This is a genomic window from Brevibacillus sp. NPDC058079 (genome assembly GCF_042885155.1).
GTDB lineage: Bacteria > Bacillota > Bacilli > Brevibacillales > Brevibacillaceae > Brevibacillus.
This window is the reverse complement of the sequence record NZ_JBHVSO010000020.1, coordinates 1-56,828: the sequence shown is the minus strand read 5'-3', so window position 1 is coordinate 56,828 and position 56,828 is coordinate 1. Positions and strand designations below refer to the sequence as shown.

Below are 56,828 nucleotides of genomic sequence, written 5' to 3'. Positions count from 1 at the left end.
GACCGGGCAGTAACAGTGAATTTCACTTAGTTGATGAACGAATTGTGGGAAATATGCCGAGAAGTTTGGATTTCGCTGCCGCGGCTGCATTACCGCTTACCTCGATAACTGCATGGGAGGGCCTTTTTGATCGTTTAGGAATTAGCGTAAATACAGGCGAAAACAAAAACATACTGATTATCGGTGCAGCTGGAGGAGTAGGATCGATTGCTATTCAACTTGCAAAATTAGCAGGTTTGACCGTCATCGGTACTGCTTCACGTCCAGAGTCAATTCAATGGGTCAACAGTCTCGGTGCGGATTTTATCATAAACCACAACGAACCTTTTCACCCTCAACTCAAGGAAGTTGGTATTGACGCCGTAGATTATATCCTTTGCTTGAATGATACTGTTCAACATCTTGAAAATATGGCGGAAGTCATTGTCCCCCAAGGTAAAATTTGCTCTATCGTACCTGCAAATAAAACTACCTGGGCAGGGAGCTTGAAAATGGACGTGCTGTTTTCTAAAAGTGTAACGTTTGTATGGGAGTTCATGTTTACACGGTCCTTGTTTCATACCAATGACATGATCAAACAACACGAATTGTTGAATGAACTGGCGGACTTAATCGATGATGGAAAAATAAAAACTACGCTGACTGAACGATTAGAGCCCATCAATGCAGCAAACCTACGTTTTGCGCATGAGAAGTTGGAATCTGGACGGACCATTGGAAAAATTGTTTTAGAAAACTTCTGATACTACGAAGACGAGGCAGGCACGTTTGGTTCCAAAACGCGGTGATGTGAATAGACAACTCAAAGGCCCCTTGCTAAAATGGGGCCTTTTTGAGTACAACGGTATGTGCTGGAGAGACAAATTCTCCCCAGACTCTGTAAAAGATTTCCTTTACTTGTGATACGGCTCAGCTTGACGGTGCCAGCTCATCTGCGATCATTTTTGCCTTTTCCGCAAGCTCTCTCATATCATCGGCGGGAACAAACTCGGCTAATTCGTAAGCCAGTGGATTACGGGAAAACTTGTACAATTCATCCCGAAGCAGGTTCCTTTTTTCTTAGGAGGCATCTATATAAAGTTTGCACGGCTGCCTATCCTCATCCAAATCATGCAAGTCGACATAGCCTGATTTTTGAGACTCCAACACAATGGCTGAAAGATCGATTAGAGCTGAGCAGGCAATATCAAGTTCTACTCGAAACGTGCCGTTAGCATTTTTCATATCAAATCCAACTCTTCCGCCGTTTTTCAAGTCTCCCTCTTTCAGCTTCCTTATATAAGAGGTCATAGACTTTAACTACGCTTACCTCTCAAAAGCATACTTATCAATTCCACTTTCACCGAGCCACCGTCAGGCTATACCCGCCGCCTTTTGCAGACGAATTATAAGCTCCTTGTGCGGTCCCCGCGCCTTGCGAGCCAATGCATCCAGCTTCTCCGCCTTGCCCCAGATCGGGTACAGTACCCGCTCGGCCTCGTCATACGACAGAGTCTCTATTTGCTGTACGAATAGCGACAGCTTGTCCTCGCTTTCCAGCTCCGGCTGAATCTTCAGCTTTAGCGAATCGTGGGAGCGCAGCAGGCAGGCGATCAAGGTGGGAGTCGAGCGTTCCGTTATGCCATAGGTTTCGGCAAAAACGGCTGTGAACTTGTCATGCACCAGCTGATGCTCATCATCCACAAGGTCCATGTAAGCTTCAACAAGCGGAAAATACCGCTCGGACGAAAGCCCCAGCCCGAACACAGCATAACTGCCAGGCATTACGCTTCTTTCGCTTTCCGTATCCTCGTACCATTCATACTCTTCCATCGCCTCACGAGCGTATTCCTCCAATAAAGGATGCAGCTCGGAATAAGCCAGAGCATTCGCAAAAAAACGGTGCGTGTCCGATTTGGCTAGCCCCTTGATGGGCAAATACTCTCTCACGCTGGATTTTAACTTGATTTTGTAGCTTTTCGGGAAGTCCTTTCGGAGCAGGGAGAGAATAAACGAAATCGCCCGCTCGTACGCCCCGGCTTCTTCCTTGCGAATAACGATTGTGAAGAGGGAGAAAACATCGTTAGCCTTGCATTCGACCAATTCATGGCGCATATGGACGTCTTCTTGCGAGAAGCTGTCGCTGCCATCCTTCAACATACGCGCGGCTTTACCGCTGCCAAGCTGTTTCGCCAGCTCCAGAAAAGTCTGGCCCATGAATTTGTTGAAGTCCGGCTCGTAACGAATAATCATCACTGCTCCGTACAACAGAAGGTCGATAGGCTGATTCGGCTCATCCTTATTCTCAAAAACAGCATCCGGCTTGATCACATACTCATTGGTCCTGTATTCGGAACGGGTGACGTCATAGTAATGCGGCAAAAATACATTCTCGACCCAGCCGGTCAAAGCCCTAATGATATCTCTTCGATGCTCCGCGAGAGCCTCAACCCGTTCTTTATTCAACTCCTGAATCCGGTCAAATAAAGCTATCGTCTTTGCAGCTTCCGGTTCGGGGAACAAATACGGATCCAGCAGATGACGCGCCAAAAAGAAGGTTCCCCGCCTGTTTGTCGGGTAAGAGCCCTTTTCCAGTTTTTCCTCAATATAGGACTGAATTCGCTCCAGAAGCTGCCGCTTTTTCTCTTCATATACAGTTTCCAGCACCGTTAATTCCACAAGCCCGTCCATCGTTGCGAAGGTTCCTTGGAAGGTAAAACGGTAGTTAATCAACGGCGATGTTTCCAGCTTGTCCAGCCTCTCCCTTACGATTTCCGCCAGCAGGGGCTGAACCTCATGCAATATCTGCTCCCGCGTAAAGGGTGAAGCTTTCATCGACTTTTTGCCTGCGGCACTCCCCACAGATTTTGAACTGTCAACCCTAGTCCTGCCCGGCCGATAATCCAGCATGACAAAGTTAAAGATGCCTACTTGCAGCGTGGTGCGTAAGACCACTTCCTCTGCGTCCTTTCTATTCTCCTGTTCGTCAAACCATTTATGAATCGCCGTTTTCATCTCTCCCAGCGCTTCTTTCTGCAATTCGTTCATTGTCTCCCGCCTTTTCGCGTGTTCCATCTTTTCTCAACATAATCATACTATGGAAATGGGAAACCTTGTTGAAACTGTATACCTCTCCCTGGGATCGGCTAAAGCTCAATCCTTAGGATGCAAGAAGTAGAGAGGGAGTATCATAAGTCAATTGGCTTGGGTGAGGCTTATGCACAAATGGAAAATAAGAGGGGCTATATATGAGTAGAATCGGGCTCGAAAAAAACATATTATCATCCCGCAAAGCAAAAGGGAGAACGCCATAGAGGTCATTCTCCCTTTTGTTTATCTGAGATATGCAACATATGGATCAGTATATATTAGCCATAGTTGATTCCCTTTTACGATTTTTCGCTGTTACTTATGGTAAGGTTCCTCCGCGTTGTCTATAACAGTCACGGCGATCCTTTGTGGGACGGCACTTTCATTGAAATTTGCAAAAAAGCAGCTTTCGGAAAGGATGAATTCAATATCTTCCAGTCGCAAACTTGTTCAATTTCGTCTCTGCAGCAAGTATGACAGCGGCAAGAACATTTCCGCGGCTGCCCTGTCCTCTTCTGAAATATAGACTACGCAAAAGATTTTTACTGTTCACACGGGCGATCGTCTGAACGTAGCTTCTCGGCCAGTCGACGCATTTTGTCAAACCGCTTATCCAGTCAGCGATCTCCTGCTGTGGAAGCAGACCCTTTTCAATCATGGTATCCACGATACTGGCGATCCGCTCATCATCCTCATCGCTAAAAATTTGTTTCCCATTATGGAGCATCCCCTCAATAGCAGCAAGTACTTCAAGCTGTACCGCTGTATCGCTCTCCGGGCACTTGACCAGCTCCAGCAAAGCATCCGCACCGTGTGACGCACTATGAGCCCAGCCTCCTTCAGGCAGATAGCCGCGCAGATCCTTTTCCTCCTTATAATAGCGGAGCAGTGAATGCTTAAGATTCTGGTATTCAGCATAATCCAGAAAAGGCTTCTTGCTGTGAAGCCGTACTATTAAAGCTACTGGCAGAACAGAGAACGTCCTTGTAAATACAGACTGATCACCTTCGCTACCAATATGATAGAACAAGTGATGCTCATCGGTCAGAATTGCCAGAAGAGTGCTCAATTCCGTTTCCGTAAACCGATTCTCTTCATAAATCCATTTATACAGTGTCGGATAGATCAGTTCATCACGTAATTCCGGTTGAGGATCCCCGATAAATTGCAGCATTAGAGTTAAAAAATCCTGTGTCCGCTCACCTTCACGAAGCTGGTAATGTTCCTTTTCAATTCTTTGCAGGTCTATCATGAGTTTCATCCTTGTATTGCTCAACTATCTCATCCCCTTGAATATACGCTATTTCCGGACTACTTACACCCCTACTATAAAACAAAATAACTGACACCTGTATGTCAGTCATTGTATGGTAGCAATATTGTTTTTATATATTCTTGTAATTCATTTCTCAAATAACAGGGCTCTAATATCTCGCATTCCTTACCAAAGCTTAAAATAAATTTCAGTAATCCCTCCTCATATGGAAATTGATCCACAACGATATATTGATTGTTATGTGTTTTAGTTATTTTCTCTTTTTGAAAATACTCAGTTAATTGCTCTCCCATTTTATGAGCAAACTTTAAGGTAACCGTTATGCCTCGCGTAAGATAGCTATTCCTAATTATTTCCTGGATTTCTTCATTTGAGATATCCTTTTTTTCGAAGTTCTCACCCATTTTCAAATTCTTGATCCGTACTAGCTTGAACCTTCTATAGTCATTTCTTTCTTTGCAAAAGCCCACCAAATACCATTGACCGGCGGAAAATGTAATTTGAAACGGTTCTACTGTTCTTTCGAAATATTCCATACTTCTGTTGATATATTCGAATACCACTAGCTTATTTTTCTCAATAGCATTGTTTAATAGAAGCAGGTATTCCTTTAATTCATTTTCCATACTGAAATGAGACAGATTAATGTCTAACTTGCTTGTATTCTTTTCTTGTTTAAGCGTATTCTCGATCTTTAAAACAATATCATGAAACGTTGTGTTTTTCCCAAATAGAAAACTTAGATTATTCATTATCGCCATGAAAGTAGAAGCTTCATCTTTGTTTAAAAAAAGATTGTCCACATTATAGTCTTCCATAATGTAATAGCCCCCACCTTTACCACCAATGGATGCGATTGGGATACCTGCTTCACCTAACTTTTCTATATCTCTGTAAATTGTTCGTATGGACACCTCAAAATGTTCCGCAAGCTCTTTACCTGTAACCGTACCTTTTTTTGAGATAATGAGTAACATGGATAGTAATCGATCTACGCGCATTTATATATTACGTTGATTTGCAACGTATCCTCTCTTATTTTACAAGACCGAATGGAGTCTTCCCTGCCCCCTCCGGTCATTTTGTTCTTTTCTCAAGTAAATACTACTTTCTTATCAACTATACTTCTAGCTCGATCGGCTGCTTTACCACTATTTGTGATAAGGTTCCCCCCGACTAATCCGAAACGCCCGATAAACCTGCTCAAGTAGTATTAACCGCACCAACTGATGCGGAAACGTCATCTTCGAAAACGACAGCAACGCATCCGCCCGCTTCAACACCTGATCCGACAACCCCAACGACCCGCCAATCACAAAAGCCACCTGACTACGCCCATGCAAAGCCAGCTTGTCCATCTCCGCAGACAGCTTCTCCGACGACCACATTTGCCCATCAATCGCCAATGCAATCACATACTGATCCTGCTTGATCTGCGCCAGGATACGCTCTCCTTCCTTGCGCTTCACTTGCTCCATCTCCGCCGCACTCATCTCTTCCGGCGCCTTTTCATCATTGACCTCGATCACTTGCAGCTTGCAGTAAGCAGACAGACGCTTGCTGTATTCATCAATGCCCTCACGCAAATATTTCTCCTTCAGCTTCCCTACTGTAATAATCGAAATTTGCATGATCCTACATTCCCTTCTCTTTCAAAAGCGCAATCTGCCCAGGCTCCCCACATTCCCGACAACGCTTGTCTACTCCCTCGCCCTCAATCGCCTGTGCCGCATACGTATCCGGCGCCGCTTCAAAATCATTTACGTAATCATCCAACTCCTGCTCCAAATGCTCCATGCAAGCAAATCGCACCGGATATTCCACCAACAGTTCAACTTCTTTGCCTTCTATTTGTAAGCTTTTCATCTTCATGTCCATATCAAATGCCTCTTTTCCGTTCAATAATGTCGCTTCCTATTCTACCCCAGAACAGCAACAAAACAAATGAATCCGCCAAAAAGACATCGATGAGTTTGCACAGATAAGCCTCAGTAGAGAGAAAAAAGAAGAAAACGGCGAAAGTCTTTGGGATACCATCCGAAGCGCAATGGAAAAAAAGAAACCTGCCTTTAGCGTCCACCTCTGAGACACTGCGTAGCTGCGCGACTTTGGACGCGGGTTTCTTTTTTTACATGGAGCTGGGCAGAACTGCCTCCCAGCAGGTAGCCCAAGAACTTGAGCGTTTTCTTCTTTTTTCTCTCTTCCACCGAAAACCCGTCTAACGAAAAAAAGAGAGCGCCGTATCAGCTCGGCGCTCTTAAGAAGGGATCTATTTAAAAATAGATAGAGGGGGGGAACTTCAGATGCTGCATATATGCAAACGGGATAAAATGCATCCCGGAATTGCCCGTCAAGGTTTGTTTCCTTCACATGCCTGCCCGCAAAGGTCAGTACCTCTTACTGCTGTGGCGGAGCGGTCAGCTTCACTTTGGCAGTCTTCTGGATACCGTCACGATAGTACGTAACGTCCATCGTATCGCCCGGCTTTTTGCTCATCGTCAAGTACTTACGCAGCTGAGCACTGTTGGAAATGTTCTTGTCATCCAGCTTGACGATGACATCGAATTGTCTCAAGCCTGCTTCACCCGCAGGAGAGAATTTGCCTACCTCCGTTTGCACGACGACACCGGCTTTCACATTGTCAGGCAGATTCAAGGTTTCTTGCCATTCGTAGCGTGGAACATTGGCTAGGTCGAGTGGCTGAACACCAAGGTAAGAACGTGCCAGCGTGCCTTTTTCCATCAGCTGGTCGACGATCACTTTGACATCATTGATCGGGAGGGCAAAACCTAACCCTTCGACACCTGCCTTCGAAATTTTCAAGGTGTTAATCCCGATGACCTGACCCTCGATGTTCACGAGGGCGCCACCACTGTTACCAGGGTTGATCGCTGCATCTGTTTGAATAACGTCCAGCTCCCAGTCGTCCTGGCCATCTTCGTTAAAGTCCATTGGCATGGAGCGTTCCTTGGAACTGATGATGCCTTGTGTGACGGTCCGGGAGAACTGCATACCCAATGGGTTCCCGATGGCAATGGCCGGTTCGCCCACCTGTAAGGTAGAAGAATCACCAAACTCAGCAACGTCCGTAACTTTGGACCCGTCGATTTCCAATACAGCCAGATCGGTGTAACCATCGGCGCCGACCACTTTTGCCGATACTTTTTCACCCGTTGGCAGGGCGATTTCCAGCTTTTGTGCCTTATCGATTACGTGGTAGTTGGTAACAATGTAGGCTTTTCCGCCTTTTTTCTCAAAGATGACACCAGAGCCTTGGCCCTGCTCTACATCCATCGAGTTCTGCATCCAACTGTTTCTGCGCTGACCGATGTTGATTACCCCAACGATCGCATTTTCCACTTTTTTCACCGCATCTACTGTACCCGATCCCACACTTACAGATACTGGCTTAGCAAACAGGCTAGAAGCGGAGGAATTATTGCTTATCGCATTTTCTGTTCCAGGCTTAACCATATTAATATATCCCGCATTGGAGAGAGTCGGCAGCGTGAGCAGGACGACCATCCCTCCAATCACCGCGGACGTTACCGACGTCACGACCATACGTCCAATGCCAGAACCGCGTTGTTTCTTTCGCTCCACGTGAGTTAAATCATCATAAAAACCCATGATTCATACTCTCCTTTCTATCTTCTACCATTACTAGTTTTGCAGGTTTTTCATGCTCGTATACACAATGACATGCGCCTTAATTGGTTTGCATGATTGATTTCGTTGATGTCTGTTTCCTTTTGACACCCTTAGTATACGACCCGCTTTCGGCAAAATGGCGTGAGAATTATGGAAAGGTTGTGGAATAGAAAAAAGCTCCCGGAATATTTCTCCGAGAGCACGGATATGATAGATTAAAAGCTTTTTCCTACCAGACCAAATAGAAAGGATTGATAGACTTGAAAGAAGTCCACCTCATCGCCAAGCTGGCTGACCTTCAGGAAGTAGACTACCACAATACGCTTGTCCTACATGCCCTTATCGAGCTGCTAGTAGCCAAAGGACTGCTGACACATGACGAGCTGACTGCCAAAGTGAATGAGCTCGATACACAATTAACTTTCCATATCGATACGTACGCGAAGCTCACAGAGCGTATGACCAGTCGTCAAGCGGGGATCAAACCAATCTTATAGTTCTTCCAGCTTGGTAGGTCGATCCGGGTACGTATCGCGTAGATGCACATCGTCACCAACAGACAGCCCCCGCTCCTCCAAGATGTTTTTGACCGTCAGTCGGGCCAAATCAATCATATTGTTTTCCTTACTCAAGTGGGCGAGGTATACACGTTCTGACCCACCTGTTAGACAATCAAGCAAAGCATCGCCCGCCGCCTCATTGGACAAGTGCCCGACATCACTCAAGATACGTCGCTTGATGCTCCAAGGATACTGGGACATGCGCAACAGCTCAACGTCATGATTGGACTCGAACACATACGCATCTGCTCCACGAATCGTCTCCTTGATCCGATCGCTGACATACCCCAGGTCAGTCGCGACACTGAGCTTTTTCTTGCCATGATAAAAACAGAAGCCCATCGGCTCGGCGGCATCGTGCGAGATTCCGAATGACTCGATGCCCAAATCCTCTATCTCTTTCTTTTCCCCCACAGAAAAGAAGCGTCGCTGATCTTCCTTGATCGTCCCGATTTGCCCATCCAGCTCCGACCATGTCTTATCATTGGCGTAAATCGGCAAGCCATATCGCCGCGCCATGACGCCGACTCCTTTAATATGGTCGACGTGCTCATGGGTGACGAGAATGGCGCTGAGCTCTGCTGGATTGACGCCAATGGTCTCCAGTGCCGCTTCTGCCTGCTTTCCTGTAATGCCTACATCGATCAATACGGAAATACGGTCTGTTGCCACGTAAATGGCATTGCCCGTACTCCCGCTTGCCAACACACTAAATCTCACCGAACATCCCTCTTCCCGTATCTTTCCCAGGTTGTCTATCTATTCAGCGCTGCGTTACCATCGGACGCTCCAAAGCTCCTGTAATCGCGTTGACAAAATGCCATTTGCCATCGTGAACCACGCGCCATACAGGCACCAGCGTCTGAATATCCGCATCGTAAGAACCGTAATAACCCAGACTCACATTCTCAATCCGTTCCCCTGGTGAAATGATTTGCTTGTCCACCAGAGAGCGTAGTGCCGCATAACCAGAGATCACCTGTCGTTCCCCTTGCTGCTTGCGAAGGTGGAAAAAGGTCTGCCTGTATCCGAGTATCGTTCCGTTGTCCAAATACATTTCCAACGGCGCGACGAATACTGGCATTTTATCATAGACCTGCCAATATAAGAGCCGCGCTTGATTCGATTGATACGGATCGGCTACGTATTGATCGGAATAAATCAGCCTTGGACCAATTTGACGCAAGAGCTCCTGAGGATTCAGTTGACCACGAATCTGTATCGGTGGGTCTAGCTTGGCAGCCAGCGCCATCTTTTCTACCGTCGCCTGAAGACCTGATATCTCATGCAAGGAAATCGGATTAATTCCGATATACTCCGCATCCAAATTGGACATTTCCGGTGTATCCTGCGGCACTTCTGTATCCAATGTGATATTTTGCTGATTCAAGTATAGCTCTGTATTCCATTTCTCGCTCTGTGCGACTTCCTTGTCATTCCACAGATTAATGCGCGTCACATACACTTGATACAGGAGAAACAAATCGAGGAGAAGAAAGGCCCAGATCAGAATCGTCTTCGTCCTACTCCAATCCATGCGCCTTTCCTCCTCCCTGCTTGGTGTGCGCAGAAATATACAAGTTCGCCTGATTCGCCAATTCCACCACCCAGATTGGCATCAGGTCTACGTATCCTTCACCTACTTTGGTATGGTAAGCCAAATAAGCGTTGGTGATTTTTTCTGTGTCCGCCAGCTTTTTGTCGCGGATATATTGATACAGCTCTGGACCAGACATAACCGTCCACTCTTTGTTATCGATATACTTGTCCAAATCCAGCAGCGATCGGCTCATCGTCACAACCTGGCCTGCTTCTGAAGTAATTTGGATCGTATCGATCTGCTTGGCCTCCCCCTCACTGATCAAGGGATACGCCCCCAGGTACTGGCGGAACGTGATCAAGTCTTTTTCATTGTAGCTCTTCTTAATTCGTTCAAAATGATAATCATCAAGCCAGCCCAAGTGCTTATTCATGAAGGTAACTGCACTCTGCACTTTTTCTTCATCAGACAGCTCCTGATCCCGCTGTTGGTACGCCGGATCAGTAAACGTGAACGCCTGCTGCTCCGATCTCAATTGAATCGATCTGCTGCCATCTGTAAAAATAACCGTTTTGTCCCGCTCCATGATCTGTCTGACGAGCGACTGATCGATAAAGTAGGACTCGATTAGTCTATCATTCGTAACAGGTACGTAGCTGTAGCGGAATTGCTGCATGCGCATCTGATTCTTAGGCAAATAGTAAGTGCTCCACATCAGCGCAGTGCCTTCCAAATCTACGAAGCTTCGCTCTGGTTTGACGATTTTCATGATTTGCTCAGGCATTAAATCACCAGAAGCCAGATACGATTCTCGCAAATCCTTAGGACTGATCGACGTTCGAGAACGCATCATTCGACCTTCCTCAGTCGACAAAAATAACGCGTAGACGACATCCTCGTCCTTCTCGTAGTACAACCACAATCGGTCAATCCCTTTCATTCGGTTGTCAAACTCATCCCGAAAGGTTACCAGCCGACCTACAATTGACAAGGGAACCGTGCTCCGAAAGCGCACTTCCAAACCCATCTTTTCCCGGGCAATATCTTCCCATTTCTCATTGGAGATGGTGAGCGGAGAAAAATCGAGGAAGATCCATTTCGACATTTCTCGCACGATCAAACTGTAAGGAGCATCGGTTGCGGATGCTTTCGTATGGCGATCTTCCCCATAGTGAAAAACAACAGATTCCGGCGTAACGAGCTGTTCGAGTTGTTTTTCCTGAACTGGCTTTGACTGCGTGTACTCTGCCGGCTCAATAAATTGAAGGTTAGGTTGATTCGACCACAACATCGCTGTCAAAACAAAGCTGGCTAGCACTAGCAGATTGAGTAAGACGGTCTTGGCAGGCTCTAGCATCCGCTTCATCCCGTTTTTCCCCCTTGGGCAAATGGCACCCAGAACGTGACTGTCGTTCCCACGTTCCATTCGCTCGTAATCTCGATATCTGCACCGTGTGCCTGTACTAATTCGCGAGCAATCGCCAATCCCAGACCCGTTCCACCCTGACCGCGCGAACGCGCCTTGTCCACGCGGTAGAAGCGCTCAAAGATTCGCTTCAAATCCCGGCTGGGAATACCGATTCCTGTGTCGGTGATGGAGACTTGTACCCGCTTTTGCTTGTGATTCTCTTTTGCCATGAGAACCACGGTGCCTCCTTGAGGCGTATACTTGATCGCATTGGACAAAAGATTATCCAATACTTGATTGATTGCATCCAAATCAATATAAACCGGTGGAAGCTTGCTCGGCATATCCAGACTGAGCTGAACCTCCTGTTGCTCACTGAACATGGAAAAACGATCAGCAGCATAGCGAAGCAATCGATTGATGTCCGCTTCCTTGCAATGCAAACGAACCCCCTGCGAATCAAAACGCGATAGCTGCAACAAATCGTTTACCAAGCGAATCATGCGTTCTGTCTCCGACGACGTAACCTTCAAGAACCGTTGGGACAGCTCTGGCTCTTCCACTGCGCCATCCAGCAGCGCTTCCACATAGCTTTTAATGGTCGTCAGTGGTGTCCGCAGCTCATGTGACACATTCGCCACGAATTCGCGGCGCTGCTGCTCCAGTCGTTGCTGCTCCGTCACATCAGCTACGACAGCGATGATCCCGCCCATTTTTTTGCTATCGTGCTGCAAGGGCGTAAACGTCACACGCAGGATCACTTCTTCCTTATTCGGTAGCGTCATCTCAATGAAAAGTGGTTCTTCCTGCGCATAGAGCGACATCTCATCTTCTGGCGGCAGACCCAGCAGATCGTACAAGGTGCGTCTCTTGAGAAGGACGTCAGCCATCGTCACCTGCAACATATCTTCTGCTGCTCGATTAAACAGGATGATCTGTCCATTCCGGTTAGCGGCAATGACACCGTCCGTCATGTTGCTCAAAATTCCTGCGAGCTTCTCACGCTCTTCCTCTTGCTGCAAGATCGCTTCCTGCAATCGCAAGGTCATATGATTAAAGGCCATACCGAGCTGGCCAATTTCATCATCGCTATAGACACGTACACTACTGTTAAAATCCCCGTCTGCCACCAATCGTGCCTGACGGGTCATCTCCTTCACAGGCTTGGTGATGGTGCGGGCCAACACGACCCCGAGCACCGCCGTAATGACCATGGCGATCATCGTACCTGTCCCCAAGATCCCGTTCATTTTACCAATCGTCGCATAAGTGCCTTCCATCGAAGCGATCATGTAGACCGCTCCGTATACGATTTGATCGCCCTTAACAGGTAGTGCCAATACTTTCACCCGCGCCCCTGTCTTCGGATCGATCCGCATCGATTCACTGCGCGTCCCGAGCAAGGCAACCGTCACTTCAGGCTGCGAGGTCCGCTGTCCAATTGTACTTTTGTCCTCTGTCGTCGCAACCACCGTTCTTGTCTGATCGATGACCTGTACATTCGCTCCATTAATTTTTACCAGGTTGTTGATCAGGTTGTCGATGTACTGTCGGTTTTGTTCGGTGTTGGATTCCTTCCCGTCATGCGGGCGCAAATCGCTTTCCAGCAAACTCGCTAACAAACTAGCTTGTCCATTCAAGGCCTCGGAAAAGTTGTTGATGTAGTAGCTCTCGACTTCCCGGGCAAAATACGCGCTAATGAATTGCATTGCAAGCAAAATCAACAGCATGTAAATGATGACCATTTTCCACTGAACGGTTTTGAACAGCCGCCTCATCCAGGCTGGCCTCCCATGCCGGGATTGCGTAATGTATAGCCCAAACCACGCCGCGTGATAATGTACTTCGGCTGGCTCGGATCATCCTCGATTTTTTCCCGCAAACGACGGATGGTCACATCTACCGTCCGCACATCGCCAAAATAGTCGAATCCCCAGACCGACTGCAGGAGATGCTCTCGCGTCAATACTTGTCCCTGATGGCGAGCGAGGTACACCAGCAGCTCAAACTCACGGTGCGTCAGCTCTAACGCTTCTCCCACCTTTTCGACAGTATACGAGTTCAAATCGATTTCCAGCTCATGCACGCGCAGTACATGCTGGCTATCCTTCTCTTCCACCTTCGAGCGGTTACGGCGCAAATGGGCCTTTACACGTGCTACCAGCTCACGCGTACTAAATGGCTTCGTCACGTAATCATCCGCGCCCAATTCCAGCCCGAGTACTTTATCCAATTCAGAGTCTTTGGCAGTCAGCATGATGATCGGAACATCATACGTTTGACGGACGGTTCGGCATACGTCCATTCCGTCTCTGCCTGGAAGCATAACATCCAGTAAAATCAGATCCGGTCGCTCATTCTTGACCACGACAAGTGCCTCATCACCATCGTAGGCGCACACAACCTGATATCCTTCTTTTTCAAACGTGAATTTCAAAATATCTGCAATCGGTTTTTCATCGTCAACTACGAGGAGTTTTGCCATCCTGCGCCCTCCTTTTTCTATAAGTACGTGTTCCAACAGTCGCCTGTTTCCTTGCAAACTGCCTCTCCAAGGATTCCACTTTGACTGTCACTATTCCTCTACAATACACCATGTACGCCGTGTAAAGAAGGGCTTGGCATTCAATCCCTGCCAACAAAAAAAGGGCCCCTCCTAAGAGTTGCCCTTTCTTATCCAGAAATTACTTGTCTATTTTAAGTAACGAATCGGGTTTTGATTTCGTCCATTTTGTAGAACCTCAAAATGCAGGTGGACGCCGGTCGATTGTCCAGTAGAACCCTTTACGCCGATTTTCTTTCCTTGGCTAACAACATCGCCGACTTTCGCATTAATGCTGCTCATGTGACCGTACAATGTCTTCATTCCATTGCCGTGGTCGATGATAACCGATTTTCCATAGTCACCATTCCAACCAGCGAATGTGACACGTCCATTGTCTGCCGCCATGACAGAACCAGCACCGGCAATATCAATTCCTTTGTGCATGCTGCCCCAGCGTTTGCCGAAGCCACTGCTGATATACCCGCTAGCAGGCCAGCTCAAACGACCTGTACCGCGCGATGGAATTACTTTTGTACCGCGCTCCATAATTTTGGTTACAGGCTGCACAGTTACATCTTGTTTGATGACTTTGCGATTAACTACTTGTCCATTTTCTTTCACAACTTCGTACTTAACTGTTTTACTGCCGTTTTTACCTTCTTGTACGACCTTAGTCTCGCCTTTAGGAACCTTGTCATTATTTTTAATTTGGGTATTAAAAGCAATGACCTCTTGCTGATCTACTTCTTCTTTGACTTGTACAGTAACCAGTGGACGCACTGCGGTTACATTGATTTCTTGTCCCAATTTAAGGACGGTATTTTCCGTAACACCTGGGTTGTTGGCGTAAATATCTTTTGATGTAATGCCGTATTTCTTCGCGATGCAACCGATGCAATCGCCTTCTACGACCGTGTGCTTCATATCCTTGAAGGTGCCTTTTACCAGCAACTCCTCGAGTTTATCGGCAGACAAAATTTGAGATGCATCGATTGTTTCGGTTTGCATCTCTACATTTTCTTTAAATGCGACTTCTTTTACCGGATTTGGTTTGACTGGGACTGTGGACGCTGCTGCTACAACAGCCTTTTTCCCTGTCGTTGCAGGAACTCCGGAATATTTTTGTTTCACTTCAGCCAGTACTTCATCAGCCGATTGCTGGTCTGGCAGGTAACCTACCACTTTGCCGTCAATCGTCAGCTTAACGCCCTGAACCTTGATATCCGCTACGGATGCCAGAGTTTGTACAGCGGCATCATTATTGAACGGTGCCTTGAATTCACGCTCTTCTTCGAATGTGATATAGTCAGCCAATTGCAAGTTGAGGCCTGTTTTTGCCTTTTCCTCTTCCAGCTTGGATGCAGTCCAGTTATGTATCACATTTGGATCATTTACCACGCCAATCTCTTTGCCATTTACACTGACATGGTAGACAGAATTGACATTGCTTGTGTAATAGTATTGTGCCGATGCTCCAACAGCAATCGTCAATACTAGACCTGCCGCAATTGAAAGTGATTGTTTTTTATGCGACTGGATGTAAGAGCTTGTACGTTTCATAGTACGTTTCGCCAGATCACTGCAATCCCGAACGATTCGTGATGACCGTTCCTGCAGCTTGGCCTTCCATTCCGACCAATGCATAACTTGTCCCTCCTGAAAACAGATACAACTTGCTCGTTCCATTTCCTGAAAATTTTTAATTTATCGACTAGTTCGTAAATCCCATAATTTAGTTTCCATTTATCTGCCAAATTGCCTAAAGAAACCAACTATGTCGACTTTACCATAAGATTAACGACAACATCAAGTGTAAATTGCTGTCGAATAAAAAAATAGACGTAGAGTCACTATATGTACAAACAATTGGTAGTATTTATCATATCTGGAGGCTGATATACGTGAAGGAACGTAACATTCTTGCAGGATTTCACACCGAAGATGGTGCCCAAAAGGCAGAAAAAGCACTTCGACAAGCTGGTTTTTCCATCATTCAGATCGACAGAATCGGACAATTCCCTGGTGACGGGAATGAACATATTTTGAATCCCATATCCGGTGATTTTTCCAGCTTGGGGAACCTTACACTGGCAGCTGACTTCCCAAGCGGCAGGGATGCAAGCATCATGGCCGCAGTAAATCCAGACGCCAGTGGCATGGCCGATCGGGGCGATGACAATTTGAATCGCAGTGTCTTGTTAACGGCAGTGGTACCAGAGGAACAAGGTGATCTTGCGACTGAGATCATCCGATCGTATGGAGGCATGATCTAAAATAAATATAGCCATCTTCCCTTAACTGACTAGGAAAGATGGCTTATTTCGTTATGGACATCTGTGAACTCACACCTCTTGCATCGAGGTAACGTCTTTTAACGCAAGTCTGCGTATTTTCGTTTTCTCGGCGTCATTTGGTTGTTTGTATGTGGTGATAAAGCATAGGTAGCCATTGTTGAAATGAGTCATGGTTCCCTTGATGACGACGCCATTGATCATCTTTACCTGTACATTTTTGCCCAGCAGCTTCATGGCCTTTTGGTCAAATCCAAAACCCATCATCACTTTTCACCTCTCCATTTCTCCCTATGTCTATCCATATGCCCAGAGGGTGTCGTTTCGTGTCTGTCCCTTGCAAAAAAAAGAAAGCTGCCGAATGCTCGACAGCTTTCTTCTATTATATAGTCAATAGCTTATCCGTAAATGCCACGAACAATGACCGTTTGTTCACGATCTGGTCCTACGGAGAAGATCGACATTGGAATACCAGTCAGTTGCGTGATGCGCTCAATGTAGTGACGAGCGTTTTCTGGCAAGTCGTTCAGATTGCGAACGTCTGTGATATCCTCTGTCCAACCTGGCAACTCCTCATAAACTGGCTCACATTTCGCCAGCAGGTTGAGGTTCGCTGGGAACGCTTCGATAACTTCTCCATTGTATTTGTACGCTGTGCAAATACGAAGTGTCTCAATGCCAGACAATGTATCCAGCTTGGTGATCGCCAAACCGGTGATCCCGCTGACACGACGAGCATGACGAACGACTACACTGTCGAACCAGCCTACGCGGCGTGGACGACCTGTTGTTGTACCATATTCGAAACCAACCTCACGAATATGGTCGCCAGTTGCATCAGTCAGTTCAGTCAGGAACGGACCATCACCTACACGCGTCGTGTAAGCTTTTGCAACCCCGATTACTTGGTGAATCTTAGTTGGTCCTACACCAGAACCGATAGTCACACCACCCGCAATTGGGTTGGAGGACGTTACGTAAGGATACGTACCTTGGTCAATATCGAGCAATACGCCTTGTGCGCCTTCAAACAATACGCGGTTGCCGCTATCAATGGAATCATTGAGGACAACAGATGTATCGGTTACGTAAGGACGAATGATTTCTGCCAGAGCCAAGTATTCATCCAGAATTTCTTGAAGCTCAAAGCCAGTTGTGTTGTACATTTTCTCCAGCAGCATGTTTTTCTCTGCCAGGTTGCGCTCAAGCTTGCGAGCAAACTCTTCGCGATCCAACAAGTCAGCGATACGAATACCGATACGCGCAGCTTTATCCATGTAAGCAGGTCCGATACCTTTACGGGTCGTACCAATTTTGTTAGCACCACGGCTATCTTCCTCTACCCCATCCAGCTTGATGTGGTACGGCAGAATCACATGCGCGCGATCACTGATTTTCAAATTGCTTGTAGAAAAACCGAAGCTATGAATGTACTCCAGCTCTTTTACCAATGCTTTCGGATCGATTACCATACCGTTTCCGATTACGCAGGTCTTATCACTATAAAAAATTCCGGATGGAATCAAATGCAGCTTATACTTGTTACCATCAAAAATAATGGTATGGCCTGCGTTGTTACCGCCTTGATAACGAGCCACTACCTCTGCACTTTCAGCTAGATAGTCTGTAATTTTACCTTTACCTTCATCGCCCCACTGGGTTCCGACGACAACGACTGTTGACATCGAAAAACACCTCCTGATATTATCATGTCTTTTCGGGCCTGAAACAATCTAAGTTTACTAAACGAGGCTCCCCATGTCAACGCTAAATACGAACATTCATATAGTTAGTTCTTAATATGTTCGGCAATTCAATATAGAAAAAAAAGCCGGAATTTCTCCGGCTTTTCGTTCATTCCATCTATTAACCTGCTTGATTTCGAAAGCGATGATCCAAGTTAACGAATTTGTTGAATTCTTTCAAGAACGCCAACTCCACCGTTCCGGTCGGGCCGTTACGCTGTTTGGCGATAATGACTTCGATGACATTCTTGTTTTCTGATTCCTTGTCATAATAGTCATCACGGTACAAGAAGGCAACGATATCGGCGTCCTGCTCAATCGACCCCGACTCACGGATATCGGACATCATCGGTCGCTTGTCCTGCCGTTGCTCTACACCACGGCTCAACTGCGACAGAGCGATAACCGGCACATTCAGCTCACGCGCGATCCCTTTTAGCGTACGAGAGATCTCAGATACTTCCTGCTGACGGTTATCTCCTTTGCCTCGTCCATGAATCAGCTGAAGGTAATCGATCAGGATCAAACCCAAGCCCTTCTCTGTTTGAAGGCGACGGCATTTCGCCCGGATGTCCTGTACAGTAACCCCAGGTGAATCGTCGATGTAAATCGGCGCTTTCGCCAGCGTACCAATTGCCATTGTCAGCTTTTGCCAATCATCTTCCTCCAGTGACCCTGAACGCATCCGGGACGCATCCAGATTGCCCTCCGCACAAATCATACGCTGTACCAGCTGAGGAGCACCCATCTCCAAGGAGAAGATGGCTACAGTCTCACCTGCACGGGCTGCTACGTTTTGCGCGAGATTCAAGGCAAAAGCCGTCTTCCCTACGGAAGGACGAGCTGCCAAGATAATCAGGTCACTGCGCTGCAATCCTGCTGTCATCTTATCCAAATCCGTATACCCCGTAGAAATCCCCGTAATATCACCGCGTCGCTGACTCAAAAACTCAATCCGCTCATACGTTTCCAGAAGGGCATCACGAATCGGTGTAAAACCGCCACTGTTGCGATTTTGGCCAATCTCCATGATGTACTTCTCCGCATCCGCAATGATCTGCGTGACATCATCCTCACGGGAGTATCCGTCATTGGCAATCTTGGTAGCTGTATGAATCAATCGTCGAAGTAGCGATTTTTCTTCTACAATTTTTGCGTAGTATTCGATGTTGGCAGCCGTTGGAACTGAGCTGGCGATTTCCGTGAGATACGTAACCCCGCCGACTTCATCCAACAGCTTGTGGTCCTGTAGATCCGCTGTAACAGTAACCAGATCGACAGGTTCGCCTTTTTCATATAGGTCCACCATCGTTTGAAAGATGCGCTGATGCGCTGTCTTGTAAAAATCCTCCGGACGGAGAATCTCAATGGCCGTGATTAAAGCTTCCTTAGACAAGAACACGGCACCCAGTACCGATTGTTCCGCTTCCTTGTTCTGTGGCGGCACACGATCCAAAAACAGGTCGCTCACGTCACACCCCCCACAATTGAGACATTATTCTTCCACAACGTGTACTTTCAGAGTCACGGTTACTTCGTTGTGCAGTTTTACTTTGATTTGCGTCACGCCCAAAGCACGGATTGCATCCATTTCGAGCTTACGCTTGTCTACTTTGATTTTATACTGATCTTCCAGCGCTTGCGCTACTTGTTTGCTGGAAATTGCCCCAAACAAGCGACCACCTTCGCCTGCTTTTCCTGCTACTTTCACTGTCAGCTCTTCTAGCTTTTTGCCCAGCTCCTGAGCATCCAGTTTTTCTTGCTCCTTGCGCTTATCTTCGCTGCGCTTTTGAGCGTCGAGCGTTTTCACGTTGCTATCTGTCGCTTCTTTTACCAGCTTCTTTGGCAACAAGAAGTTGCGTACATAGCCCTCTGACAAATCCTTAACTTCGCCTTTTTTCCCTTGGCCTTTTACATCTTGAAGAAAAATGACTTTCATCATCGTTTCCCCCTTTATATTTTGGCCTATACGACCGAGTCAATCGCTTCTTTCAAACGACGTGTAGCTTCTTTAATTGATATGCCTTGAATTTGTGTCGCAGCACCAGTGAGGTGACCGCCTCCACCCAGCAGTTCCATGATGGACTGAACATTGATGTCGCCCAGAGAACGTCCACTGATCAAGATCGTATCGTCGGATCGCTCTGCAACAACAAACGACGCCTGGATACCTGACAAAGTGAGTAGCTGCTCAGCAGCTTGCGCCACCTGTACCTGCGTGTAATCCTCAGACGGATCGCCTATGGCAATCGCCATGTTGTCACGGTACGTTTCCGTATTCATGATGATTTTTGCCCGCTTCACATACTGCCCCAGATCTTCCTTCAACAGGCGCTGGACAGCCGCGGTATCGGCCCCGTTACGACGAAGGAAAGACGCCGCTTCAAAGGTCCGCGAACCTGTGCGGAAAGCAAAGCTTTTGGTATCCACCACAATCCCTGCTAACAGTGCCGTTGCAATCAGATTGTCGATATTCAATCGCTCGCTCTGATATTGCAAGAGCTCCGTGACAAGCTCGGCCGTCGAAGAAGCATATGGTTCCAGATACAAGAGTACTGGCTCAATGAACTCCTCCGAACGGCGATGGTGGTCGATTACCACAATTCGGCTTGTTTCCGTCAACAGCTTCGGCTCAATCACCAGCGATGGTCGATGTGTATCGACGACTACCAGCAACGTGCGACCGGAGATGAGTCGGATCGCCTGTTCTGGCGTGATAAAGGTCTCTGCCAGCTCTTCATTGGCATAAATCTCTTTCATCAGACGCTCGACAGAATGATTGCCCTCGTCCATGACGATATAAGCCGTTTTGTTGTGCAGCTGCACAGCCTTCAATACACCAAGTGATGCCCCGATGGAATCCATGTCAGGCTGTTTATGCCCCATGACGATGACGTGCTCCGCCTCATGAATGAGATCACGCAAAGCATGTGCAATAACACGAGCCCGGACACGTGTCCGCTTCTCAACCGCATTCGATTTCCCACCGTAGAAAGTGAGCTTGTTGCCAATCTTGACAGCGCACTGGTCGCCACCGCGCCCCAATGCGATATCCAAGCTTGATTGCGCCATTTGTCCCAGCTCAATGTAAGTGGTAGCGGCTGCTCCAACCCCGATACTAAGCGTAATCGGAATTTTGTTGTCAGCCGTCATCTCCCGTACTACATCGAGAATGTCAAATCGCGATTCTTCCAATTTATCAAGTGCTTCCCGTTCCATCAGAGCCAAAAACTTGTCGGCCGTGATTCGGCGAAGATATATGCCATGTTTGTTGGCCCACTCTGTAATCACACCAGCCACGCTTGTAGAGAGCAGCGTACGGCTCTGATCATCCATGACTTGTCCGACCTCGTCCAAATTGTCGAGGTGAATGATGGCAAGTGCAGCCTTTTCTCGATGGTAACGAGTCGTCAATTCTTTGAAGTCCGTTATGTCCTTGAAATACAAAAGGCGCTCATCGGACCGCACAATGACCTCGTATACCCGCTCGTTATAAGTGAACTCCAGCCGTTTTTGCTCCGGCTTCCAAACCAGTTGGGGGAATACCTCTTGGAGGCTTTTCCCGATCATGGATTCATCCCCGGACATATGCGTCATATACGGGTTTACCCACTCAATTGCCTTTTCCTCGTTGTATAAAAGAATTCCGATCGGCAGTTCCTGGATAACGCCTTCTCCCGCCTTCTTCACGCGATGGGTGACCGTCGCCAAATACAGGCGCAAGTCTCGTTGGAACCCCTTTTCTGCTTGAAGAGCGTAAAGAACCAAGCCAATCAGGCAAATCATGCCGATCGCCCCGTACATCCAATGGAACAAGGTCAAAATCCCCAACAACAGCAAGCTAAAGCTGAGTGCCAGGACCATGTGCATCCCGTACCAACGCTTTAACAGGAACTTGGGCATTTCCTCAGCCCCTCTTCACTCTTGTTTCCAGTTTTTCACGCAAACGAATTCCTAGGTCAAATATCCCTACTAGACTAAGTATAGTACTTAGGGGTGGAAAAATAAATAGACAGACAATGAGCACAGGAGTCAATCTCTTCCAGCCATACAAATAGGCAGCAAATAGACAAAAACTCAAGCCCTGCAAAACAAAAATAACATCCAGCATGACTTTCAGGTTCATCAAGGCGATTTCCCAAAACGTGCCCTGCATGCTTTCAGCAAACAACAAAAGACTGATCATCGCAATGAAGTAGTAATAAATCAATGATCGCGGGAAGTTCCATTCCCGAATTGGCTTCAATGCTGGAATCGGTCTGCGCAGACGTCGCCCAATCAGACTCGCCAATCCATGAATAATGGCGGTCGATAAAAAGCTGAACATGATAAGACTCGTAGGCAAAACGATTTTACCCAGTTCAAGCAACTGATCAAACTGCTCTTTTGGCATCATTGCTGGACGCATCTTAGCAACTTCTTGCACGATGGCATTAAAATCAACGTTCATTCCGAATGCCGCGAATGCCAGCATGGAAACGACACTCAAAAAGGCAACGCCTGCCCCCGCCACAATCGCCGGAAGAGCCGCTCCTTTTTTCGCATAAAAAATCCCCATGGCTGAACCCCAAACCGCACTCGAAAAAGCAAGTGTTGCCGCAAACGGACCAGTAACGATCCAGCCCAGAAACGTAAAGGCAAGGGAGATCCAAACCATGTTAGGTACTGTTCGATTTACTGCCAAAAGGATAAAAGGCAGAGGTATCAAGAAACTGACGAGTCCTCCCAGTATGGTATATGTACTGAGAAACAGCAGCACCAGTGCGATACCCAGCATAAGGGCATTTTCAGCCAAGTGTTTCGTTTTGGACGGCATGTCAGCACCTCATTATTCATGTCTCATGTACACTTCCCATAGAAAACTATGGAAAAAAGAGGGCCACGCAATTGTGCCCCTCTTTGTATAGCTTTTGAAAATTATTCAGCAGTGTAAGGCAACAGTGCTACTTGACGGGATCGCTTGATTGCGATTGTCAGTGCACGTTGATACTTCGCAGAAGTACCAGTTACACGACGTGGCAAGATTTTGCCGCGTTCGCTGATGAACTTTTTCAGCAAATCAATATCTTTATAATCGATGTGCTTGATTTTGTTCACTTTAAAGAAGCATACTTTACGACGCTTATTAGGACGTCCTTTGCGTGCCATGATAGTCCCTCCCTCTTAGGAATGTGAAAGTTATACGATACTAGAACGGCAAGTCATCATCTGAAATGTTGATCGGCTTGCCTGCACTCGCGAAAGGATCACCAAACGGATCATAGTCATTATTTCGTTGACCGGATGGTTTGTTACCGCCACCCATGCCTGGTCCTGGATCGTATCCTGAATTGTCTCCGCCGGATTCATTGCCTCGACCGCCCAAAAATTGAACGTTCTCCGCAACGACTTCCGTCACGTATACCTTTTTACCTTCTTTATTATCATAGGAGCGTGTTTGCATACGTCCTTCGATGGCTGCTTGTCTACCTTTACGCAAATAGCTTGCGCACAGGTCGGCAAGTTTTTGCCAAGCGACAATGTTAATGAAGTCCGTTTCTTTTTCTCCCGCTTGATTGGTGCGGGGACGATTAACGGCCACAGTAAAAGTAGCAACGGCAACGCCATTTGGCGTGTAGCGAAGTTCAGGATCTTTCGTCAGGTTGCCGATGAGAATGACTTTATTCATCTTGGTTCCCCCTCTGATCGCGACAATGATTACTTCTCATCACGAACAAACATAAAGCGGATTACGTCGTCATTGATTTTCATCAGACGCTCAGCTTCCGCAACAGCATCGGAGTTCGCTTTGAAGTTCATCAAAACGTAGTAACCTTCACGGAACTTGTTGATCTCGTACGCAAGACGACGTTTACCCATTTCTTGAAGCTTAGAGATTTCGCCACCATAGTTAGTTACAACATCGCTGTAACGAGCTACATTGGATTTTACTTTCTCTTCTTCAAGGTCTGGACGCAATACATACATTACTTCGTATTGGCGCATACCTTTTCACCTCCTTATGGACTTTAGCGGCCCTGTTCGGGCAAGGAGCGAGTGCTAAAACGAAACGCACACAACATGCACTCCATAAATACTCGCATTATCGTATTATAGCAAAACGCCTATAATGAATCAAGAATTTCGTACTAAACGTTGAAGCGGAAATGCATAACATCTCCATCTGCCACTACGTACTCTTTCCCTTCAAGACGGTACTTCCCACGTTCTCTGGCTACTGCTACGGAACCAGCATCTACCAGATGATCATAAGCAATCACTTCGGCACGAATGAATCCGCGTTCGAAATCGGTATGAATCACGCCTGCCGCACCTGGAGCCTTTGTACCCTGACGGATAGTCCATGCGCGAACTTCTTGTACGCCTGCAGTGAAATAAGTTACTAATCCCAACAGTTTGTAAGCAGCACGAATCAAGCGATCGAGACCAGACTCAGTAAGTCCCAGCTCTTCCAAGAACATTTCTTTGTCCTCGCCCTCGAGCTCAGCGATTTCTGCTTCTACTTTCGCGCTGATCACAACCACTTCTGCGCCTTCATCCGCTGCATGCTGACGAACTGTCTGCACATGCGGGTTGTTGTCTGCATCGTTAATGCCGTCTTCCGCTACGTTGCACACGTACAGCATTGGCTTGATTGTCAGCAGATGCAAATCGCGAATCCATTTGCGCTCTTCGTCATCGAGTTCAACACTGCGAGCAGATTGACCCTCTTCAAATGCTGCTTTCAATTTCTCCAGCACGTCCAGCTCTTGCTTGGATTCCTTGTCGCCGGATTTCACTTTGCGTGCAATTCGGTCAATACGACGATCAACAGAGTCCAGGTCAGCAAAAATCAGCTCCAGGTTGATTGTCTCGATATCGCTCAAAGGATCGACACGACCTGCTACGTGCGTGATGTTCTCATCTTCAAAGCAACGTACAACATGTGCAATCGCGTCCACTTCACGGATGTGCCCAAGGAACTGGTTGCCAAGTCCTTCGCCTCTGCTCGCACCTTTTACCAAGCCTGCAATGTCTACGAATTCAAACGCGGTTGGAACTACCTTGTTTGGTACAACGATCTGTGTGAGCTTTTCCAGACGCTCGTCTGGTACCTCTACGATCCCTACGTTCGGGTCAATCGTACAGAACGGGTAGTTAGCCGATTCAGCGCCCGCTTGTGTAATAGCATTAAATAACGTCGATTTTCCTACGTTAGGAAGACCTACAATCCCGCATGATGCACCCATCTATATACACTCCCTTATCATCATCCTGACATCCTTTTAAGTATATAGATTTGGTTTTCAGATTACAATTGTCTCCTTGTGGAAGCTTTTTTTTACTTGTCTCCACCTATGCTCATCATAGCTTCAGGTGGTGGGACAAAAAAAGAAATGCTAGACTAGAAAAAAGAATCTGTTTGCTACGGTAAAAGGAAAGGTAACGAGGTGACTACAAAAATGAAGCTCTTACTTCTCGGTGCCACTGGTCGTGTAGGAAGCCATATCCTCGACTATGCATTAAAGGATGGTCATGATATAACCGTTCTTGTTCGCTCAGCAGACAAGCTCCTTCAACTGGCTGCTGAAAATGTCCGTGTCCTGACCGGAAATGTTCTCGATCAAAAGGATGTTGCATCCGCCATCAGTGGAGTTGACGCGGTCATTAGCGCACTCGGGACAGACAAGGCAACGACGTTATCCGAGGGAATTCCCTATATTATTGAAGCAATGAAGCGAGAAGGCGTTTCACGCATTATTACTGTGGGCACCGCCGGCATCTTGCAAAGCAGAGTTTCCCCTGACCTGCTCCGCTATCAATCCAGTGAGTCCAGACAAAAATTGACGCGTGCTGCCGAGGAACATCACAAGGCATACTCGCTCTTGGAGCAGTCCGAACTCGATTGGACTATTGTATGTCCGACGTATTTACCTGATGGCGAGTATACAGGCACTTACCGGGTCGAGGCTCATCAGTTGCCTGTAGATGGGATGCAAATTTCCGTACCCGATACGGCGGAGTTTACGTATCAACAGCTTTCTAGTTCCGAATACATTCGGGCGCGAGTCGGCATTGCCTATTGATACATACAGGAAAAAAAACAGGCTCCTATCCGTAATGGAAGGGAGCCTGTTTTGCTTCTGTTGTGTCTTTATTTCTCGTTTACCAGCTTTTCCAGCTCATTTAATGTCTCTTCAAAGATTTCCATTGCTTGCTCGATTGGCTGGGACGTGGACATGTCCACACCTGCTGCTTTCAGCACCTCGATAGGCGGAGCAGAGTTACCCGCTTCGAGGAAGTTTTTGCGAACTCGATCCACTGCTGGCTGACCTTCATCCATGATTTGCTTCGCTAATGCTTGTGCAGCAGCAAAGCTCGTCGAGTATTGATAGACGTAGTATTTATAGTTGTAGAAATGGCTCACACGTGCCCATTCCATACCGATTTCCTCATCGGAAACCATGTCTTTTCCGTAGTACTTTTTATTGATGTCGAGGTAGATCTTCTTGATCGCTTCCGCATTCAGAGATTCCCCAGCTTGCTCTTTCTCGTGAATCGCTCTCTCAAACTCCGCGAACTGCGTCTGACGGAACAGCGTGGAACGGAAGTTTTCCAGATAGTGATTCAAGAGATACATCTTCTCTTCCTTCGTCTTCGCCTTCGCGTACATGCTCTTGAACAGCAGGGTTTCATTCATGGTAGAAGCCACTTCTGCCGTAAAGATTGGGTAGTTGGACGAAATGTAAGGCTGGTTTTTGTTCGTGTAATACGACTGCATGGCATGTCCCATCTCATGGGCGATGGTATACACATCATCGAGCGTACCTTGGTGATTCAACAGTACGTATGGATGTGTGTCATAGGCACCCCATTGGTAAGCACCCGTGCGCTTGTCATCAGTGGAATAGACATCTGCCCAGCCGCCATCCAGGCCGTCAGACATTGCCTTCACATAGTCATCACCCATTACCTGTAGCCCATCAACGACGATTTTCTTTCCTTCGTCGAAGGAAATATATTTGTCATCAGATGGAACGATCGGCACGTAAATGTCGTACATGTGTAATTCCTTTACGCCAAGCATTTTCTTTTTCAAGGAAATGTAGCGATGCAGCAATGGCAGATTGTCATTCACCGTGTCAATCAGCTCATCATACACCTTCGTCGGTACGTTGTTCGGTGTCAGGCTTGCTTCCAAAGCGGAATCGTAATTGCGTACAGCCGCGTAAAAATTATCGCCCTTTACTTTGGCAGCCAATGTCGATGCAAACGAGTCTTGGAAATCGATCAGAGCGCCATAGTATGCCTTGAACGCTTCTCTGCGCACATTTTGATCTTTGCTTTCCATATAGGAAATGAAATTCGCACGCGTCAACTGAACTTCCTTGCCTGTCTCATCTTTAATTTTAGGGAACCTCACGTCTTTGGACAACATGCTGTAAATGTTAGTCGGTGCACCACCCAACGGAGATGATTTTGCCAAGAGCTGCTCCATATCTGCAGAGAGTGAGTACGGCTTCGTTCTCAGCATGTCTTCGATAAACAGCTTGTAAGGCTCAAGCTCCTTTTCGGACAGCAAGCTCTTTATTTTGTCATCGGAAATCGCAACGATTTCAGGCTGTACCCACGAGGTTTTTTCTGTGACAAGCGTGTACATTTTCTCAGCACGGTCTCCCAGCTTTTGCAGATCAGGATTCGCGGAGTTTACATCGAGAGACATGTTTGCGTACACGTATGCTTTGTCATTTAAGCGCATCAATTCAACATAGTCATCGAATGCCGCCTGCATCGCAGCAGAAGATGTACCCAGCTTGCCTTGGTGCTTTGTGAAAGCGTTTGCCAAAGATTCAACCTTAGCAACATCCTTTTCCCATTCCTTAACAGTCGGATAAATATGATCCAGCTTCCACTTGTACGCATCTGGGATCTCAGCGCGAGTTTGATAAGAAGGTTTCTCAGCAGCAAGTGCTACCGCCTGCGTGCTGTAAGGAATGAATGGTACGGATACTGTCGACAATGCAATGGCCAAAGCCGTAACTGATGCAAATACTTGCTTCTTCAAATCTCAATCGCCCCTTTTCTTCTATCTATTTTTGCCAAATTATAAGTGTGTAATTATATTTTCACCTGCCAAATTCCTTCTTACTAATAAAAATTTTTCAAATATTCAATAACAACCGTCAATTTATCCAGAGAAAATCCCCTTTTGTGGATAAGTCTGTGGATAAGTATTAACTAACAACTTTTTATTCCCCACAGCGTTTGCAGACACTCCTTTTTCCCGCAAAAAGTTGTCCACATTTTCTGTGGATATGCTGTGAATAACTTATTTTCTTTGGAACTGGGGCATCCGCCTATACCTCGTAGTGGGTTCCTACATAGCATGAGTATTGAAACTACGGTAGGAGGTGTTAGCAAGTGGGTATCTTTAACGGCTTCGACGATTTTGCGCTGATCTTGGTTCTGTTCATCCTTCTCGTTATCGTAGGTTGCGACTGCGACTAACCTACTCCGCTGCCATCTAGCCTATCTGAAGGTAAGCTTGCATCCTCAGCAGCCTTACCTTCTCCAATTCCACATAGATCATAGCCAAGGCAATGCAGCCTAGGGATAATGATCAGTCATAACCTAAGTACCATCACCGGGAGATACATTTGATCGTACAAAAGGAAAAAGGATGCGCCTCTAATGGCTGCATCCTTTTTTTTACCCACATGCTTGGACTATTTCGACCCGGTCTGAAAAGTTATCCACTGCACTTGATTTACATTACCTGCTGTGTCTTTTACCAAACCCGCAATGAGACTTACCTGATATCTCGTATGTGGTTGCCATTTTCCTTTTGGCTTCACAGACAACATCCGCTTGCTTTTGTTCCACGTAATCGTATGCGGAACGATAGCCCCTTTTTCATCTGTCACACGAACTAATGGCCCGGCCGTTTTGCTGGAGAGGACTCCACCACCAACCAAAGCAATCTCTTCTGCAAACTGGAGTGTCACTTTATCCTGGAGCTTTACATTTTTAGCTCCGTGACCTGGCAATATGACTGTTTGTGGAGCGATATTATCCACAGGTTTTCTCGTTTGAAAGGTGCTGGTCAGCTCTGGATTCAAATTGCCTCGCTGATCCTTCACTTTTTTGGCCAGCAAGCTTACTCGATAGGACGCCCCAGCTTCCAGATTTCCTACCGGATCAATCGTCATGCTTCGATCTGTTTTGTTCCATATTGCCGTAAAACGAACCTTCTTTTTTTTCGCATCCGTGAGCGAAATGATCGAGAGACCAGACTTGTCAGAGAGCTCTTGCCCATTTTTTAACGAAACCGGCCCCGAAAACGTCAGTGTAATGATTTGATCCGGGTCTATTTCCGCCGATTTGTCAGCCGGGGATATTCTCACTCCCCATTCGTTTACCGCCTTTGCCCACACTCCCTGTGATGGAAGTAGGAAAATCGCAAGCACTACTACCCATTGCAACCACCGAACACTCATCTTTTTCATCGAACCCCTCCCGTCTAAAACGACAAAGCCGCTCCTTGAATGAAGCAGATAAGCGCGTCTCTTCATCGTTTACAGGCATTGTAGAAAAAGACAGATGGGTTGATCAAAGAAATATGGTCTATGCTTGCGGTTCTTCCTCCGCGCGAATCAGTATCTTTTTCAGCTTGCGCTCAAATTCTAGTCGTCCAATCATCACACTATGATCGCAACCCGTACATTTGATTCGCACATCCATGCCCATGCGTATGACCTTCCACGCATTCGTGCCACATGGATGTGGCTTTTTCATCTGTACGACATCCCCCAGCCCAAATTGCTTGCGTTCCATTTCTCTTTCTCCTCTCTACACTGTTCCCTTTCCAGACACCGCGACGATTTTTGGATACGGAATTTGAATGCCTCGGTTGGTTAATTCCGTTCTGATCTTCGCACGCAAATTTCGATTGACCCCGTGATGCGTGTTCGGCTTACACTCAGCCGTAACCCGGATGATGACTTCGGAAGGTCCCAGTGCATGCACTCCTAAAATCTGTGGCTCAGCTACGATATCCGTCAATTCCGTTTGAGCCGATGCCAACACTTCTTTGAGCACAGACTCAACTTGGTTCAGATCTTCTTCATACGCTACAGATACGTCGACAACAGCTAACGTATTTTGCAAAGAAAAGTTGGTCACTTGATTAATCGTGCCGTTTGGAAAGATGTGTACCTCACCCGTCCAGCTTCGCACCTTTGTAATGCGCAGACCAATCTCCTGCACCGTGCCCGTCAAATTGTTGATCGTTACGACGTCTCCGACAGCAAATTGGTCCTCAAAAATAATGAAGAATCCCGTAATGATATCACGAACGAGACTCTGCGCCCCAAAACCAACTGCCAGCCCCAGTACCCCTGCGCTTACCAAAACAGGGCGCAAATCAATACCCAACAGCTGCAAAATCATGAGAATCGCCAAAAAGTAAATGCCGTACTGCACGACATTGTTGACAAGAACCCGCATCGTGTCTACTCGACGTTGATCCATTTGAATCTTGCTTCCATGGCGGTGCTGGAACACTTTATTTACGCCTGATTGCACAACGGAAACGACAATTCGAGATAGCAGGATGATCGCTGCGATTTTCAGTACAGCCATCCCTATATTTACCCACATATCTGCATCTGCCACATACGCATATACTTGGGCATAAATTCTCTCAAAAAAACCAGCTTGCTTCATTCCTCCCGCTCCTTCTGCTCCCCGTTTTCGTCGACCTCGCTATACTGGCCAAAAAACTGACGGAAGTATCCTCGTATTACCACTTGTTGTTCCATCATGATTGTTTTCGCTCGTGAGTAATCCGACAGTGGGAACTCAATGGAAAGGGCACAGCCTGCCGTTATTTCCTTCGGCGTTGGTCTTGTATCGATCTCAATGTCTTCGTACTCCAGCAGCATTTCTGCCCGCAAGGCTTGCTGCGTGGAATCAAACGCGATCAGCACCGTCTCTCCTCCCATTTCACTCCCCCTCATCTTTTTCACACAAACTACCATAGGCTCCTCTTATTTTACCTGTTCGTTTTCATGCATGCCAGCCTTGCTGAGTTTTCAAAACCTACGTAACTTTCCCATTAGCAGGTATAAAAATGTCATATCGGTACGATACTGTGAATACTTTTATATAACCTTTTACAGGTTGGTTTAAGCCAAGTCGGCAAGAGTGGGGGTTTCCATGAGTACATCCGATAATCGCAAGGATTATTCTTTGCCACCTTTTAAAGTGGAATACCGCAGTGAAAACGCAGACGAGCATCTCGCTGGTCACCTTGCACAGCGCTTTCGCTTAAATCGGTTCGATGACGACCTTGTCATTGTATGTATTGGGACAGACCGTTCTACTGGTGATGCTCTAGGCCCATTAGTAGGAACCAAGCTCATCGCACAGTCACCTCGTTTTTTGCAAGTGTACGGAACGCTTGAGGACCCTGTACACGCCATGAATCTTAAGGAAAAATTAGAGCTCATCCACGCGAATCATCCGACAGCTACACTCATTGCAGTCGATGCCTGTTTAGGTCAATTTAGTCACGTCGGAAACATCAATGTGATTAATGGTCCACTAAAACCAGGGGCTGGTGTAAAAAAAGAGCTGCCTCCTGTTGGTTCCTTCCACATTACCGGGATTGTCAACGTAGGAGGATTCATGGAGTATTTTGTCCTTCAAAATACCCGCCTCTCCATCGTCATGAACATGGCAGATATCATAGCTTCCGGACTGGCAAAAGCCGTAACACTGGCTTCTACGCCTAGTCGATTCGATAGTGTCCTATATGATTGACCGTTTTTCCCTGCAAAAGGTTCCATCCCTCTTTGGAAAACTTGCTTTTCGATCTGTTCTCTCCCTCAACGGATGACAGGTCTATTTTTTTTTACGTGTAGGGAAATTTAGGTACTTCACCTTGTAAAGACGACCATAAATTTTCTGGAACGCATAATAACCTTCTACTAAAACGCGGTCGCTCCTCAATGAGATGACCTCGATACAGGTTATTTTACACAAAAATCGTCAGGCGCTTTTCGATCACTTGAGCACTGATCGGCGTTGGCTCTACGCTTTCTCCATCTGCATGGACAGGCAGCTGTCCTGCTGCTTGTATCGTTACCTGCTTGCCCCTATAAAAACGGACACCCGGATGATGACGGTGAGCTCCTGTGAATATTTTCGGAAAAGCAGCTAACAAGCCGAGTCGACTCATACCACTTACTACGCAAATGTCCGCAATGCCATCGTCCGGTATAGCATCGGGACAGATTAGCATTCCGCCTCCGTAATTCGGAATATTGGCAGCGACAACTAGCCAGACAGCCTCTAAACGAACCTCATGACCATCAACGTTCAGTACGATGTCACTTGGCTGATACGTACATACGACGCGAATCACCGATATAATGTAGGCGAGTGCTCCTAGCTTGTACCGATTCAGCCAAGCTTTGTACACAGCTTGATCCGTTATCTTTGCTACCTGTGCATCGAATCCGGCCCCGATTGAATTCACAGCTACCTTTCCATTCAATAAAATCAGATCGATTCGCTTTTCCCCTTTTTCCGACAGAATTCTCTCTAATGCCTGTAACGGTTTCATCGGAATTCCATGTCCGCGAGCGAAATCATTCCCGGAACCAGCCGGTACCATTCCAAATCGACAATCTTCATTCGATTCGTATATCCCGTTTATCACGCCTCGGACCGTTCCATCCCCTCCGACAGCAATGATTTTATTTACTCCCTCTTTTTGGATCAGCTCTTTTGATAATTTTTCGGCGTCCCCCTCTCCTGATGTCAACCTGACATGAAAAGGCTCTCCTAGACGTCGTAGCGTCGGCTCAATTTGCCTCCATACTTTCAACCCTGTGCCATTGCCCGATACAGGATTGACGATTACACCCAACATAATCATTCTCTCCCCAACATGCTGTCGTACTGTACTGTCCCGTCCCACTTATCCATACTTGCTCACAAATCAAGTTTTTGTATCATATTATCGCATGCTATTTTTATCGATGATAGTTGATTTTTCATAAAAAAAGACTCCTCCCGAAGGAAGAGCCTCTGTGTCAACTAGAAAACAGCTTTGAAATCCAATCTATAAAGGGAACTCCGACTGCTGCGATCACTAATGCTGGCATCATGTTGGCTACCCTTATCTGTTTGATTTCCAAAATGTTTAACCCAATAGCAATAATCATCAAGCCACCTACCGCCGTTACTTCTACTAGGATCGCATCCAACATCGTTTCGCTCACCACACTGTAAATGCTCGTAGATAATAACGCAATCATGCCTTGATATAAAAACACAGGCACTGCCGAAAAGATGACACCGATTCCTAGCGTCGATGTGAAAATGATCGCAGAGAATCCGTCTAGCAATGCTTTCATAAACAGTACTTCATGGTTGTTACGCAAACCACTGTCCAGCGCACCCAGTACAGCCATAGCTCCAATACAGTACACCAGCGTCGTCGTGATAAAACCAGTGGCGATACTACCTTGGCTACCCCCAACTTTTCTCTCCAGCCAGTGTCCCAGATTGTTTAAGCCTTTTTCAATCCCAATCCATTCACCTAGTACTGTTCCTAGCACAATACTGATAATCACAAGTAAAAAATTATCCGAACCCAGGCACATTTTAATGCCCAATACGAATACGGCCAGAGCAATTCCTTGCATGACGGTTTGTCGCATCGACTCCGGAATTCGCTTCAACATTCTGCCTAACAATGCCCCTAAGATGATTGCTCCGGCGTTGACCAATGTTCCCAGCAAGATCACTTGCGCTGTCCCCCTACAGATGCCTTACCCTTACACAAACGCTGCTGCTATTTCCCTAACAGCGTTATGAAGCGCTTCTACATCTTTCTCTGAGTTGAAAATTCCAAAGCTGGCTCGAACCGCTCCACGTTGTTCGGTACCGGCAGTCTGGTGACCCAGTGGCGTGCAATGAAAACCCGATCTGGTCGCAATCCCGTATTGTTGATCCAGGATAAACGATACCTCTGCTGCATCCACCTCTCCGATATTAAAAGCAACCACGCCTACACGTTCGGTCTCAATCCCTGGTCCGTAGACATGTACACCCTCGATCTGCTGCAACCCAAGGATCGTTTGTTTCACCAATTCCCATTCGTGCTGACGAATGTTATCCACACCTTTTTCCATGACAAAATCAACGCCTGCTTGCAGCCCTGCCAAACCAACCGTATTGAGTGTCCCGCTTTCGTATCGGTCTGGACGAGTTGTCGGTTGATCGATCGCTTCAGACTGACTGCCTGTCCCCCCATGAATCAAGGGCTCGAGGTCAATATCACTACTCACGTACAAACCACCTGTACCTTGTGGACCATACAGCCCTTTGTGCCCAGGAAAAGCAAGCATATCAATATTCATTGCCTCTACATCGATAGGCAAAACACCAGCAGACTGAGAAGCATCCACCAAAAACGTAATTCCGTGCTCTTTTGCCAGTTTCCCCAGTTCGGCTACAGGTAGGATGACACCTGTCAGATTGGAGGCATGACTCACAACGATTAACCGCGTCGCGGGCGTAATTGCCTTGGCAAAATCCTCTACATAGAATTGATGGTCTTCTCTCGGCTCGACAAAAGTAGCTTTTACTTGATTGTTTTTGCGCATGTACTCGATGGGACGTCTTACCGAATTATGCTCAACAGACGAAGAAATAACATGCTCGCCTGCTTGTAAGAATCCTTTTATGGCCTGATTAAGCGCTTGAGTAGCATTGAGATAAAAAAAGAGGTTATTCGGGTTTTGAATCCCAAACAACCGTGACACTTGCACCCGTGTCCGAAACACAGCTTTACTCGCTTTCATCGCCAGTGCATGTCCACCTCGGCCAGGATTTGCAGCAAAATCCTCGATGACCTCTGCCATCATTTCTTTGACTGCTGGTGGCTTCGGCCATGTAGAAGCTGCGTTATCCAAATAGATGATCGCCATGACTACCTCCTGGACTTACTTCTCTATATTCAACATTTCGATGATTCGTTCCAAGTCTTCCTGTGAATAGAAGTCAATCTCGATCTTGCCGCGCTTCGATCCTTTTTTAATCTTGACCGATGTTCCAAAACGACTGCGTAGCCGTTCCTCCATCTCAATCAAAACGGGCTCGTTTTTCGCTAGCTTTTTCTTTTTTGTTTCACGTGAAACATTGAGCTGCTTCACAAGCTCTTCCAGCTGACGAACACTCAATCCCTTTTCCACCACGTCATTTGCAAGCTGTTGTTGTACTTTCTTATCCGTTACCCCAAGCAAAGCACGCGAATGTCCCATGGATAGTTCGGCTGCCGAGACCATTTTTCGGATCTTCTCTGGCAGTTGCAGCAAACGCAGCATGTTGGCTACATGCGGTCGACTCTTCCCTATCTTTTGTGCAAGCTGTTCTTGCGTATAATCATGGTGAGAAATCAGCTTGTCATAAGCCTCAGCCTCTTCGAGTGGATTCAGATTTTCCCGCTGCAAGTTCTCAATCAGGGCAATCTCCATTAATTGCTGATCTGTGTACGCCTTTACTACTACCGGAACCTCTTTTAACCCCGCTACCTTTGCAGCACGCAATCGTCTTTCCCCAGCTACCAGCTCATAACCTTTGATGCTTTTCCGAACAATTAGCGGTTGGATGATCCCATGCTCTTTGATTGACTGTGCTAGTTCCTCGATAGCTGATTGTTCGAATTCTTTCCGGGGCTGATAAGGGTTAGGACGAATCTCATTGATGGAAACCTCTTTTACCTGTTCCCCTTCTTCGATGAGATTGGAAGTAATAAGTGCATTCAGCCCTTTTCCCAATCCTCTACTCATACCCCGACCACTTCCTTCGCCAAATCAGTATAGACTTCCGCTCCTCGTGAGCGTGGATCGTACGTAATGATGGCTTGTCCGTGTGACGGTGCTTCACTCAAGCGAACATTTCGAGGAATAATTGTCTTGTATACTTTGTCCTGAAAATACTTTTTCACTTCTTCAATCACTTGTAAACCGAGATTCGTACGTGCATCGAGCATCGTCAGCACGACACCTTCGATAGCAAGCTGTGAATTCAAATGTTTTTGGACCAAACGAATGGTGTTCAACAGTTGGCTTAATCCCTCTAGCGCATAGTATTCACACTGGATTGGAATTAAGACGGAATCAGATGCTGTTAAAGAATTAACGGTCAAAATCCCTAAGGATGGCGGGCAATCGATGATGACGTAATCGTACTTGTCTTTGACTACTTCCAGCGCCTTTTTCAGACGAACCTCACGAGAAATCGTAGGAACCAGCTCGATTTCCGCACCTGCCAATTGAATGGTGGCAGGAATGATCATTAATCCTTCAATTTCAGTTGGCAAAGTCGCATCGACGGGGTTGATATCATTGATCAGGACATCATAAATGCAGTACTTAACATCTGCCTTATTTACCCCGATCCCACTAGTTGCATTTCCTTGCGGATCAATATCAACCAGCAGAACCTTTTTCCCCAATGCGGCCAAACATGCACTTAGATTGACGGACGTAGTCGTTTTCCCGACGCCGCCTTTCTGGTTCGCAACCGCAATGATTTTTCCCAACTTCTCCACCTCTTTTTTGTCGTGTAGGAAAGCTTGTGGCTTGACCAGTACACTCTCCAGTACGTCTTTCAAAGTCATCTTCTGTATCCTCATCTAGTTAGTCATTCGAGTCTATTTACGATTTGCTCGTATTCTTGTAAAACGATGATATTTATACAATTTCCTTCGTTCGTTGCCATACAGTAACCTTTACATGGGCCTGTACATGATAAGACGAATAAAGTCTCTGCAAAGTTATCCTCATTTATTATCGAGTAAACCTGCAAGTATGCACAGGTTGGTACTCTCCATGTTATCAGATTTGCAGCTTAGTCGTACGCTGTTTTTTTTAGAGAGTGAGACAAAAAAGCCTGATTTTTGTCCCGAAAATGCCGATTTTCCTAGCTTTTTTATGAAAAATGCATATTTCTGGAAATTAAACACTACCGAAAGTCTCATTTTCCTATAAATAATCAGCATTTGCCCAAAAAGAAAGGCGACCTTGTCGCCATTTTAGTTACCATCACATTTATTTCCCTGTTTCCTTGTTTTTCGGAATACGAATGGTGAATTGATAGAATTCATCATGATCTTCTTCCGCTGTCTCTACAGGTAGGCCTGTCTGGATCACCATATCGATCGATTGTCGAACTGTATTAATTGCAATCCGCGTATCTCTTGAAAATGCTTTCCAGCGAGGCTTCGCATCTTTTTCCGATTTAGGGTTCTCAGCCAATTCTAGAAGCTGCTTCACGCGCACTTCCGTCTGTTTCACATTCCATTCCCGCTCCAAAATCTCCAGCAGGACCTTATTTTGTAATTCTGGATCTTTTAACGGAATCAGAGCCCTTGCATGACGCTCTGTTACTTGTCTGGACAACAATGCATCTTGAATTTCTCGCGGTAAATGGAGCAAGCGCAATTTGTTTGCGATTGTCGATTGTCCTTTGCCTAAACGTTGAGCAAGGCTCTCTTGCGTCAAATTGTGCAAATCAATCAGCTTTTGATATGCGACTGCCTCTTCAATGGCTGTCAAACCTTCTCGTTGCAAATTCTCAATCAATGCGATAGAGGCTGTTTGCGAGTCATTAAACTCTTTGACAATCGCAGGAATCCTCTCCATGCCCAATTTTCTAGTTGCACGCAAACGTCGTTCTCCAGCAATCAATTCATAACGACCATCGCGAACCCGCACGACAATCGGTTGAATGAGCCCATGAGTTCGTATCGTTTGACACAACTCATCAATTTTCTCGTCATCAAATACAGTACGAGGTTGATATGGATTCGGTACAATGTCCTCAACTGGTATTTGTTTGATTTCTTCGTTATCTGTCTTGTCCGTCAAGCCAAAAATCCGAGAAAATGAATCTTTAACTGCCATAGAAAAATCCCCCACTTCTACCCGTTCCATCCGTGCTATTTTAAAGTCTTTGAAGAGGTGTTCAAAAAGTCATTTTTGATCACGAAGTAATCCTGAAAGAATAGCGCAACAACGAAACAAGCGTTCACCTTCGAAATCCCGGTGCTCATGTAGCTCCCCTACATTCAGCACCTCCTTCTTCAGCTCTTCGCCGCCTTCTTGGTGCTGAAAAGACAACTTTTTGAATACGTCCTAGAAACTGAAAAAGGTCCTGTCCAATCAACGACAGAATCTCCCTCGAAACATTTTGTATCCCTCGCCCATCCATTGTCCGGATATGACAGATTGAATATGTTCTTTGATTGTTGCTGCTAAGGAAAAATGGCATATTGGCGTCGTAAGTGAGTCCAGTCCTACTCTTTTTACATAGGTCCTCCTCTTACATCGTTAAAGACAGCATGCATCTACTTAAAAAAAGCTTCACAAGCCCTATAGTACATACTGCTTAACAGACTCTTCTTGCCCATCCGGTCGGTTTGTAAAATTGCCTTTGACCTAATCTTCTTTCCCTACACGCTTTCTTCAGGTTCATTTATATATATGTAATTCTGCAAGATTCGTCCAATTCCTGCTAACGAAAAACGTTTCACGTGAAACATCAATCGTGATCTTCGTCATAAAAATCGCGATCGTCACGGTGCTTTGGCCTCTCATCACTTCCAATACTCTCATCTGTAGGATGTGAAATCTTGGTGACAGAAAACAATCGAGGGAAAAGTCTATGAAAGTCTAACGTCAGGTACGAAAAAATCGCGGCAACGATCGCAGCGACATACATCCCTGCACTGAACATTAGACCAATGGCTGAAGCAACCCACATCCCTGCTGCCGTCGTCAAGCCTTTCACCGAACCATTGAATTTAATAATAGCTCCAGCTCCCAAAAATCCCATGCCCGTCACGACTTGTGCAGCTACCCTACCTGGATCATGATTTACACCGCTCGAAGAAAAACCGTAAATGGAAGCTAGTCCAAAAAGACATGAACCAAAGCAAACAAGACTATACGTTCGAAAACCAGCACCTCTTTGCCTACTCACATCCTTTATAAATCTCTCTCGCTCCCATCCCATGATGGCACCTGCTAGAAAAGCAAGAAAGAGCCGAAGCAATATGGTCGGGAGTTCTGGCGGAAAAAAGGTGGAAAGTACTGCTGCTTGCATAGTCTAATCACCCTCTCATACGATGTCATTCTTTCGAAGGAGCTAGTACTATGTATATGCCGAGTTGTAGACTCCATGATCCAAGAAGCAAACCTGAGAGACTACTTTTGAGGCATACTTTCCATTTCATCAGGAACGCGAAGTTTCACTTAAACTTTCAATACGAAAAAAAGGCCGCAGCACATGGCTACGACCCTCTCTTTTGACTGACTCCTACACTAACGGCTTTTTCGCAGGAACTCCTGCCTTGCGCGGATAGCTTTTCGGCGTCGCTTCTATTTTTTCCATGATGACGATGTTACGCTCTCCCGCTTCCTCTAGAAGCTGGAATGTCTCGACCTTTCTCGTCTTTCCACCAAGCGTCTTGATTGCCTTTTTCGCTTCAGCAAGCTCTGGAGTAATCTCCGCTCCCTTGAGAGCGACGAAGTTTCCTCCGACTTTGGCAAAAGGAAGGCAGAACTCCGATAACAGATTGAGTCTCGCAACAGCACGTGCCACTACGAGATCAAATTTCTCCCGATAAACCGCTTCTTGCCCACGATCCTCAGCACGCCCATGTACAGGATTCACGTTCTCCAGACCCAGCTCCTGTGCTACATGCTGCAAAAAGCTCATACGCTTGTTCAAGGAATCAATGATCGTCATTTTCAGATGTGGGAAGCAAATTTTCAAAGGAATGCTCGGAAACCCTGCGCCCCCACCGATATCAACAACTGATTGCACCTGATCAAATGGGAAGTAAAAAGCCGGCGTAATCGAATCATAAAAATGCTTGTTGTACACTTGCCCCTCTTCGGTAATCCCTGTCAGGTTCATCTTCTCATTCCATTCAACCAGCAGGCGGAAAAAATGATCAAACTGCTCCTTCTGACGATCCGTCAAAGAAATCCCCTGGGCTGCAAGTACCTCGGCAAACTGTTCTTTCGTCATAGCTTTTCTCCTTACTCGGCTACTCCCACGCGTTTGTACTCCAGATATACCATCAACACGGAAATGTCTGCTGGAGTAACTCCTGCGATACGAGCCGCCTGCCCGATATTCAACGGACGAATTTTGGTCATATTGTCGCGGGATTCCTTGGACAAACCGGAGATTTGGTGGTAGTCAATATCCGTTGGGATGCGGCGCTCCTCCATTTTTTTCATCCGCTCTACTTGTTGCAATGACTTTTTGATGTAGCCATCGTATTTAATCTGAATTTCAACCTGTTCGGTCACATCCTCTGGCAGTGCTTCTGGTGCAGGGACCATTTGAGCAATGTGGCTGTAGTTGATTTCCGGACGACGCAGCAATTGAGCCAGCTCGATGACATCTGTCAGTTCAGGAGAGCCTGCGTTGCGCAAAACCTCTTGGACATGTGCCAGTTCAGGACGTACGCGCGTGTTTGTCACACGTTCTTTTTCTTGTTCGATCAGCTCGCGTTTTTGATTAAATCGATTGTAGCGTTCTTCGCTAATCAGACCAATTTCATGGCCGATATCCGTCAGACGCAAGTCCGCATTGTCATGACGCAGCAGCAATCGATATTCTGCACGAGAAGTAAGCAAACGATAAGGCTCATGCGTTCCTTTAGTAACAAGGTCGTCAATCAAGACACCGATGTACGCCTCTTCTCGCCCCAAAATAACTGGTGGTTTCTCTTGAACGCGGCGTGCTGCGTTAATTCCTGCCATGAGACCTTGACCCGCTGCTTCTTCATAGCCAGAGGTACCATTGATTTGTCCTGCTGTGAACAAGCCAGGCAAGGTTTTGGTTTCCAAAGAAGGCCAGAGCTGCGTCGGCACGATCGAATCATACTCAATCGCATAGCCAGGGCGCATCATTTTGACTTCTTCCATTCCAGACATAGAGCGCAGCATGGAAAGCTGGACATCCTCCGGCAAGCTGGTCGACAAGCCTTGTACATACATTTCTTCGGTATTGCGTCCTTCTGGCTCCAAGAAAATTTGGTGACGCGGTTTATCGTTAAAACGAACTACCTTATCTTCAATCGAAGGGCAATAACGCGGGCCTGTTCCTTCGATCATTCCCGAATACATTGGTGCACGATGCAGATTGCTATTGATGAGTCCATGCGTTTCTTCATTTGTATATGTCAGCCAGCAAGGAAGCTGATCCATAATAAATTCCGTTGTTTCATAAGAAAAAGCACGTGGTACCGGATCACCAGGCTGAATCTCCATTTTGGAGAAATCCACGCTGCTGCTATGAACACGTGGAGGCGTCCCCGTCTTGAAGCGTGTCATTTCAAAACCGAGTTCCTTCAAATGATGTGCCAGACGAATGGACGGACGCATGTTGTTCGGTCCACTTTCGTATTGGAGATCTCCGAGGATGATCTTTCCGCGCAAATAGGTTCCGGTCGTCAATACAACGGATTTGGCCATGTATCGCGCCCCAGTTTGCGTAATAACCCCTTCACAGACTCCATCGTTCACGATCAGCTCTTCCACCATCGCTTGACGCAGGATCAAATTCGGAGTATTTTCAATCGTTTTCTTCATTTCATGCTGATACGCAAATTTGTCTGCTTGCGCGCGCAAGGCATGCACAGCAGGTCCTTTACCTGTATTCAGCATCCGCATTTGAATATGGGTTTTGTCGGTATTGCGTCCCATTTCTCCACCAAGCGCGTCCAATTCGCGTACGACGTGGCCTTTTGCCGGACCACCTACGGAAGGATTACATGGCATGTACGCCACAGCATCCAGGTTGATCGTCAACAGCAATGTACTACAGCCCATGCGTGCAGCCGCCAAAGCCGCTTCCGCACCGGCATGACCCGCACCAATGACAATGACGTCAAACGAGCCCGCTTCATATGCAGGTACAACGTTCATTTTTTGTCCTCCTCTATCACTTACCCAGACAGAACTGGGAGAAAATCTGATCAATCAAATCTTCGCCGACACTTTCTCCGATGACTTCCCCAAGCAACTCCCACGACTTTTTAATGTCGATCTGAATCATGTCTACTGGCATCAAATCATCGATTCCACCCAGCGCTTCATCTATGGCTCGTTCTGCCTGACGAAGCAGTTGAATATGTCTAGCGTTACTCACGTAGGTCAAGTCATCCTGCTGCACACGGCCACTGAAGAAAATCTCCCCAATAGCCTGCTCCAGAAGATCGATTCCCGTCTCCTCACGCGCAGACGTCATAATCAACGGCTGCTGAGGGAAATGACGCTTGATCTCTTCCAAATCCACTTTTTGCGGCAAATCGAATTTATTAATAATCACAATCACATGGAACCCTTTTGCGGCTTCAAAAATCGCGTAATCATCAGCGGAGAGAGGCTCGTTGTAGTTGATCACGAGCAACACGAGGTCAGCCTTTTGCAGCAGCTGTCTGGACTTCTCTACCCCGATTTTCTCCACGATGTCCTCTGTATCGCGAATTCCTGCGGTATCGATAAGTCGCAAAGGAACCCCGCGCACATTGACATACTCTTCGATGACATCGCGTGTCGTTCCCGCAACGTCAGTCACAATCGCCTTTTCCTCTTGGACCAGACTATTTAATAGAGAGGATTTCCCTACATTCGGACGTCCAATGATCGCAGTCGACAAGCCTTCTCGCAAAATTTTCCCTTGCTGTGCGGTCTGCAACAGTCGTTGTATTTCACTTTTAACCTCCAGGCACTTTCCTCGCAAGAAATTTTGCGTAAACTCCTCAACGTCATGCTCTGGATAGTCCAGTGTTACTTCTATATGAGCCATCGCTTCAATCAAGTTTTGACGCAGCTGCCGAATGAGCCTGGACAGCTTCCCTTCTACTTGATTCAATGCGACCTTCATCGCTCTGTCTGTTTTCGCCCGGATCAAATCAATGACGGCCTCAGCCTGAGACAAATCGACACGTCCGTTTAAGAACGCACGCTTTGTGAACTCCCCCGGCTCCGCCAATCTTGCTCCATTATCCAAGATTAACTCCAGAACCTTTTCAACGGAAACGATTCCTCCGTGACAGTTTACCTCAACTACATCCTCCCTCGTAAATGTACGGGGAGCCTTCATTACGGAAACCAGTACCTCTTCCACTCGTTCACCTGTGTTTGGCTCATACAAGTGCCCATAATGGATCGTATGGCTGTCCACAGTGGACAACCGCTGCTTTCCTTTATATATCTTATCCACAACTTCGATCGCTTCCGTACCGCTTACTCGGATCACGGCAATACCGCCTTCACCCATCGGTGTTGCGACCGCCGCTATTGTATCGAATTTCATGCTGTTCACCTCAAGCTTTCCACTCTTACAAGTCAGCCACTAACTTACTAGCATAACAGATCGTCTAGAAAAATTCCAAAAGAAAGTGCAGCCAATTCATCTGGCTAAACACCCAATAGGAAAAAGCAACCCTTTCTCCAAGGTTGCTGTCCATTTTGGTTATCCACAGTATAATCATTTTCGCAAATCCTCAACCATTTGGTCAATTATCCACAGTGGACAACTTTTTGAAGAGATTGTTCAAAATGTCGTCGCTTGCTCACCTGAATTCGGGCAAAAAAAAGAAGCCTAGCGAGAGGCTTCTTTCGGTGCAATCACGATATAACGATTTGGCTCGTCTCCTTCACTGAAGGTAACCACATCCGCTCTCTTTTGCAAGAAGGCGTGGATTACTTTCCGTTCAGCAGCAGACATTGGTTCCAGACGTACATCCCGTTTGGTCGATAACGCTTTTTTCGCCACACGATCTGCGAGCTGCTCCAATGTTTCCTTGCGACGCAGCCTGTAATTTTCGGCATCCAGAGTGATGCGTACATGTTTGTCCGCATGGCGGTTCGCTACGACGTTTACGAGATACTGTAATGAATCAAGAGTTTGTCCCCTGCGGCCAATAATGATTCCCAGATTGGTTCCCTGGATGTCAAACAGCATGCCCTCTTCATTTGTACGCGTCTCCACTTTGGCATTCACCTTCATGTTCGACAAAACGTCTTGAAGAAAGTCACGTCCCTGTGCAACCGGATCAAAGTGAAATTCTACTTGCACTTTAGCGTCCTTTGCCCCAATCAGTCCAAACAATCCTCTGCTTGGTTCTTCTAGAACTTGGATCGTTGCCCGCTCACGCGGCACTCCCAATTCCAGCAAAGCTTTTTGCACAGCATCGTCGATCGTTTTTGCCGTAGCTACCACCTTTTTCACTTGGAGGCTCCCCCCTTAGGAGTAGGCATATTCCCTTTATCACGATACAGGAAGTAAGTTTGTACAATGGTAAACAGGTTACCGTATACCCAGTACAGAGACAGCGCTGATGGCAACGTGACAGCAATCGCCAAAATCATCAGCGGCATCATGATGATCATCATTTGCATTTGTGGATTTCCTTGATTTGCTTGACCCATCATCTTGGACTGCAGGTACGTCGTAATCGCAGCAATGATTGGCAAGATGTAGTACGGGTCCTTTTGTCCCAATGTCAGCCACATGAACGTTTGCGAGTTAATCTCGGTCGTACGGATGATCGCATGGTAGAACGCGATCAAAATCGGCATTTGTACCAACATTGGCAAGCATCCAGCCAACGGATTGACACCGCTCTTCTGGAACATAGCCATTGTTTCCGCTTGCGCTTTTTGTGGATCATTTTTGTACTTTTCACGGATCTTTTGCATCTCCGGTTGAATCTCTTGCATTTTCTTGGAGCTCTTGATTTGCTTGACCATCAATGGAAGCACAATGATTCGAATGATGATCGTTGCAACCAGGATACCCAGACCGTAGTTGTTTCCGAGTATCAATGCGCTCTCTTTAATTAGCCAGGACAGTGGATAGACAAAATACTTGTCCCAAATGCCGGTTGCGTCAGGGCCAATTGGTGCAGCAGCTTGGGGGTTACAGCCCGACAAAACTAGAACCAGCATAGTCAGCATAAGAATGCTGAGTGTACGTCTACTCAAGGGTGATCCTCCTTTTCCCCGCTTCAATTGAGGTAATCTTATTTGTGCTGATCCGGGACTGGATCATACCCGCCCGGGTGGAACGGATGGCATTTCAAGATGCGACGAAGGGCCAACCAGCCTCCCCTCCACGCTCCAAATCGACGAATCGACTCGATGGCGTAGTGAGAACAGGTCGGCGCGAATCTGCATGAAGGTGGTTTATACGGAGAAATCATCAGTTGGTATCCCCGAATCAACCAAACCATGATCTTCACCATCATCGTTTCACCCTCTTTTTCCATCTCTTTTTCCATTATGTACGGGTGCCTGTTTGATCACTTTGGCTCGCTTCATCACATGTAACAGAGATTGCTCAATGGCTTCAAGCGTCATCGCTTCCACACCCGGACGGGCGATGATGACGAGATCGAGACCGACTGGAATATCAGACTCCATTCGAGCTACTGCTTCGCGTATAAGCCGCTTGACTCTATTGCGGACAACAGCATTGCCAATTTTTTTACTGACGGAAATTCCAGCGCGAAAAGCCGCTTGTCCCTCTTGCTTTGCTGAATACAAGACAAACTGCTTATTAGCAGCAGAACTTCCTCGTTGAAACACAGCTTGGAATTGCTCATTTTTTTTGAGCCGGTGTGAACGATGCAAAGGTAAACAACCCCTAACATCACAATTATAGTAGAAAACGTACACAGCATCTACCAGTATATCCTTGTTTCGTCCACTTTTTTCCCTAAGTATACTCGGTTTAGAACAAAATCAAAAATTCAGCGAAAAAATATAGGCTATCAGCCAATTTCTGTGATGATTTCTGCACTGGCATAGCGCAAGTCAGAGAGCAATTGATCATCCGCTTGGAAAAATCCCAATTTTGGAAGGGACAAGGCAAGCTTGGCAGGCAGATCCGCCCAATGATTCTCCAGCCATTCATCAGAATCGACGCTATGATATAACCAGATCGCCTCTGAAAATAATAAAAACCTGGCCATATCAAGCTGATTTCTCTCCTGCAATCTCTGAACCTTCCTCTTTACTAACCAATCATTTTCAGCCGCCAGCGCAAACCGGGTCCCCTCATTTATTGACCGTAGATGAGCCCGATAGTCCGTCAATAGCATGAGCGCATCCTGTACATCTTGATTACTCCGGTATGTCTCCTGAAAAAAGCCATCCATACCATCCGAACGAATTGCTTTTAGAACCAACTGATACAACTGTGCATCACTCAATGAATGCCCCTGGAAGACAGCACTCATTTGCAGCGCCCCGATCCATCCTGCCCATCCAGCCAAATAAGCGGAGTAAGGAAAGCCCTCCATTAAGGCAGCCTGCGCCTCCTCGTGGAAGGAATCTACCTCCGCTTTTGCCTGTGCGAACATTTTCGCTTTTCCAGCCGGGGAATCCATATAGGCACACATGTCATTCATCCAGGAAGTGAAACGATCCTCTGGGTCCAGAACAACCTTTGCTTCCTTTAAGTAACGCCATACCCACGGATTCTCGTATACTTCTTCATCTGTAGGAGGAGATTGGACCTGCAGTTGTATCACATGCCCTCTAAACAGGCGATTTTCACAGGAAGGATCACCTTCTTCCTCCACAAAGATGTGTAAATCGAGGTCGCTATATGCGTCCGCTTCTCCCCTCCCGACAGATCCACCAGCATAGGCACATACCAAGCTGGCTAGAGGCCATTCATCAAGAAACTCGCGTGCCAACGATACAAAAAAGTCGGTTACGTCCTTGCTTTGCTCCATCGGCCTCCTCCTGTCTCTTCAATAAGTAGTAGGATTTTCGATAGCTAGGTAACGATTATCCCTCAAAAGGTTTCCACATCGGAGAAAGCCTTCCTCTTTTTATAAGAACAAAGAATTTTCAGACACATGTAGACAAACAAAAAGGCCACTGAAAGTGTGGCCTAAGCGGAAAGAACTTTTCTACCTCTTTGACGACGAGCAGCCAAAATTTTGCGGCCATTTTTCGTGCTCATGCGCTTACGGAATCCATGATCCTTTTTGCGCTTGCGGTTGTTAGGATTGAAAGATGGTTTCATTACGTATACACCTCCGTCTTGCAAAGACATTCTTTTGCATTATAAGAACATATGCCTAAAAAGTCAAGTAACAGTGGAATTTCATTACCAAGGCAAATATCCCCATAAAACTATTTCCCAGACCTGTGGATATCATTTTATCCACAAAAACAGGTTTCGACAAGTTTATCTACAGCTTGTACACAAAATATAGGGATGTGAATATGTGGCGAGTACCAGAAGTTGTGTTTGTGGATAAGTATGAAAAAACCATTGATACCACGCTTTATATCTGTTATTATGTTTTTGTTTTGAAGCGTGAATAACTCCGATACGTAAATCGGTTTTTCCACAGGGTGTGGATAAGTTTGTGGACAGATTCTTTCCTATGTGTATGTCGTTACTCACAGGATTGAGGATAACCGTCTGCTTTTTTTCACTTCTACGAGCGGAATCCCTATATTTCGACTTTTTTTATCCACAGTCGCTTCAAACGGCTGTGTTGACAATTAGGTCACAACATAGCAGATTTTTGCACTTTTTCTCGATCATTATGGATCGGTGCTTCATCAATTTTTCGGATGGTCCAGAGGGAGGGATTCTGGTTGGATGCAGCGATTAGCGAACTATGGCGCAAAGTACTCGCCAAGATAGAAAAATCGCTAAGCAAACCCAGTTTTGATACCTGGCTGAAGGCGACAAAGGCAACTACATTAGAAGAGGATGCACTGATCGTCGTCGCACCAAACGACTTTGCTCGTGATTGGCTAGAAACCAGGTACGCACAACTGATTACCGATACACTATATGAAGTGACAGGTATCAATATGAAAGTAAAGTTCGTCGCGATGCAAAATCCTGATGCGGCTTTTGCCGACGAACAACCTGCCCCACGGGTGAAAATGAGCGAACCGCCAACAGTCGCGGATGACCAGCCACCCAGTATCTTAAATCCCAAATACACCTTTGACACGTTTGTCATCGGCTCAGGGAATCGATTCGCTCACGCCGCATCGCTTGCGGTTGCTGAAGCTCCTGCGAAAGCTTACAATCCCCTCTTCATTTATGGAGGAGTCGGACTTGGCAAAACCCACTTAATGCATGCAATTGGCCATTATGTCATTCAGCACAACCCATCGGCGAAAGTGGTCTATTTGTCGTCTGAGAAATTCACCAATGAATTCATCAACTCTATTCGTGACAACAAAGCCGTCGAATTCCGCAATAAATACCGGAGTGTTGACGTTCTTTTAATTGATGACATTCAGTTTTTGGCAGGCAAAGAATCGACACAAGAAGAGTTTTTCCATACGTTCAATGCCTTGCATGAAGAAAGCAAACAAATCATTATCTCCTCCGATCGACCTCCTAAGGAGATCCCGACACTGGAGGATCGCCTACGCTCACGCTTCGAATGGGGACTGATTACTGATATTCAGCCGCCAGACCTCGAAACGCGGATTGCGATTTTGCGCAAAAAGGCGAAAGCAGAAAATCTCGATATCCCTAATGAGGTAATGGCGTATATCGCCAACCAGATCGACAGCAACATCCGCGAGCTGGAAGGCGCACTGATTCGTGTCGTTGCCTACTCCTCCTTGATTAATCGCGATATCGACACGCAGCTGGCAGCGGAGGCACTGAAAGACATTATTCCTTCCTCCCGCCCACGCGTGATTACCATTATGGACATCCAACGAACGGTCGGAGAAGCGTTCAGCCTGAAACTAGAAGATTTCAAGGCGAAAAAACGGACAAAAACCGTCGCTTTCCCACGTCAGATTGCGATGTATCTCTCTAGAGAGCTGACAGATGCCTCCTTGCCGAAAATCGGTGATGAATTTGGCGGCCGTGACCATACGACAGTCATCCATGCCCATGAGAAAATCTCTCGTGCACTGGCAAATGACCCTCATATGCAAACAACCATTCAGTCGCTCATTGAAAAATTAAAAGCAAACCATTAAACCTGTGCATAACGCAAAAAGCCTATACACAACTTACCCACATGTGTATAGGCTCTCTTTTACGTGTTGAGTCCACATATCCACAAATCCACAGGCCCTATTACTACTTCTGTTAAAAAGATCTATCCTAATAAGTTATGATAAAGGCGCAGCCATTATGCAGATTCCAACCAAAAATAATGGCGCCGGAGAGGGAGGCTCACGTCGATGCATATTACCGTTCAGCGTGAAAAGCTGTCGAACGCCGTATCGCATGTTAGCAAAGCTGTTTCTAGTAGAACTACGATTCCAATTTTGACCGGGATTAAAATCAAAACCGACGATGAAGGTTTGACACTGACAGCAAGCGATTCTGATGTGTCTATTGAAGTTCAGATCCCGCTGGAAGAAGCCGGAGAATGGGGAGTAACCGTACATCAGCCTGGTAGCATTGTGTTGACTGCACGTATTTTCAGCGAAATCGTGCGCAAGCTGCCAAGCAATGAAATCGATATTCAAGTGGATGATCGTCTCGTAACCCAAATTCGTTCCGGACAAGCTGAGTTCACCATTAACGGAATGGATGCCAATGAATATCCACAGCTACCGCATCTGGAAGAAGAGAAAGTCTTCAGTGTTCCCTGTGATTTACTGAAGGCAATGATTCGCCAGACTGTTTTTGGTGTCTCTACATCCGAAATGCGTCCGATCTTGACCGGTTTGATGTGGTCGCTTGATCAAGGCAAATTGCGTTTTGTGGCAACTGACAGCCATCGCTTGGCTAGCCGTAACGCAATGGTCGAATGCCCAGAGGATCTTTCTTTCCATAACGTGGTTGTTCCGGGTAAAAGCTGCAATGAATTGGTAAAAATATTAGATGACGACCAAAATCTCGCGGATATCGTTGTTGCGGACAATCAAATTTTGGTGAAGTCTAAGCATATCCTGTTCTATTCCCGTCTCTTGGAAGGAACCTATCCGGACACAACCAGAATTATTCCTCAAGGAAGCAAAACGGAGATCACCGTAAGCACCAAGGAGTTTTTGCAATCCATCGAGCGTGCTTCCTTGTTGAGCCGCGAAGGTAAATCGAACGTAGTCAAGCTCGTTACAATGCCTGATGGAACCGTCGAAATTACGTCCAATGCACCTGAGATCGGGAAAGTAACGGACATTTTGATGCCAAAAGCAATGAATGGCGAAGAATTGAAAATTTCCTTCAACGCCAAATACATGATCGATGCGCTGCGTGCAATCGATAGCGCGGAAATCAAAGCGAGCTTCAGCGGCCCGATGAGTCCATTTGTGATTCGTCCGACCGATCATGACTGGATGCTCCATCTGATTTTGCCAGTTCGTACGTACTAAAATGTTTTTACGTAAAAGAAAGGAGCCAAGCCATGCGTGAGGTTTCCATTAGCACAGACTATATTGCTCTCGGCCAGTTTTTGAAGTTGGCTGAAATCATTGACACGGGGGGAATGGCCAAAGCTTTTTTGGCTGAGGTTCCGATCCAGATCAATGGAGAGCTGGACAACAGACGTGGACGCAAGCTATATCCTGGCGATGAAGTGGCGATTGAAGGCTATGGTCGCTATCAAGTGGTACGCCCCTGAGAGGAGAGCGTGATTCTTGTTTCTCAAGAACCTGTCGCTAACCAATTATCGCAACTACGAAACGATGTCCCTGTCGTTTGACGGTCCCATCCAGTTGTTTATTGGCAACAACGCTCAAGGGAAAACGAATGCTCTCGAATCGATCTATGTTTTGGCACTCGCCAAATCCCATCGAACGCCCCGCGACAAGGAGCTTATTTCCTGGGATGCCGATTATGCCACGATCCGTAGTGATGTTCTTCGTCGCTACGGTTCTGTTCGTTTAGAGCTGCAGTTGACAACCAAGGGAAAGCGGGCCAAAATCAACGGAATGGAACAGCAGAAGCTGAGCGCCTATGTGGGGGCATTGAATGTCGTCATGTTTGCACCCGAGGATCTTTCCATTGTCAAAGGCGCACCTGCCCAGCGCAGACGCTTCATCGATATGGAAATCGGTCAGGTTTCACCTACGTATCTTTATTATTTGAGCAATTACAACAAAGTGCTGGCCCAGCGAAATCAGCTTTTAAAGGATTTGGCCATGAAAAAAAGTAACTCGCTGGAAATGCTGGCAATTTGGAATACCCAATTAGCCGATTTAGCGGTAAAATTGTTACGGAAGCGTTTTGAGTTCATTCGGAAGCTGGAGACGTGGGCACAGGAAATCCACACCGGCATTACCGATGGCAGGGAAAGACTTTCTTTGCATTACGTAAACTCATCGCCCGTTACAGAAGAGATGACGATAGATCAGGCTGTAGATAAAATGCTTGCTGCCTACGAAGAGGTTCGCGACCGGGAAATCATGCGGGGGAGCACCCTTATTGGGCCACACCGTGATGATTTTTCACTTAAAGTGAACAACATGGATGTGCAAACGTATGGTTCCCAGGGACAGCAACGTACCAGTGCGCTGTCCATTAAATTAGCTGAAATTGAGCTGATTAAAGAAGAGGTGGGAGAATACCCCGTTCTGTTGTTGGATGATGTCTTGTCAGAGTTGGATGAACATCGGCAAACATTGCTGCTCGAAACCATTCAGGATCGGGTACAGACGTTTGTAAGTACCACAGGTGTGGAAGGCTTAAAGCATCAGGTTCTCCAGCAAGCCTCTCGTTTTTACGTGAGGGAAGGGAAAATCTCCGGAGAAAGGTAGGGGAAGACAGGGATGTTTATTCACATTGGTGGAGATACTGTGGTGAGCACGAAGGAAGTCATTTCCATTCTTGATCATCAGACTGTGAAATCCTCGAAAATCAATAAAGCGTTCTTACTCGAAAAAAGTAAGACAGTTGTTGACCATAGCGAGGAAGAAACGAAGTCTTATGTAATCACCCAGAACGCCATTTACTGTTCACCTATTTCTTCTCTGACGCTGAAGCGACGCGCTCAGTTCGTGGACAGCTTGGATCAGTTTCCCTTTGTACAAGCTGAAGTGGAGGAGTTGACAGAGTAGTGGATCAAGTGACGACGAAAGATACAAACTACGATGCGAGTCAGATTCAGGTACTGGAAGGGTTAGAGGCAGTTCGGAAACGTCCCGGCATGTACATCGGGTCGACCAGCAGCCGGGGTTTGCATCACCTGGTATGGGAGATTGTCGACAATGCCATTGACGAGGCGCTGGCTGGTTATTGCGACGAGATCTTGGTGGTCATTCATCCAGACAACTCCGTATCTGTAACCGATAACGGTCGAGGAATCCCGACAGGCATTCATGAAAAGACTGGGAAATCCACTGTTGAAACCGTTTTGACTGTATTGCACGCCGGTGGTAAATTCGGCGGTGGCGGATACAAAGTGTCCGGCGGTCTTCACGGGGTAGGTAGCTCGGTAGTGAACGCACTATCGGAATGGATGGAAGTCGAGGTTAAACAAAATAACCAGGTATACTACATGCGCTTTAAAGTAGGCGCACCGGATGCTGATCTTGCTGTTGTGGGCGAGACCGAAGAGACGGGAACAAAAGTTACCTTCAAGCCCGACCCGACTATTTTTACCGAAACAACGGTATTTGAATACGAGATTTTGCAAAAACGTATTCGCGAGCTGGCGTTCCTTAACAAAGGATTGCGCATCACGCTGAAAGATGCGCGTCCAGATCATGAGAAGGAAGAATCCTTCCACTACGAGGGCGGTATCATCCAGTTCGTAGAATACTTGAATAAAAACCGGGAAGCCCTGCATGACGATGTGATTTATTGCGAAGGGGAAAAAGAAGGTCTTGTCGTGGAGGTTGCCCTTCAGTACAACGACAGCTATGTGAGCAACATCTACTCTTTTGCTAATAACATCAACACACATGAGGGTGGTACTCACGAAACCGGATTTAAAACAGCTCTTACACGTGTTATCAACGACTATAGCCGCAAGTTTAACTTCCTGAAGGAAAAGGATCCGAATCTTTCCGGGGACGATGTGCGTGAAGGCATTACCGCGATTATCTCCGTAAAAATTCAAGAGCCTCAGTTCGAAGGACAAACAAAAACGAAGCTGGGCAACTCGGAAGCGCGTAGCATTACCGAGTCTGTCTTCGGTGACCGTTTTAACACCTTCATGGAAGAAAACCCGGGTGTAGCCAAAAAAGTTGTGGAAAAAGCGCTCATGGCATCTCGTGCCCGTGAGGCAGCTCGTAAAGCACGTGAAATGACTCGTCGCAAGAGTGCACTGGAAGTAAGTGCTTTGCCGGGTAAACTGGCGGACTGCTCTTCCAAGGACGCATCCGAATCTGAACTGTTCATTGTAGAGGGTGACTCTGCGGGTGGTTCTGCGAAGATGGGACGCGATCGACATTTCCAAGCCATTCTTCCTCTTCGCGGGAAGGTATTGAACGTAGAAAAAGCACGTCTGGACAAAATTCTCGGGAATAACGAGATCCGTGCCATTATTACGGCTTTGGGAACGGGTGTTGGCGAAGACTTTGATATTTCAAAGGCACGCTACCACAAAGTCGTTATTATGACGGACGCCGACGTTGACGGATCGCATATTCGTACGCTTCTGCTGACGTTCTTCTTCCGCTACATGAAACAGTTGATTGAAGCGGGGTATATTTATATTGCGCAGCCGCCTCTTTTCAGCATCAAGCAAGGGAAGACGTTACATTATGCTTATACTGACAAGCAGCGTGATCAGGTACTCGCTACCTTGAAGGCTCAACCGAAGCCTAACGTCCAACGCTATAAAGGACTAGGTGAGATGAACGCGGATCAATTGTGGGAGACTACGATGGACCCAGAAGTTCGTACACTGCTTCAGGTAGATCTCGAGGATGCTATGGATGCCGATATGGTGTTTGAGACACTGATGGGAGACGAAGTAGAGCCTCGCAGGGAGTTTATTGAGCAATACGCGGCAAACGTACGCGATCTTGATATTTAAGTTGGAACGAAGAAAAGCTTGTCCTTTACCGGGCAAGCTTTTTCTTAATGAAAATATCAAAACACATTTGAAATATAGTATGAACATGACTTATAATAGATTGTGCTTTTGTTGAGTTCGTTTCACAAAAAAAGTTCACCCACGCAATAAAAAAAATCAAAAATTCTATTGCAATGAATTAAAAAGTATGCTAGATTTAAATTCCGGAAGTAATCACGGGCCTATAGCTCAGTTGGTTAGAGCGCACGCCTGATAAGCGTGAGGTCGGCTGTTCGAGTCAGCCTAGGCCCACCACTTACATAGCTGATATGACAACCTGTGTCATGAAAGCGCTAGAATGGGGCTGTAGCTCAGTTGGGAGAGCGCCTGCCTTGCAAGCAGGAGGTCATCGGTTCGATCCCGTTCAGCTCCACCATTCTAAAATACGATTATTCCTCGGTAGCTCAGTTGGTAGAGCAATCGGCTGTTAACCGATCGGTCGGCGGTTCGAGTCCGTCCCGAGGAGCCATTGAAATGGCCCGTTGGTGAAGCGGTTTAACACAGCAGCCTTTCACGCTGTCATACAGGGGTTCGAATCCCCTACGGGTCACCTAGCAAAACGCCCTGCAAGTGCAGGGGTCCTGGAGGCTTAGCTCAGCTGGGAGAGCATCTGCCTTACAAGCAGAGGGTCGGCGGTTCGATCCCGTCAGCCTCCACCACTTTTAACAACTGAATGTTTTCATGGAGCTGTGGTGAAGTTGGAGTTCACGCCGGTCTGTCACACCGGAGGTCGCGGGTTCGAGTCCCGTCAGCTCCGCCATTTTTCTCAAGCGATGGCGAAATAATTACGCTTGAGGCTCGGTAGCTCAGTCGGTAGAGCAGAGGACTGAAAATCCTCGTGTCGGCGGTTCGATTCCGTCCCGAGCCACCATTTATACAAAACACGCCGGTATAGCTCAATTGGTAGAGCACCTGACTTGTAATCAGGGGGTTGTGGGTTCAAGTCCTATTGCCGGCACCACTTTTTCTTTGAAAGTTGAATAACGTTTGCTTTTGAAGGACAAGCTTGGGGAGATAGTGAAGTGGCTAAACACGGCAGACTGTAAATCTGCTCCCTCCGGGTTCGGCGGTTCGAATCCGTCTCTCCCCACCATCTTTACTTCATGGCTATTGGGGTATAGCCAAGCGGTAAGGCAACGGACTTTGACTCCGTCATTCCTAGGTTCAAATCCTAGTACCCCAGCCATTTTTCGAGAGCCATTAGCTCAGTTGGTAGAGCATCTGACTTTTAATCAGAGGGTCGAAGGTTCGAGTCCTTCATGGCTCACCAGTTTTTAAAACAAGAGATTGATCTTCATATGCGGTCGTGGCGGAATGGCAGACGCGCTGGCTTCAGGTGCCAGTGGTGGCAACACCGTGGAGGTTCAAGTCCTCTCGACCGCACCAAGAGATTCCTTCTTATGCGGACGTAGCTCAATTGGTAGAGCGTCGCCTTGCCAAGGCGAAGGTCGAGGGTTCGAGACCCTTCGTCCGCTCCATAACATGTGCCCTTAGCTCAGCTGGATAGAGCGTTTGACTACGAATCAAAAGGTCGGGAGTTCGAATCTCTCAGGGCACGCATCTTCATCTTAAAAAGTGAAGAACTATAATCGGGAAGTAGCTCAGCTTGGTAGAGTACTTGGCTTGGGACCAAGGGGTCGCAGGTTCGAATCCTGTCTTCCCGACCATGTTTCAAATGAATATGCCGGTGTGGCGGAATGGCAGACGCGCGCGACTCAAAATCGTGAGGGAAACCGTGGGGGTTCAAGTCCCTTCACCGGCACCATATTCAAGCGGGTGTAGTTCAATGGTAGAACTCCAGCCTTCCAAGCTGGTCGCGTGGGTTCGATTCCCATCACCCGCTCCATATTTTGCGGAGGGATACCGAAGTGGTCATAACGGGGCGGTCTTGAAAACCGTTAGAGTGCAAGCTCACGGGGGTTCGAATCCCTCTCCCTCCGCCACTTCTTTTTATTACGAATAATTATGGCGGCGTAGCTCAGATGGCTAGAGCGTTCGGTTCATACCCGAAAGGTCGGGGGTTCGATCCCCTCCACCGCTACCATAGGGGCATAGTTTAACGGTAGAACGAAGGTCTCCAAAACCTTTGGTGTGGGTTCGATTCCTACTGCCCCTGCCAAGGAACATTTTTAAAAACGTATACATTATGGCGGTCGTGGCGAAGGGGTTAACGCACCGGATTGTGGCTCCGGCACTCGTGGGTTCAAGTCCCATCGATCGCCCCATTTTTTTATAACTACAATATGTCTCAGTAGCTCAGCTGGATAGAGCATCCGCCTTCTAAGCGGACGGTCGGGAGTTCGAACCTCTCCTGAGACGTTTTACATGCGGTCGTGGTGGAATTGGCAGACACACCATCTTGAGGGGGTGGCGGGGCGACCCGTGCGAGTTCGAGTCTCGCCGACCGCACCATTAATTTAAATGAGGTTAAAAAAACCTCTTGATTAATGAAAAACAATGTGTTATATTAGAAATCTACTCACGAACACACAAGTTTAACTGAGTAGAACAAATCACATAAAACTAAAAAAGTTGTTGACTTCGGAAGTTGGATGTGATAAATTAAAGATCTGCACTGAACGTAGTGCAAAAAATGCTCTTTGAAAACTGAACAGCGAAAGCGTTAATGAGTCTATCATTAAATGATTTGCCAGCTTTGAACCAGTAACAAACTTTATTGGA

At 46.7% G+C, this 56,828-nt stretch carries 55 protein-coding genes, 23 tRNA genes and 1 pseudogene (1 of these 79 running past the window's edge); 35 read left to right on the top strand and 44 right to left on the bottom strand.

Annotated features, from left to right (window positions below):
* A protein-coding gene (locus ACFVS2_RS32245) for a zinc-binding alcohol dehydrogenase family protein (protein WP_390240583.1) crosses the window boundary here: on the top strand, positions 1–743 show its 3' portion. 301 nt of this gene lie to the left of the window's left edge; the window shows 743 of its 1,044 coding nt (coding positions 302–1,044); its start codon lies off the left edge, out of view; it ends in the stop codon at positions 741–743.
* Positions 744–909: 166 nt separating this feature from the next.
* On the opposite strand, the pseudogene ACFVS2_RS32240 reads toward ACFVS2_RS32245, so the two are convergent.
* The 7 genes and pseudogenes from ACFVS2_RS32240 to ACFVS2_RS32210 all read right to left on the bottom strand — a co-directional run bounded on the left by ACFVS2_RS32240 (position 910) and on the right by ACFVS2_RS32210 (position 7,975).
* A pseudogene (locus tag ACFVS2_RS32240) lies at positions 910–1,254 on the bottom strand (imm68 putative immunity domain-containing protein).
* Positions 1,255–1,353: 99 nt separating this feature from the next.
* Positions 1,354–3,027 carry a DUF6138 family protein gene (locus ACFVS2_RS32235; protein ID WP_390240581.1) on the bottom strand — a complete coding sequence of 558 codons (1,674 nt, stop codon included), beginning with the start codon at positions 3,025–3,027 and terminating at the stop codon, positions 1,354–1,356.
* A 466-nt stretch (positions 3,028–3,493) separates the two neighbouring features.
* Entirely contained in the window at positions 3,494–4,345 is an 852-nt protein-coding gene (locus ACFVS2_RS32230; RefSeq protein WP_390240579.1) for a DUF2785 domain-containing protein, read from the bottom strand.
* A gap of 80 nt (positions 4,346–4,425) precedes the next feature.
* The gene (locus ACFVS2_RS32225; protein ID WP_390240577.1) at positions 4,426–5,346 is read right to left on the bottom strand and encodes a helix-turn-helix transcriptional regulator; all 921 of its coding nucleotides are present in this window, start codon (positions 5,344–5,346) and stop codon (positions 4,426–4,428) included.
* A 150-nt stretch (positions 5,347–5,496) separates the two neighbouring features.
* Complete coding sequence (rlmH, locus tag ACFVS2_RS32220) at positions 5,497–5,976, bottom strand: 23S rRNA (pseudouridine(1915)-N(3))-methyltransferase RlmH (protein WP_142067181.1); 480 nt, start codon at positions 5,974–5,976, stop codon at positions 5,497–5,499.
* Between the two features lie 4 nt (positions 5,977–5,980).
* Positions 5,981–6,247, bottom strand: coding sequence for a CxxH/CxxC protein (locus ACFVS2_RS32215; protein ID WP_390240575.1), 267 nt, complete (start codon positions 6,245–6,247; stop codon positions 5,981–5,983).
* A gap of 495 nt (positions 6,248–6,742) precedes the next feature.
* Complete coding sequence (locus ACFVS2_RS32210) at positions 6,743–7,975, bottom strand: S1C family serine protease (protein ID WP_390240574.1); 1,233 nt, start codon at positions 7,973–7,975, stop codon at positions 6,743–6,745.
* A gap of 281 nt (positions 7,976–8,256) precedes the next feature.
* Between ACFVS2_RS32210 and ACFVS2_RS32205 the strand changes: the two genes are divergently transcribed.
* Positions 8,257–8,493: a hypothetical protein gene (locus ACFVS2_RS32205; RefSeq protein ID WP_173620374.1), complete on the top strand. Its 237-nt coding sequence runs from the start codon at positions 8,257–8,259 to the stop codon at positions 8,491–8,493.
* Here the strand turns inward: ACFVS2_RS32205 and ACFVS2_RS32200 are convergent.
* The 6 genes from ACFVS2_RS32200 to ACFVS2_RS32175 all read right to left on the bottom strand — a co-directional run bounded on the left by ACFVS2_RS32200 (position 8,488) and on the right by ACFVS2_RS32175 (position 15,693).
* A complete protein-coding gene (locus tag ACFVS2_RS32200; protein WP_390240571.1) occupies positions 8,488–9,276 on the bottom strand; it encodes an MBL fold metallo-hydrolase in 789 nt (262 codons plus the stop codon). The genes ACFVS2_RS32205 and ACFVS2_RS32200 overlap by 6 nt on opposite strands.
* Before the next feature lie 43 nt (positions 9,277–9,319).
* Complete coding sequence (locus tag ACFVS2_RS32195) at positions 9,320–10,093, bottom strand: two-component system regulatory protein YycI (protein WP_390240569.1); 774 nt, start codon at positions 10,091–10,093, stop codon at positions 9,320–9,322.
* Complete coding sequence (locus tag ACFVS2_RS32190; protein ID WP_173620371.1) at positions 10,080–11,462, bottom strand: YycH family regulatory protein; 1,383 nt, start codon at positions 11,460–11,462, stop codon at positions 10,080–10,082. The genes ACFVS2_RS32195 and ACFVS2_RS32190 overlap by 14 nt, the downstream gene beginning before the upstream one ends.
* Positions 11,459–13,282, bottom strand: coding sequence for a cell wall metabolism sensor histidine kinase WalK (walK, locus tag ACFVS2_RS32185; RefSeq protein WP_173620370.1), 1,824 nt, complete (start codon positions 13,280–13,282; stop codon positions 11,459–11,461). The genes ACFVS2_RS32190 and walK overlap by 4 nt, the downstream gene beginning before the upstream one ends.
* Positions 13,279–13,989, bottom strand: coding sequence for a response regulator YycF (gene yycF, locus ACFVS2_RS32180; protein ID WP_390240567.1), 711 nt, complete (start codon positions 13,987–13,989; stop codon positions 13,279–13,281). The genes walK and yycF overlap by 4 nt, the downstream gene beginning before the upstream one ends.
* 207 nt (positions 13,990–14,196) lie before the next feature.
* Positions 14,197–15,693: a LysM peptidoglycan-binding domain-containing M23 family metallopeptidase gene (locus ACFVS2_RS32175; protein ID WP_390240565.1), complete on the bottom strand. Its 1,497-nt coding sequence runs from the start codon at positions 15,691–15,693 to the stop codon at positions 14,197–14,199.
* 257 nt (positions 15,694–15,950) lie between these two features.
* Between ACFVS2_RS32175 and ACFVS2_RS32170 the strand changes: the two genes are divergently transcribed.
* Positions 15,951–16,322 (top strand): hypothetical protein, encoded by a 372-nt coding sequence (locus ACFVS2_RS32170; protein WP_007720199.1) that lies wholly within the window; start codon positions 15,951–15,953, stop codon positions 16,320–16,322.
* A gap of 69 nt (positions 16,323–16,391) precedes the next feature.
* Here ACFVS2_RS32170 and ACFVS2_RS32165 read toward each other — a convergent pair whose 3' ends face one another.
* The 10 genes from ACFVS2_RS32165 to ychF form a co-directional block, all read right to left on the bottom strand.
* Positions 16,392–16,607: a hypothetical protein gene (locus ACFVS2_RS32165; protein ID WP_007720197.1), complete on the bottom strand. Its 216-nt coding sequence runs from the start codon at positions 16,605–16,607 to the stop codon at positions 16,392–16,394.
* A 131-nt stretch (positions 16,608–16,738) separates the two neighbouring features.
* Entirely contained in the window at positions 16,739–18,025 is a 1,287-nt protein-coding gene (locus ACFVS2_RS32160) for an adenylosuccinate synthase (RefSeq protein WP_390240561.1), read from the bottom strand.
* Positions 18,026–18,206: 181 nt separating this feature from the next.
* Positions 18,207–19,556 carry a replicative DNA helicase gene (gene dnaB, locus ACFVS2_RS32155; protein WP_017246818.1) on the bottom strand — a complete coding sequence of 450 codons (1,350 nt, stop codon included), beginning with the start codon at positions 19,554–19,556 and terminating at the stop codon, positions 18,207–18,209.
* A gap of 24 nt (positions 19,557–19,580) precedes the next feature.
* On the bottom strand, positions 19,581–20,024 hold the full coding sequence (gene rplI / locus ACFVS2_RS32150; protein WP_173620476.1) for a 50S ribosomal protein L9: 444 nt from the start codon (positions 20,022–20,024) through the stop codon (positions 19,581–19,583).
* Positions 20,025–20,050: 26 nt separating this feature from the next.
* Positions 20,051–21,988, bottom strand: a complete 1,938-nt coding sequence (locus ACFVS2_RS32145) for a DHH family phosphoesterase (RefSeq protein ID WP_007720189.1) — start codon at positions 21,986–21,988, stop codon at positions 20,051–20,053.
* 4 nt (positions 21,989–21,992) lie between these two features.
* The gene (locus ACFVS2_RS32140; RefSeq protein WP_173620366.1) at positions 21,993–22,901 is read right to left on the bottom strand and encodes a DUF2232 domain-containing protein; all 909 of its coding nucleotides are present in this window, start codon (positions 22,899–22,901) and stop codon (positions 21,993–21,995) included.
* A 101-nt stretch (positions 22,902–23,002) separates the two neighbouring features.
* Positions 23,003–23,233, bottom strand: coding sequence for a 30S ribosomal protein S18 (gene rpsR, locus ACFVS2_RS32135; protein WP_007720187.1), 231 nt, complete (start codon positions 23,231–23,233; stop codon positions 23,003–23,005).
* A 40-nt stretch (positions 23,234–23,273) separates the two neighbouring features.
* Positions 23,274–23,753, bottom strand: coding sequence for a single-stranded DNA-binding protein (locus ACFVS2_RS32130; protein WP_007720185.1), 480 nt, complete (start codon positions 23,751–23,753; stop codon positions 23,274–23,276).
* Positions 23,754–23,782: 29 nt separating this feature from the next.
* Positions 23,783–24,070: a 30S ribosomal protein S6 gene (gene rpsF / locus ACFVS2_RS32125; RefSeq protein WP_007720183.1), complete on the bottom strand. Its 288-nt coding sequence runs from the start codon at positions 24,068–24,070 to the stop codon at positions 23,783–23,785.
* A 143-nt stretch (positions 24,071–24,213) separates the two neighbouring features.
* Positions 24,214–25,314 carry a redox-regulated ATPase YchF gene (gene ychF / locus ACFVS2_RS32120; protein ID WP_173620365.1) on the bottom strand — a complete coding sequence of 367 codons (1,101 nt, stop codon included), beginning with the start codon at positions 25,312–25,314 and terminating at the stop codon, positions 24,214–24,216.
* 213 nt (positions 25,315–25,527) lie between these two features.
* Between ychF and ACFVS2_RS32115 the strand changes: the two genes are divergently transcribed.
* Positions 25,528–26,151: an NAD(P)-dependent oxidoreductase gene (locus tag ACFVS2_RS32115; RefSeq protein WP_390240559.1), complete on the top strand. Its 624-nt coding sequence runs from the start codon at positions 25,528–25,530 to the stop codon at positions 26,149–26,151.
* A 68-nt stretch (positions 26,152–26,219) separates the two neighbouring features.
* Here the strand turns inward: ACFVS2_RS32115 and pepF are convergent, their stop codons facing one another.
* Positions 26,220–28,130, bottom strand: a complete 1,911-nt coding sequence (gene pepF, locus ACFVS2_RS32110; RefSeq protein ID WP_173620363.1) for an oligoendopeptidase F — start codon at positions 28,128–28,130, stop codon at positions 26,220–26,222.
* Positions 28,131–28,486: 356 nt separating this feature from the next.
* On the opposite strand from pepF, the gene ACFVS2_RS32105 reads away from it, so the two are divergent.
* Positions 28,487–28,573 carry a YjcZ family sporulation protein gene (locus tag ACFVS2_RS32105; RefSeq protein ID WP_017246824.1) on the top strand — a complete coding sequence of 29 codons (87 nt, stop codon included), beginning with the start codon at positions 28,487–28,489 and terminating at the stop codon, positions 28,571–28,573.
* A gap of 218 nt (positions 28,574–28,791) precedes the next feature.
* Here ACFVS2_RS32105 and ACFVS2_RS32100 read toward each other — a convergent pair whose 3' ends face one another.
* From ACFVS2_RS32100 to ACFVS2_RS32085, 4 genes are all read right to left on the bottom strand, one after another.
* The gene (locus ACFVS2_RS32100) at positions 28,792–29,571 is read right to left on the bottom strand and encodes an Ig-like domain-containing domain (RefSeq protein ID WP_390240558.1); all 780 of its coding nucleotides are present in this window, start codon (positions 29,569–29,571) and stop codon (positions 28,792–28,794) included.
* Between the two features lie 118 nt (positions 29,572–29,689).
* The gene (locus ACFVS2_RS32095; RefSeq protein WP_007720174.1) at positions 29,690–29,899 is read right to left on the bottom strand and encodes a DUF951 domain-containing protein; all 210 of its coding nucleotides are present in this window, start codon (positions 29,897–29,899) and stop codon (positions 29,690–29,692) included.
* Positions 29,900–29,914: 15 nt separating this feature from the next.
* Positions 29,915–30,790, bottom strand: a complete 876-nt coding sequence (locus tag ACFVS2_RS32090) for a mechanosensitive ion channel family protein (protein WP_390240557.1) — start codon at positions 30,788–30,790, stop codon at positions 29,915–29,917.
* Positions 30,787–31,068, bottom strand: a complete 282-nt coding sequence (locus tag ACFVS2_RS32085; RefSeq protein WP_007720168.1) for a putative Se/S carrier protein — start codon at positions 31,066–31,068, stop codon at positions 30,787–30,789. The genes ACFVS2_RS32090 and ACFVS2_RS32085 overlap by 4 nt, the downstream gene beginning before the upstream one ends.
* Positions 31,069–31,282: 214 nt before the next feature.
* Here ACFVS2_RS32085 and yyaC point away from each other — a divergent pair, with 214 nt between their 5' ends.
* Positions 31,283–31,888, top strand: coding sequence for a spore protease YyaC (gene yyaC, locus ACFVS2_RS32080; RefSeq protein ID WP_007720159.1), 606 nt, complete (start codon positions 31,283–31,285; stop codon positions 31,886–31,888).
* Between the two features lie 214 nt (positions 31,889–32,102).
* Here the strand turns inward: yyaC and ACFVS2_RS32075 are convergent, their stop codons facing one another.
* From ACFVS2_RS32075 to rpmH, 16 genes are all read right to left on the bottom strand, one after another.
* The gene (locus ACFVS2_RS32075; protein WP_390240556.1) at positions 32,103–33,002 is read right to left on the bottom strand and encodes a diacylglycerol/lipid kinase family protein; all 900 of its coding nucleotides are present in this window, start codon (positions 33,000–33,002) and stop codon (positions 32,103–32,105) included.
* Between the two features lie 163 nt (positions 33,003–33,165).
* On the bottom strand, positions 33,166–33,882 hold the full coding sequence (locus tag ACFVS2_RS32070; protein WP_390240555.1) for a DUF554 domain-containing protein: 717 nt from the start codon (positions 33,880–33,882) through the stop codon (positions 33,166–33,168).
* Between the two features lie 30 nt (positions 33,883–33,912).
* Positions 33,913–35,067, bottom strand: a complete 1,155-nt coding sequence (locus ACFVS2_RS32065) for an aminotransferase class V-fold PLP-dependent enzyme (RefSeq protein ID WP_390240554.1) — start codon at positions 35,065–35,067, stop codon at positions 33,913–33,915.
* A gap of 15 nt (positions 35,068–35,082) precedes the next feature.
* Positions 35,083–35,928: a ParB/RepB/Spo0J family partition protein gene (locus ACFVS2_RS32060; protein WP_173620358.1), complete on the bottom strand. Its 846-nt coding sequence runs from the start codon at positions 35,926–35,928 to the stop codon at positions 35,083–35,085.
* A complete protein-coding gene (locus tag ACFVS2_RS32055; protein ID WP_015894094.1) occupies positions 35,925–36,683 on the bottom strand; it encodes a ParA family protein in 759 nt (252 codons plus the stop codon). The genes ACFVS2_RS32060 and ACFVS2_RS32055 overlap by 4 nt, the downstream gene beginning before the upstream one ends.
* A gap of 508 nt (positions 36,684–37,191) precedes the next feature.
* Entirely contained in the window at positions 37,192–38,046 is an 855-nt protein-coding gene (noc, locus tag ACFVS2_RS32050) for a nucleoid occlusion protein (RefSeq protein WP_390240553.1), read from the bottom strand.
* A gap of 637 nt (positions 38,047–38,683) precedes the next feature.
* Positions 38,684–39,247 (bottom strand): MgtC/SapB family protein, encoded by a 564-nt coding sequence (locus ACFVS2_RS32045; RefSeq protein WP_390240552.1) that lies wholly within the window; start codon positions 39,245–39,247, stop codon positions 38,684–38,686.
* Positions 39,248–39,460: 213 nt separating this feature from the next.
* The gene (rsmG, locus tag ACFVS2_RS32040) at positions 39,461–40,177 is read right to left on the bottom strand and encodes a 16S rRNA (guanine(527)-N(7))-methyltransferase RsmG (protein ID WP_173620355.1); all 717 of its coding nucleotides are present in this window, start codon (positions 40,175–40,177) and stop codon (positions 39,461–39,463) included.
* An 11-nt stretch (positions 40,178–40,188) separates the two neighbouring features.
* A complete protein-coding gene (gene mnmG, locus ACFVS2_RS32035) occupies positions 40,189–42,087 on the bottom strand; it encodes a tRNA uridine-5-carboxymethylaminomethyl(34) synthesis enzyme MnmG (protein WP_390240551.1) in 1,899 nt (632 codons plus the stop codon).
* Between the two features lie 16 nt (positions 42,088–42,103).
* Positions 42,104–43,480 carry a tRNA uridine-5-carboxymethylaminomethyl(34) synthesis GTPase MnmE gene (gene mnmE, locus ACFVS2_RS32030; protein WP_007720133.1) on the bottom strand — a complete coding sequence of 459 codons (1,377 nt, stop codon included), beginning with the start codon at positions 43,478–43,480 and terminating at the stop codon, positions 42,104–42,106.
* Positions 43,481–43,768: 288 nt separating this feature from the next.
* On the bottom strand, positions 43,769–44,398 hold the full coding sequence (jag, locus tag ACFVS2_RS32025; protein ID WP_007720132.1) for an RNA-binding cell elongation regulator Jag/EloR: 630 nt from the start codon (positions 44,396–44,398) through the stop codon (positions 43,769–43,771).
* A complete protein-coding gene (gene yidC, locus ACFVS2_RS32020; RefSeq protein ID WP_304502535.1) occupies positions 44,395–45,153 on the bottom strand; it encodes a membrane protein insertase YidC in 759 nt (252 codons plus the stop codon). Before yidC ends, jag begins: the two co-directional genes overlap by 4 nt.
* Before the next feature lie 38 nt (positions 45,154–45,191).
* Positions 45,192–45,416, bottom strand: coding sequence for a membrane protein insertion efficiency factor YidD (gene yidD / locus ACFVS2_RS32015; protein WP_205669431.1), 225 nt, complete (start codon positions 45,414–45,416; stop codon positions 45,192–45,194).
* Positions 45,417–45,420: 4 nt separating this feature from the next.
* The gene (gene rnpA, locus ACFVS2_RS32010; RefSeq protein WP_015894104.1) at positions 45,421–45,801 is read right to left on the bottom strand and encodes a ribonuclease P protein component; all 381 of its coding nucleotides are present in this window, start codon (positions 45,799–45,801) and stop codon (positions 45,421–45,423) included.
* A 140-nt stretch (positions 45,802–45,941) separates the two neighbouring features.
* A complete protein-coding gene (locus ACFVS2_RS32005; protein WP_390240550.1) occupies positions 45,942–46,910 on the bottom strand; it encodes a nucleotidyltransferase domain-containing protein in 969 nt (322 codons plus the stop codon).
* 161 nt (positions 46,911–47,071) lie between these two features.
* The gene (gene rpmH / locus ACFVS2_RS32000; RefSeq protein ID WP_007720125.1) at positions 47,072–47,206 is read right to left on the bottom strand and encodes a 50S ribosomal protein L34; all 135 of its coding nucleotides are present in this window, start codon (positions 47,204–47,206) and stop codon (positions 47,072–47,074) included.
* A 584-nt stretch (positions 47,207–47,790) separates the two neighbouring features.
* Between rpmH and dnaA the strand changes: the two genes are divergently transcribed.
* The 29 genes from dnaA (at position 47,791) to ACFVS2_RS31855 (ending at position 56,558) form a co-directional block, all read left to right on the top strand.
* The gene (gene dnaA, locus ACFVS2_RS31995) at positions 47,791–49,152 is read left to right on the top strand and encodes a chromosomal replication initiator protein DnaA (RefSeq protein ID WP_017246844.1); all 1,362 of its coding nucleotides are present in this window, start codon (positions 47,791–47,793) and stop codon (positions 49,150–49,152) included.
* 207 nt (positions 49,153–49,359) lie between these two features.
* A complete protein-coding gene (gene dnaN / locus ACFVS2_RS31990; RefSeq protein WP_390240549.1) occupies positions 49,360–50,499 on the top strand; it encodes a DNA polymerase III subunit beta in 1,140 nt (379 codons plus the stop codon).
* A gap of 32 nt (positions 50,500–50,531) precedes the next feature.
* Positions 50,532–50,747 carry a S4 domain-containing protein YaaA gene (gene yaaA / locus ACFVS2_RS31985; RefSeq protein WP_012683786.1) on the top strand — a complete coding sequence of 72 codons (216 nt, stop codon included), beginning with the start codon at positions 50,532–50,534 and terminating at the stop codon, positions 50,745–50,747.
* Positions 50,748–50,763: 16 nt separating this feature from the next.
* A complete protein-coding gene (recF, locus tag ACFVS2_RS31980; RefSeq protein WP_012683787.1) occupies positions 50,764–51,882 on the top strand; it encodes a DNA replication/repair protein RecF in 1,119 nt (372 codons plus the stop codon).
* A 12-nt stretch (positions 51,883–51,894) separates the two neighbouring features.
* Positions 51,895–52,182 carry an extracellular matrix regulator RemB gene (gene remB, locus ACFVS2_RS31975; RefSeq protein WP_007720118.1) on the top strand — a complete coding sequence of 96 codons (288 nt, stop codon included), beginning with the start codon at positions 51,895–51,897 and terminating at the stop codon, positions 52,180–52,182.
* Positions 52,182–54,107 carry a DNA topoisomerase (ATP-hydrolyzing) subunit B gene (gene gyrB / locus ACFVS2_RS31970; RefSeq protein WP_007720116.1) on the top strand — a complete coding sequence of 642 codons (1,926 nt, stop codon included), beginning with the start codon at positions 52,182–52,184 and terminating at the stop codon, positions 54,105–54,107. The genes remB and gyrB overlap by 1 nt, the downstream gene beginning before the upstream one ends.
* Positions 54,108–54,324: 217 nt before the next feature.
* A tRNA-Ile gene (locus tag ACFVS2_RS31965) sits at positions 54,325–54,401 on the top strand.
* 45 nt (positions 54,402–54,446) lie between these two features.
* Positions 54,447–54,522, top strand: a tRNA-Ala gene (locus tag ACFVS2_RS31960).
* Between the two features lie 17 nt (positions 54,523–54,539).
* A tRNA-Asn gene (locus ACFVS2_RS31955) sits at positions 54,540–54,615 on the top strand.
* A 7-nt stretch (positions 54,616–54,622) separates the two neighbouring features.
* Positions 54,623–54,696, top strand: a tRNA-Glu gene (locus ACFVS2_RS31950).
* A 33-nt stretch (positions 54,697–54,729) separates the two neighbouring features.
* Positions 54,730–54,805 (top strand) — tRNA-Val (locus tag ACFVS2_RS31945).
* A gap of 24 nt (positions 54,806–54,829) precedes the next feature.
* Positions 54,830–54,906, top strand: a tRNA-Asp gene (locus tag ACFVS2_RS31940).
* A 35-nt stretch (positions 54,907–54,941) separates the two neighbouring features.
* Positions 54,942–55,017, top strand: a tRNA-Phe gene (locus tag ACFVS2_RS31935).
* Positions 55,018–55,031: 14 nt separating this feature from the next.
* Positions 55,032–55,107: transfer RNA gene (locus ACFVS2_RS31930), tRNA-Thr, on the top strand.
* A 47-nt stretch (positions 55,108–55,154) separates the two neighbouring features.
* A tRNA-Tyr gene (locus ACFVS2_RS31925) sits at positions 55,155–55,239 on the top strand.
* Positions 55,240–55,257: 18 nt separating this feature from the next.
* Positions 55,258–55,332, top strand: a tRNA-Gln gene (locus tag ACFVS2_RS31920).
* 8 nt (positions 55,333–55,340) lie between these two features.
* Positions 55,341–55,416, top strand: a tRNA-Lys gene (locus tag ACFVS2_RS31915).
* A gap of 30 nt (positions 55,417–55,446) precedes the next feature.
* A tRNA-Leu gene (locus ACFVS2_RS31910) sits at positions 55,447–55,532 on the top strand.
* 16 nt (positions 55,533–55,548) lie between these two features.
* A tRNA-Gly gene (locus ACFVS2_RS31905) sits at positions 55,549–55,624 on the top strand.
* A 6-nt stretch (positions 55,625–55,630) separates the two neighbouring features.
* Positions 55,631–55,704, top strand: a tRNA-Arg gene (locus ACFVS2_RS31900).
* Between the two features lie 32 nt (positions 55,705–55,736).
* A tRNA-Pro gene (locus ACFVS2_RS31895) sits at positions 55,737–55,813 on the top strand.
* A 16-nt stretch (positions 55,814–55,829) separates the two neighbouring features.
* Positions 55,830–55,911: transfer RNA gene (locus ACFVS2_RS31890), tRNA-Leu, on the top strand.
* Positions 55,912–55,918: 7 nt separating this feature from the next.
* Positions 55,919–55,992, top strand: a tRNA-Gly gene (locus ACFVS2_RS31885).
* 8 nt (positions 55,993–56,000) lie between these two features.
* Positions 56,001–56,089: transfer RNA gene (locus ACFVS2_RS31880), tRNA-Ser, on the top strand.
* A gap of 24 nt (positions 56,090–56,113) precedes the next feature.
* Positions 56,114–56,190, top strand: a tRNA-Met gene (locus ACFVS2_RS31875).
* 1 nt (position 56,191) lies between these two features.
* Positions 56,192–56,265: transfer RNA gene (locus ACFVS2_RS31870), tRNA-Trp, on the top strand.
* A 30-nt stretch (positions 56,266–56,295) separates the two neighbouring features.
* A tRNA-His gene (locus ACFVS2_RS31865) sits at positions 56,296–56,371 on the top strand.
* Positions 56,372–56,391: 20 nt separating this feature from the next.
* Positions 56,392–56,465 (top strand) — tRNA-Arg (locus ACFVS2_RS31860).
* 8 nt (positions 56,466–56,473) lie between these two features.
* Positions 56,474–56,558: transfer RNA gene (locus ACFVS2_RS31855), tRNA-Leu, on the top strand.
* Positions 56,559–56,828 lie beyond the last annotated feature (270 nt).

What these genes read in the sequence shown, in the direction of transcription:
- ACFVS2_RS32045 (WP_390240552.1), bottom strand. Translation starts at nt 39,247, where the DNA reads ATGCAAGCAGCAGTACTTTCCACCTTTTTTCCGCCAGAACTCCCGACC.
- ACFVS2_RS32190 (WP_173620371.1), bottom strand. Translation starts at nt 11,462, where the DNA reads ATGAAGCGGATGCTAGAGCCTGCCAAGACCGTCTTACTCAATCTGCTA.
- ACFVS2_RS32160 (WP_390240561.1), bottom strand. Translation starts at nt 18,025, where the DNA reads ATGTCAACAGTCGTTGTCGTCGGAACCCAGTGGGGCGATGAAGGTAAA.
- rlmH (WP_142067181.1), bottom strand. Translation starts at nt 5,976, where the DNA reads ATGCAAATTTCGATTATTACAGTAGGGAAGCTGAAGGAGAAATATTTG.
- rsmG (WP_173620355.1), bottom strand. Translation starts at nt 40,177, where the DNA reads ATGACGAAAGAACAGTTTGCCGAGGTACTTGCAGCCCAGGGGATTTCT.
- noc (WP_390240553.1), bottom strand. Translation starts at nt 38,046, where the DNA reads ATGGCAGTTAAAGATTCATTTTCTCGGATTTTTGGCTTGACGGACAAG.
- ACFVS2_RS32175 (WP_390240565.1), bottom strand. Translation starts at nt 15,693, where the DNA reads ATGCATTGGTCGGAATGGAAGGCCAAGCTGCAGGAACGGTCATCACGA.
- dnaN (WP_390240549.1), top strand. Translation starts at nt 49,360, where the DNA reads ATGCATATTACCGTTCAGCGTGAAAAGCTGTCGAACGCCGTATCGCAT.
- remB (WP_007720118.1), top strand. Translation starts at nt 51,895, where the DNA reads ATGTTTATTCACATTGGTGGAGATACTGTGGTGAGCACGAAGGAAGTC.
- ACFVS2_RS32210 (WP_390240574.1), bottom strand. Translation starts at nt 7,975, where the DNA reads ATGGGTTTTTATGATGATTTAACTCACGTGGAGCGAAAGAAACAACGC.
- ACFVS2_RS32005 (WP_390240550.1), bottom strand. Translation starts at nt 46,910, where the DNA reads ATGGAGCAAAGCAAGGACGTAACCGACTTTTTTGTATCGTTGGCACGC.
- ACFVS2_RS32225 (WP_390240577.1), bottom strand. Translation starts at nt 5,346, where the DNA reads ATGCGCGTAGATCGATTACTATCCATGTTACTCATTATCTCAAAAAAA.
- rpsF (WP_007720183.1), bottom strand. Translation starts at nt 24,070, where the DNA reads ATGCGCCAATACGAAGTAATGTATGTATTGCGTCCAGACCTTGAAGAA.
- rplI (WP_173620476.1), bottom strand. Translation starts at nt 20,024, where the DNA reads ATGAAAGTCATTTTTCTTCAAGATGTAAAAGGCCAAGGGAAAAAAGGC.
- ACFVS2_RS32130 (WP_007720185.1), bottom strand. Translation starts at nt 23,753, where the DNA reads ATGAATAAAGTCATTCTCATCGGCAACCTGACGAAAGATCCTGAACTT.
- yycF (WP_390240567.1), bottom strand. Translation starts at nt 13,989, where the DNA reads ATGGCAAAACTCCTCGTAGTTGACGATGAAAAACCGATTGCAGATATT.
- ACFVS2_RS32145 (WP_007720189.1), bottom strand. Translation starts at nt 21,988, where the DNA reads ATGCCCAAGTTCCTGTTAAAGCGTTGGTACGGGATGCACATGGTCCTG.
- yaaA (WP_012683786.1), top strand. Translation starts at nt 50,532, where the DNA reads ATGCGTGAGGTTTCCATTAGCACAGACTATATTGCTCTCGGCCAGTTT.
- ACFVS2_RS32090 (WP_390240557.1), bottom strand. Translation starts at nt 30,790, where the DNA reads ATGAAGCAAGCTGGTTTTTTTGAGAGAATTTATGCCCAAGTATATGCG.
- mnmG (WP_390240551.1), bottom strand. Translation starts at nt 42,087, where the DNA reads ATGAACGTTGTACCTGCATATGAAGCGGGCTCGTTTGACGTCATTGTC.
- ACFVS2_RS32115 (WP_390240559.1), top strand. Translation starts at nt 25,528, where the DNA reads ATGAAGCTCTTACTTCTCGGTGCCACTGGTCGTGTAGGAAGCCATATC.
- rpmH (WP_007720125.1), bottom strand. Translation starts at nt 47,206, where the DNA reads ATGAAACCATCTTTCAATCCTAACAACCGCAAGCGCAAAAAGGATCAT.
- yidD (WP_205669431.1), bottom strand. Translation starts at nt 45,416, where the DNA reads ATGATGGTGAAGATCATGGTTTGGTTGATTCGGGGATACCAACTGATG.
- ACFVS2_RS32235 (WP_390240581.1), bottom strand. Translation starts at nt 3,027, where the DNA reads ATGAACGAATTGCAGAAAGAAGCGCTGGGAGAGATGAAAACGGCGATT.
- ACFVS2_RS32095 (WP_007720174.1), bottom strand. Translation starts at nt 29,899, where the DNA reads ATGGAACGCAAGCAATTTGGGCTGGGGGATGTCGTACAGATGAAAAAG.
- rpsR (WP_007720187.1), bottom strand. Translation starts at nt 23,233, where the DNA reads ATGGCACGCAAAGGACGTCCTAATAAGCGTCGTAAAGTATGCTTCTTT.
- ychF (WP_173620365.1), bottom strand. Translation starts at nt 25,314, where the DNA reads ATGGGTGCATCATGCGGGATTGTAGGTCTTCCTAACGTAGGAAAATCG.
- ACFVS2_RS32065 (WP_390240554.1), bottom strand. Translation starts at nt 35,067, where the DNA reads ATGGCGATCATCTATTTGGATAACGCAGCTTCTACATGGCCGAAGCCA.
- ACFVS2_RS32195 (WP_390240569.1), bottom strand. Translation starts at nt 10,093, where the DNA reads ATGGATTGGAGTAGGACGAAGACGATTCTGATCTGGGCCTTTCTTCTC.
- ACFVS2_RS32140 (WP_173620366.1), bottom strand. Translation starts at nt 22,901, where the DNA reads ATGCCGTCCAAAACGAAACACTTGGCTGAAAATGCCCTTATGCTGGGT.
- ACFVS2_RS32085 (WP_007720168.1), bottom strand. Translation starts at nt 31,068, where the DNA reads ATGGGAGGAGAGACGGTGCTGATCGCGTTTGATTCCACGCAGCAAGCC.
- ACFVS2_RS32100 (WP_390240558.1), bottom strand. Translation starts at nt 29,571, where the DNA reads ATGAAAAAGATGAGTGTTCGGTGGTTGCAATGGGTAGTAGTGCTTGCG.
- mnmE (WP_007720133.1), bottom strand. Translation starts at nt 43,480, where the DNA reads ATGAAATTCGATACAATAGCGGCGGTCGCAACACCGATGGGTGAAGGC.
- ACFVS2_RS32060 (WP_173620358.1), bottom strand. Translation starts at nt 35,928, where the DNA reads ATGAGTAGAGGATTGGGAAAAGGGCTGAATGCACTTATTACTTCCAAT.
- ACFVS2_RS32075 (WP_390240556.1), bottom strand. Translation starts at nt 33,002, where the DNA reads ATGTTGGGTGTAATCGTCAATCCTGTATCGGGCAATGGCACAGGGTTG.
- ACFVS2_RS32165 (WP_007720197.1), bottom strand. Translation starts at nt 16,607, where the DNA reads ATGATGGGTTTTGGATTTGACCAAAAGGCCATGAAGCTGCTGGGCAAA.
- yyaC (WP_007720159.1), top strand. Translation starts at nt 31,283, where the DNA reads ATGAGTACATCCGATAATCGCAAGGATTATTCTTTGCCACCTTTTAAA.
- walK (WP_173620370.1), bottom strand. Translation starts at nt 13,282, where the DNA reads ATGAGGCGGCTGTTCAAAACCGTTCAGTGGAAAATGGTCATCATTTAC.